The sequence below is a fragment of the Paenibacillus vietnamensis genome, assembly GCF_020169515.1.
GTDB lineage: Bacteria > Bacillota > Bacilli > Paenibacillales > Paenibacillaceae > Pristimantibacillus > Pristimantibacillus vietnamensis.
Genome location: NZ_JAHMHW010000021.1, coordinates 1 through 57,671, shown reverse-complemented (window position 1 = coordinate 57,671; position 57,671 = coordinate 1). Strand labels below are relative to the sequence as shown.

Genomic DNA, 57,671 nt, shown 5'->3' with positions numbered 1-57,671 from the left:
CCCGATCCCCGCGCCTCTGTCGTACTCAAATCCCGCTCCGGTCCAGCACTTTCCGCCTTTTGTGTATTCAATCCTCGTATTGCGCAGGACGATGGCATGCACACGGCTCTCGCCGCCGTTTGTCGAGCAGCCCGAGCCGATGCCGGGCGCCAATTTTCCGCCTTCGACGCTTGCAATCTCTACGTTTTCCATTCGGATATTGCCGATCCATGTAATGCCGCCCGGCCTGCTTGCGGTTGACCCGGCACCGGCTGCGCCCGAACCGATTCCCGTTCCGGCAAGAATATAGCCCACGGCATCCGTATACGGGTAAGCGGCAATCTCGGCAAAAAAGGAGTCGGAGATGAGAATATCCCCAAGCTCCCAATTTTTCCAATCGGCTGCAAGACCGGTGCCGCGATAGGTGCCAATCACCGATGCTGCGCGTCCTCCCGTACTGCTGCCCGAGCCAATGCCGGCGCCGAAGTTCCCGCCGATTACCTCTCCGAAGGCGGTGCCCGTTATCGAGATAGAGCCTACCGAAGCTTGGCTGCAGTCCGAATCCGCCCTGCCTGTGCCGATTGCCGCGCCTCCTGAGCTTCCGTAAATTTTTTCTAATGTGGAATTTTCAATAACGATTTCATGTACCCTGGAATAGGCACCGTGCAAAGCGGAAGCTGCACCGATGCCAACGCCGGAATCGGTAAGCGGATGACTTCCTCCGGCCGCTCTCTTGATCACCGCGCTGCTGATTCGTATGTGTCCGACAATCGACATGCCTCTTGCGCCGCCGGCACTGCCGCAAGCCGCTCCCCCTGCGCCGATGCCGGCACCGCTAAACTCGCTGGAAGCATCGGCAATAACCGCGCCGCCTGAAATTTCGATGCTGCCGACCTGCGAAGTTCCGCCGTTGCCGAAGCCCGTACCGATTCCCGCGCCTCCCATGGAGCCGTTATCGAATGACGAGCCTCCGGCCGTTACCGTTCCGCCGGTAATTCGAATATTTGCCACAGCGCATGTGCTGTTCGAAGATGCCGTTCCCGGGCCGATGCCCGGCGAGTTTCTATACCCGGCTGCCGTTACGCTGCCCCCGGAAATTTCAATTCTCCCGGTTTTGGCCCATACGTTGCGGATAGCCGGACTATGGATTCCGCCCGTACCGATGCCGGCGCCGATCGGGCTGCCCTTTGCGGTTACATTTCCGCCGGAGATGATAATATGCTGCACTTGCGTCGTCGCATTCGATCCTTGAGCCGAGCCGGCTCCAATCCCCGCCCCGCCCTGTAGCGTCTGCGAAGCCGTCGCCGTAACCTCTCCGCCAAAAATCACAATAGATCCCGCAGTCGAAATCCCGCCGCCGGCCGCATAACCCGATCCGATTCCCGCTCCGCCTTGAGAGTCCGGCTCCGTGCAGCTGCCTCCGGCTGCCGTAATCCGCCCTGCGTGAATGACGATGCTTCCCACCTTCGAAACGGCGGCCATGCTGGTGCCCGCCGCGCCGATGCCGCTTCCCGTAAAGCTAGCGACAGCCGCACCAATCGCATTCACACAGCCGTCGCTTATAGCGATATCGCCTACGCTGGATTCGCCGCCGGTCGCCGCCGGCCAGGAAGAGCCGATTCCCGCTCCGCCGAAGCTCCCCGTAGAGCCGACCATTGAGCCGCCGGTTGCCGTCACTTTCGTGTTCGAGCCGTTTATTTCGATGCTCCCTACTCTCGATATCGCATTGGCGCCCGCGCAGGCCGAGCCGATTCCCGCTCCGCTATACCGATCGGAGAAATCGCCGCCTTTAGCCGATATGTCCCCGCCATTAATCGTAATCATCGCCACATAGGACGAACCCGCGTCCGCATGGCCCGAGCCGATGCCTGCCCCGCCGTTGCTTCTGACGCTTCCGCCGCTCGCTTTTATCGTTCCCCCGTTAATCGTAATGCTGCCAAAAAAGGAGCCCGCCGCGCCGGTAGACGCACCCGCCCCTATTCCCGCGCCGCTGACATGGCCCGCGGCGGTTGTCGAATAGCCGATTGCTGTAATATGACCGCTCATAATGGTCAGATTGCCGCCTCTTGCATTCAAGCTGCCGCCAATGCCTGCCGAGCCATAGCCGCCTACCGCCGTTAAAGCACTTCCCGGTACAAGAAAATCTTCGCGAATGGTAAGGCTGCCGTACTCCAATATTTCCAGACCCGCTTTGCCTAAAGCGGCAGAAGCGCCCAGGCTTACCAATCGATTGTTACCCGCGAATCGGATATCCACATTTCCGGTGACTATTGAAATCGGAGCATTGGCCGTTGCTGTCGTAATCACCGCATTGTCCAACACAACCGAAACGGCTCCGGCAATGACCAGCTTGTTCACGGACGTCGACCCGATCACCCGGTAAGTCACAAATGGGCTGCTTAGCGTTACTATACCGTCGATCACCTTAACGCCGTATTTTGAATTAGGCATCGGACTAGTCATATTCACAACAATCTCCATGGCGGCACTCCTTTCCAATGTATTGTCAGCCATATTATATTTGGAAACCGCCGAATGGGTGTACAAGAACCCGGTAAATAGGCCATACAACAGGCCTTTGCTGCGGGTGACTGATTTTTGTTGATGCTTATAAAAAAAAAGCGAAGCAGGATCATATCCTGCTCCGCATTCTTTCACCAAACTACTTTCTCGGATAATACCCGAGGAACTGCTTCGATTCAAAATCAAACGCGACGACCAACGGTCCAAGCAGCGCATCCTGATCGGTATTGTACGTTACCGTTACCAGATTGCCGCCTGCGGCCTTAATCTCTTCAAACAATTTCTTTTGTTCGTCCGTTGAGCCCATGACATACGCGTCCTTTGCAGCAACGATCTGTACAGGCGCTTCATTTTTCTTCGTCGTAATATGGGAAGCTTGCTCTTTCGCTACTTGTGCCCATGCCAAATCACGATATTCTTGCGCCGCTTCCTCCGTCAATTTGCCTTCCGGGGTTTGCAGATCAGACAGCACGACGAGATAGAACAGCGGGCTTTGCGGCGGAAGGCTCTTCGTCATAATCGGCCCGTAATAAGCGCGCACCTTCGTTCCGGCTTTCAAATCCTCCCACTTGACCGATTCTCCTTGAGCGGTCAGAACGCTCGTTTCTTTGCCTGCGTTCAGGACCAGGCTTGTGACGGTTTCTCCGTCTTTCGTTTCGCCAAACCGGACCTGCCAGCCATCGTTCGTGCGTTCAACCGATTGAATGGCTTCTTCCTTGATCAACCGCTGCGCGTCGACCGTAATCGAAGCGGCGTGGGATTGTCCCGGGTAGCTCATGGTCATAACCGGTCCGTATTCGGCCGTAATTTCCATGCCGGCTTTCAAATCTTTGGCTGCAAAGTCTTTGCCGTCTGCGTCTTTAATGACGGTTTCTTTATCTGCATATAAAATAACCCAGGAGTTAGCGCCCTTGCCGAGCAGCTCGATTCGATACCGGTCTGCGCCATCCGCTTTTACGTCGACAATAACGCCGATTCCGTCTATGTAATCGGCTTCCTCGTCGTCGGAAATAGTGTCCAGCTCGATTTCTTTGTTTTTAGCGTCGTAGTTTACGCTGTATCCCAAACCGGCCGCAGCGTCGCGTACCGGAATATAGGCTTTGCCATTGATATAAACCGGTGTCAGCGAAGTATTTTCACCATCGATCAGAACCTTTACGTCCTTCTTCAAAAAGCCGTTCACCTTCTCCACCACGCCCGACGCTCCTACAACAGCCGTAGTCCCGAGCAATCCGGCAGCCGTTAACAATACGATCAGCTTTTTCTTGTGCATGTGATAAAGCTCCTTCCACGTTGTACGTTATTTGGATGTTAAGTCATTCCAGCCCCTTAGACGTGCTTTGTTTGAGAAAGGTTGCACAGGTGAAGCTTATCGATTCCGATCTACTTAAAGATCATAACTTCCTTCAAGTTTAATTATCTATTAACAATTGGAATTTATACTTTTCATATACCGCTACACCATACATTCCGTACAAGAAAGGAACTTGCCATATGGGTATTCATACGTATTTCCAATCGTTAACCGATTTAGAGCGAATTATCCGTTGCCCAGGCAAATTCAAATTTCAGGAGCATAGCGTATCCGCTCATTCCTGGAAGGTCGTTCAATATGCCAAAACATTGGCGGATATTGAAGAGAGCAATGGCGTTAATGTGGATTGGAAGAAGCTGTACGAAATTACCAGCAGTCATGATTACGGGGAAATTTTTATCGGGGATATTAAAACGCCTGTAAAACACTATTCTCTCGAGCTGCGCGCCATGCTGCAAAAAGTAGAAGAAGGAATGGTTGCTCATTTTATCGACGAGCATATTCCGGAGCAATTTCAGCCTATTTTCCGCAGACAGCTGCGGGAAGGCAAAGACGATTCGGTAGAAGGCAGAATATTGGAAGTGGCCGATAAGCTCGACCAAGTCTATGAAGCCATAGCAGAGCTTCAGCGAGGGAATTCGGAAAAAGAATTTATCGTAATGTATCGAAGTGCTCTTATCAAAATTAAGGGAATCGAGCTTCATTGCGTAACCTATTTTCTCGAGCATATTTTACCCGATATCGTTCGTGAAGCATCCAGATCGCCGATCGACATTGAGCAGATTACGAAGGAAGCGTTGGCTTCATAGGAAGCATGCTTATTTATTCCTTTAGATATTTTCCATAATTTATTTATAAAGAGGTAGGAAAGGGAAACATAATAAAGAAAGTTTTAAGCATGTCAAAAATAGGAGGTAATTATGGGAAGATTAGTTCATTTCGAAATCCATGTAGATGATATGGAACGTGCCAAGAAGTTTTATGGAGAGGTATTTGGATGGACATTTGAGGATTGGAGCGAATACGCTGGAATGCCTTATTTTGGAGCTGTAACCGGCGACGCCGATGAACCTGGAATTAATGGAGCTTTGATGCAGCGTCAAGGCCCTTCCCCTGAGTCAGGTCAGCCTATGAATGGCTATGCCTGTACGATGGGGGTGGAAGATTACGATTCTACCGAAGCTAAAATTATTAGTCTTGGAGGCAAGATTGCCATGCCGAAATACGCTCTTCCTGGTATGGCGTGGCAGGGATATTATATCGATACGGAAGGAAATCTTTTTGGCATTCATCAGCCGGATAAGAACGCGAAATAGACTTTGGATCGTCTGAAAGTTTTATAAAAGAGGACAGAGCCCTTCGCCCCGTCAATGCTTAAGCTTTTACGGGGCGAAGGGCTCTTTTTATCGATGCTGATCAAACAGAATTTGATTTCCGTCCGGATCCTCGATAATAAAAATGTGCCGGTCCTTCTTTTGTTACAACCGCTTCTGCTTTTTAACTGCTATATAACCCAATAATGCAAAAAAGACACCTGTCACGGTGCCTTTTTTCATGGTATTGGTGGAAGCAAGGGGGTTAAACCCCTGTCCGAAGATCACGCCACAGGTATAGTTGCAGCTTTGATATCAACTGAGCAGCCGCTTTAAATTAGATTTCTTCAGCATGCTCTTCAAGAATATGAACGATAGTCTCCAAAGTATGTAATCCTTTTGCAATATCGACTATAAATTCTACCGCATATATACGTTCCATTCGCAGATGGTATCCATTCAACATCAAATATGACTTTGTAACCAGATAGGCTGTCCGCTTATTACCATTATGAAAGCAATGATTCTTCACTAGAGATTCGAGAAACGCTGCAGCCTTGTCAAATAAAGTTGGATAAGCATCTTCTCCAAATACACTTTGCCCGGGTCTATGTACCGCAGATTCCAGCAAACCATGATCTTTCACGCCTGCTTGATCTGCGTCATTCATTCTTTTCATCATAAAATAGTGTGCTGCGATTACTTCTTCCTTGGTCAGAAAATTAGTCATATCATCGGTCCTTTAAATCCTCAAGAATTCCCTTATCCTCTTCAAAGATATCAAAGAAAGCTTCCAGAACTTCAGGACGGACATGATCGGGCAGCTTACTTTGTCGAACCTTTTTCAATACCACTTCACCACGATCATTTTCAATGAATTCAATCTCATCCCCTTGCGAAACATCTAGCTTTGCAGCAAGACTTTTAGGCAAGCTTACACCCAAACTGTTTCCCATTCGTCCTATTTTGCGGGAATAACGCGTCACATTCCGTTTATCATTCGTCATTTTCACCACACCATTCATATAACATTCTCCTTTCCATAGTATGATCAGCACTCAATAAGTTATACCTTATAACAGTAATAACTTTTATAACGTATATACATTTTATCAAACTTTTTTAAGTATATAAAGCAAAAATCGACAACCTCATGCGGTTGTGAATTTACATGGTGGAGGCGAAGCGTAGCTGTGCAAGACCACAATTCGTCGGAGTGTGATGCTGAAATTGTTTGGTGTTTGGAGATGCTACATACATCACTATTACGAAAACGGGCTGACAGTCATTTCATTTATCATTCTCTTCAGGAACGATTCCAATATCTCCAACCAAGCCAGCATTGAAAAGCGTACTTCCGAGCCCCGTATCGATCAGCACTCGCCCCTCATAAGGATCGGTCGAACCATATGGATAGGCTTGGAATCTTGAAATTCATATCTTTGAAGAAAGCCGACCTCATACGGTCGGCCTTCATGTTAATGGAGGCGAAGGAGACGGAACCCTTGTTCGAAGATGGCCTCAGCTTCCTTCTTTCAGAAACGCTTTAAATCCTGAAGCAGCTCGGTGATCCACAACTCTTGATGAAGCTTGACTCGCTTGTCATTTATAGCTTCTGCTAAAGCTGAGTCCCAATCGTATTGAGATTCGGCCAAACGCGACCAATCTGTTTCACTCAATGGAATTCCTTTATGGAAATATCGGAGATATTGAGTTGTATCCATGCGCCAAGCACGAAAAGCATCCGGATAGCGCAGCTGCAAGCCTCGCGCAATGCTGAGTCCGGCAGGATCCAAATCTCCTGCATAATACAACATAATTCCCTCACGGCAGCTGAGCAGTACATCAAGCAGCTTAATTACAGCCGTTGCAGGCTGACCGTTTCCGCAAATGATAACAGGCGGGATATCACTATTTGTTTCTTCTCTCTTCTGCGCATCCGCATCCATCAGTTCGGCAAATACAGACGGATTCTCTACCATATGAATGCGCGTAAAACAACGCTGTCCAAACCGCTCCGCGGTTAATTGCTCTACTTGTCTAAGCGTCAATATGCGCTCTTCCCGCACGCCAAACAGCTCCGGCGCGTAAAGCATGACTTGAGAGGAAAGATCGTCGTCGGAAACACCGCCTCGGCGGTACCCTTCCCGGATTAAAATGGCTTGCGAGTTATTGGCAGGCGTCAAATCCGCAGATTCAAGCTGGCTATCTTCCAGCATAGGCGCAAACGACAGCTCTTGGATCGCCGTTAGCCCCCACCAGAACAGACGCCCAAGCGGAGTCTTCCAGTCCAATGCATGTGCGTCGCCCGTAATTTCCACCGCCAAAACAGGCAACCGAATAGGCTTGCTGCCTTGCGCCGCAACGCTGCTTTTTAAAGCAACTATACAAAGCTTGAGACACCTGTGCGCTTCCTCCGGAGACTTGGCAAACACGATTCTGAGAGTGCGGGAACCTGGTGATGAATCATCTATAAGCCCCTGCACCCAGCTAAAGATGCCATTATCGGTTTCACCACCCGTCACACATACTTCCTCAATTACGGATTGGATAATGCTGGTCCATTCCAAATTTATTCGGATGGCCTGCTCTCGACGCGTCAGAACCGGCTCACCGTTTAACAGCTCGAGCAGCTTTGGTATCGTCAGCTCGAATCGGTTATCTTTTAAAAGCTTCTCGAACTTCTTCAACGAATACCGTTTTGTTTCGCCCGGTACCGGAGGACTGTACGTTCTGTAAAAATTATCAAGCGTTTCTCGTTCAATATCACTAATGGTCGTAAGCGTCACATACCCTCTTACCCCCTCTTTGGAGGCCATATACTGCCTCGCGAGCAGCTTCAAAAAACGCTCAAACCCGGGCTGCCTAAAATAGCTCCGAATCGCTTCCGTTTCCCTCACGGCTGGGCGGCACCTCCATGGCCGGCAACCGGCTCCAGACGTCTTCCATCCCAACGGTAACGCAGCACCGTCACATAGTTGGCATCCTTGGGTCTGTAAATTTCGCAGATGCCAAGCTTAGGAACCGTATCGTAACAGCCCCAAAGCACTTGGGAAGTCATCATAAAGTCGAAATCCATCTCCGTCAGCAAGCCGAACAGGTCGCGAATATTCTCATCGTCGACTCCGGCGAAGGCTTCGTCGAGGGAAATGATTTTTGGCGCGTCAGGACTCGCATCTGCATAACGCGAATAGGTAGCGGCAAACAGAGGAATGTACATCGACATTGCTTTCTCGCCGCCGCTCAGCACGTTGAATCTCGCATCCGTCAGCTCGCGATATTGCGCTTCATCGCCTTTCTTGTACCGCAGAGCGAATTGGAACCATGAGCGATAATCAAGCATCTCGTAAATATGTTTGCGCAGCGCCTCCCTTTCATCGGCCGCTCCTTGCTTGGCCCATTGGACGCGGGATCGGAAATGTCCGACGAGCCGCTCAACTTCGTCATCACGCAGCAAATGCGCGTCCCGTCGCAATAGATCCACCAGCTCGTCACTGTTTAATTCAGTTTCCGACTGCGCCGCTTTTGGCAGCCAATGCAACTGGAGCTTCAAACCGCTCGACGTGTCCCGCTCTGCCATCAGCCTGTTCATCGTTTTCAACCACAGCTCGGCACGTTGAATGCGTTGGCGAATCGACTTGCCCACGCTCCGCAGAATAATTTCTTCAAACAACTCACGATCCTTCTCGCTAAGCAAGTTTTCCTGCTCCGTCAGAATATCGACCATCTCTGCAAGCAATACAGCCGGCTTCTGAGGCCGAGTGCGATCCCGCATGGATAGCAGCGTAATTCTCCCCGACTCGCTAATATCAGCCTCCAGCACATATTCGGCCAGCAAATGCTTAGAGGCGTTGAAATAATCCTGAAGCACGCCGCTTAGCCTTTCCTTGTTGGAACGGGATACGGCGGATTCGAGCTTGGTAACGATTGACTTGCATACAGCAAGCCAATCCGCAGCCGCATCGCCATCCGGCTCCATTTCCTCTGCTTCGGGAACGAGCCGCAGCCCCCACTCCGTAAGGAAATAACGTTTCCTCCGTTCCAGATGATCATCCGACGATTGCTCTCGCTCGGCCAGACTCGACTGCCGCTCGCGCAGAACGGCAATGCGGGCAGCCATCTCCATTAACTCCTTCGCAAGCCGGTCCCGTTCCTTCACCAGCTCCTGACGCCGCGTCTTTAAAGAGCTGATACGCTCATATAAATCACTGATTCCAAGCTCGTCCATCAGCTTGCGCAGCTGCTCCGCCTTCACCCGCAGCGAATATTGTTTATCGAACAACTCATCGCGCAGCTCCTCTTCCGTCTCGGCCAATTCGGCTTGCTCTTTCGCGTCTGCTTCGTAACGTTTTGCTTCCTCGCTCCGCTGCTTGTATTCCCGCCAATCCGAGTGCAATTGTGAAATTGCCTCCATATAACCGCCGATAGCTTGTCTTGCCTCCTGAAGATCGCGAAGCGATTTGAGACGCGACCATCCGGCCGTCATCGCAAGGAACGCCTGCTTCAATTCCGCCCATAATAGCTGCTTGGCTCTGAGCTGATCGGCAAGCCTGTTCTCTTGCTCCAGCAGCAGCTTGAAGCGTGTAGAAGCTTCATATTGCTCGGACCATGACCGTCGAAGCGCCGCAAAGGATTCATCCTGATTCGGAAACCGGGACAGCTCCAGCTGAATGGACTGAATGGCCTCTTCCAGCTCGGCAATGCGCTCGCTAAGCTCTGCCATGCTGCCCTCACGAAGCGTGATCTCCTGATTTAATCTGGATATTTCGGACTGCTTATACTGCTTCCGTGCTTCCTTCCCGATGAACTGCACTCGATGCAGGCTCGGATCGATTTTGCCAAAGACCGATCCAAACTGATAATAGTCTGTACCGACGACCATTGCCGTCCGATCTTGCGATAGCAGCTCTGAATCAAATCCTTCCCCCCAAGCAAATGAACGGAGAACCGCTTCTATCTGTTGTTCGGACAACCCGGATTCTGCTGACGGCATCGGCTTCAAAACATCCGCGAGGGTATATCCCCATTCTATCGGCTGCGGCACGATCCAGACGTCTTCATCCTTATCGCCGACAGCTCCGATTTGACCGTCCGGACGAATCCAGGCGTCCAGCAGACCGTTCCCCAGAAGAGCAAGCTCGACGCTTGACCGCTGCTCGGCCCCTATATGCGCGTAAAAATCACATACTTCGTAGAGCGGAGCACCCTGCTTCGGTCCGTATTCGCTTCGCGTCCGCTCTCGGGCTTGACTGCGTGCAGGTTCAGGCTCGCGGTTCTGCTCCCACGTCAGCTTCTCTGCGGCAAGCGCCTCCCGCTCCGCCTTCAGCTGCTTTACCTGCTGATCCAGTTCCAGCTTGGCCGCGATAATTTCCTGACGGTTGCGATCGGCCTCTATTCGCACAGGCTCCAACACCGTCTCCACATTCTGCCGATCATAAGATAAAGCGCTGCTCGCTTCGAACATCGCCTGTACCGCAGCCTCGCCCAGCCTTAGCTGAACCAGCGACTGCTTCCAGGTCAGCAAATGCTCCTTCCACACATACAAAGCGGACTCGGACGCTTCCTCTTTCTTACGCATCGCATGCTCCGCTTGATCGCGTTCGGAACGCATCGCGCCGAGCTGTTTGTCATACTCGGCAACCATTTGTCCGGCTTCCCGTTCCTGTTCCGCGAGCCGAATGGCTTCACCAACCGAGCTGCGATGCGCTTCCACGTCTCTCCGCCAGGCGGCTAGAAACGAGGCGTCATCAGGCGGCTCCGGACTCCAGTACCTTGAATACACGCCATGATGAACAAACTCCATATCCCCGGCCAGCTGTTCCAGCTCCGACAGGCCCTCCTCCTGCTGTCCTAAGAGCTCGGCCTGCAGCTTTCTCGCCTTATCCGCCGCGAGCTCCGCCGTCTCCTGGCTGCGCAGCGCAGCAGTCAGCCGTTTCTGAGCCTGCTCGACATAAAGCGCCGTCTCTTTCAACGATTGCTCCGCCTGATCAAGCTCATGCTGCTTTTCCATGGCCTCGCTGCGCCCGAGCAGCTCCAGCTCTGTCTCTGTTGAAACCGTCTGTTCCTGGTTCCTTGCTTGCGCCTCCTCGACGTCCATCCTGTCTTGTACTGCGCTTTGCAGCTCTTTGGACAATCCGGACAGCTGGCGGCTCACTTCTTGTCGTTCGGCATGAGCTGTCAGCAGCTGCTCCCCGCTTTGATAGAGCAAATAACGATTATACTGCTCATAGCTGCGATTCAGCTTCTCGAGTTCTGACCGGTGCAGCTTAAGCTCTTCCAATCGATCGGCCAGCTGATCCATATCCTCCATCACTTCCGATAGCGGACGCAGCTCCTCCTCGTGCAGCGGCGGCAGCGCTCGAACTAAAATTTCGTAAATGGCCGTTGGTTTTACATCTTTTGAAAGCTTTGGGCTGCGAAGCTGAATCAGCAGGTTCAGCAAGTCGATATATGCCTCTTTATCGTAAAATCCGAATAAGGAACGGTTTACCAGATCGCGGTAGCCTCTCTGTTCCTGAACAACCTGCCCGCCTGCGCCAATTGCCCCTTCCAGCCCTTTGCGATCCAGCGGGTACTTGCCTTGGCCTTCCGATTCCAGCACACGGTCATACAGCCAGAAATCATGATTTATTCGACGGCCGTCCTCCAGCACGAATCCCCAAAAGCCGATTTGAGACGCCCCGCGCCGCGCTCGCAATCCAATGCCTATCGTCTTGTATATGTTTTTGGCCGGATGATAAAATTCGAGCCACAAATAACCGGTCCGGTCCGTATGCTCCTCTTTGTCGCCGAGCAAATAAAATTCAATCTTGCGGTCCTTCGAGCCAAAAGGATCAAGACGATTCGGATGCTTGTCCCCGTCCAGCACAAGCGGAATAAAGCTTTGCATCGTTACCGATTTGCCCGCGCCGTTCGTTCCGCGCAGCACGAGCCGCCCATCCTCAAGCTCGAACTCCTCGTCCTCGTAAAACCAGAAATTAAGAATGCCCGCCCTGTTCATTTGCCAGCGGTCTCGCTTTTGTTCCTCCAGAGGCCAGTCAGTCATGCCGTTCCTCCCTCTCCTTCATCCCATGAATAATCCGCGGTCCACCGGGAGACGACTGCCGACACGACAAATCGCTCGCTGCCCTCGCTTCCTTCAGCCCAATACCCCAAGTTCCAATCCATCATATGCGCCGCCAGCCCGTTCGCCAGCTCGGCCAAACTCATTCCCCGATGTTCTTTGCTCCAGTATTCCCCGTGTTTCTGCTTCAACATATACAATAGCCCCTCGACATCCGTTCTGGTCAGCTCTATGGTCCCTTGCTCCGTCACATGCCAATCGCCGATCCTTCTCCGCAGTTCCCCCGCGAATAGAAGAACAAGATCTGAAATACCTGCCGCCGTAGGAAACAAGCTGCATTCACCGCTAAGCTCCGGATAAAAAAAGAAAAGACCTTCCCGATAGCGGCTTCCCTCCATGCCGAACATAAACTGCATCTGGTCCATCAACGTTCGCCGCTGCGTCTGTACATAATACAGCTCGTCCGCGCTCCATTGCTGATCTGCGACCACCGGCTCCAGCAGCAAACGCCGGTAAATACGATGCCGGCGCTTGCGCAATTCGCCATCGATTGTCTCCGGATATATAATTTGCTCATTAAAATCATCTAAGCTGCCATAAGCTTTCAGCTCTTTCGGAAAATGACGCAGCACATACCTGGCTGACGGTGAACATTCATACAGCACGTTTTTCGTACGACTGTCGTGCGCCCAATCCGCCTCTTCCCCGTCAATATGACGTAGGACGCCGAGCTGTCGAAGCTTTTTGAGCGCCCGTACCATGGATAAACGGTGCTGATAATTTTCCCAGTCCATTACGAGGCCCCATGCGACAAGCTGCTCGCCGACTTGCTCAACAATGTCGGTCAGTACGAATTGATCCAGCTCCGTCTTGGATTCCAGAAACCATAGCGAATACGTAAACAAGGCATAGTCACGCGGCTCCCGGAATTCAGTGAACCCCATCCATGGCGCTGCCATCACAGGCGCTTTATCCAGCTTGGCCATCGTCCGCGTCAGAATAAGCGAAAAACCTGTAAACTCGGTGAACCAATCCCGCAGCTCCGTATATTGATCCCGAATCGCATAGAACAGCTCCGGGTCTCCTTCTTTCGTAATCCAATGTCGATTCAACAGCGTGTGTGCGCAGGTCCGGCGCCGTTCGTTCCAGTGCTCCGCATCCGCTCCCCGGTTAGCGCGCATGCGGCGAAGCGCATAGGATGTCGTTCCCCCTCTAGCCATGAATCGTTTCTCCTCCAGCTACTTCTATCATGTAGTTACGCATCGTTAGATTCCCATCCTCGCTGCGAAGCACAGCGTCAAGCTCTTGGTTCGGGATCGTTAACGAAATGCGATACCCGTCAGCCGTTATGAAAGTCCTCGATGCGGTTGCCGTACACCGTCCGATCCACTGGAGCAGCCGCATCCGCTCTTTCGACTTTAGTACAGGCAGCTCGGCGATCTGAACTTTTCCTAGTTCCTCCATCTTCTCGACGAAAGCCCTTTCCTCTTCGAACTGCAGCAGCAATTGCTCCCTGTATGCTTCCCGTTTGACCGAATAAGTTCGCATCGGCTCCGAGGCCGATTTGCTCGAACGCTTTCGGCTGCGCGTCCGGATGAGTCGCACATTCGGCATCTCGTCCCAGGTTGAGGCATCGGCCCGTTCCGTACTGCGTTCATCCTGACCCTGTAAATGCCGGCTTGGGAACAGGCCGAACACATACGCGGCAAGCTTATGTGCTTCTTCCAGATTGTCCAGCTGAGCAAATTTGCGGCCAAGCGCCTCCAAATCGTTACGCCTGCTCATGCCTCCCCGCCGCCGTTCCTGCAGCCGGACCGCGCTGCGGACAACCTTTGCAATTGCTTCTTTGGTCGCCCTTTCAAGCAGTGTCAGCTCGCTGAACTCCTGCTCGTCTCCGATAAACCATCTTTTCAGGTTATTCCAGCCCTGATGGAGCTCCACCCGCAGCTCTTCCGGCGATTTCCCTTCTTCCAGGCGCGGCTTCGCAATCTCATCCTCCAGCACTTTGTCCAAATAGACCTCTCGCAAGCCGTCTCCAATTCTCTGTAACTGGCCTTCTATTTTATAGGCGCCGCTCTGCAGTCCTTTAACGAAATGCTGCAAGTAGTTCACCAAATTATCCTTTAAAGCGAGGAAGCCTTCTGTGGCCATCATCTCTTCAGCCTGAATGGAATGGATGCTGGCAATGAAATCCGCCGCATTCTCGTGCATCGTTTTGAACGCCTCATAGAGCTTTTCCCAATTCCGAATCGCCTCTCCCGGTGCAAACTCCATCGCTCTTAGCCGCACCTCGTGAATACACGACGTAATCGTATCGAAATACGTTGTCTCCAGCGAGCCTCCATATCCTTTAACCTTCTCCAGCGACTCAAGCATCCTCTCGATCTCGATGGCATAGGGCGTCAGCAAGTACTGGCTCTTCTTCCGCATATACTCTTCTACTGATAACGCTCGTCCTCCATCGTGACGCGAGGCCAGATTGCCCCATCCCTTCAGGCTTTCCAAGTCGGACAAGCACTGTTCCAGTGTATAGCTTTCGAGAACTCCCCATGCATGCACGCCTTCATAAACTTCCTCCGGCCTTAACCAATATTTCAAACGCTGATATTCCGTATAAATGAACTTCATAACCGCACGGTAACGAGCAACATTTATGGCAGTCAAATAACTAAGCTCCGGGACTGCTCGCATACCCGCAGGTGTAATAATTGGGTCCAATCTTTATCACTCCTTTGACAATTTATTTTAGCATATAAATTATTATGTAAGATTGATCCTCAGATTTTACCTCTTACGCACTGCTTGTTCCACCAATAATCTTGCGGTTTGGATCACTCGTTCTTTAGGTGCGAGAAAAGAATCCGGGTAAGATAATTCCATTGTTGTTCCCTTCATCAGATCCCAATAAGTCACCATTTGAATATCCGGCAGCGAGTCGTTTATTACAAACGATTCTACTAACGTTTTAAAGATCGGCAGCCATCTTTCGGCTTCTTCTACTTTTCCGTATTCTATAAAAATAAGCCTTTTTTCTTTCGGTGCGAAACAATAAGAAAAAGGAATATAAACCTCACGATTACCTACCAAATCTTTCGGCATAACAATGCGATTTTTCAGCCACTCCAATTCATCAAAAAACTGCTCTCCATAGTGATATTCGGCAAGTTCAAAAAACTTTTGAAGAAAACCTTTCGTTAAAGCATAAGCATATTCACGATTGGCATAACGCGTATGCCCCTGCGAATCTCGCGTCTGAAAAATAATTTCAAGCTGCTTTCCGGTTTCGGATATAGCTTTGGCAAAGTTCACCTTCCCTTGACTGACACCCCCATAGTAAGCCCGATAAAAATGAAATAACGACGGACACTTCATTACGCATCTTCCCTTCAGGTCGCCAAATGGCTCTTGGTTGCTTTAAGAGTATCCATAAATTGTGTTCTTTTACAATAGCAACCGTATTCCCCCATTCAAGTAGTAACAGTTAATGATTGATTTCATTGTTAGGGAACGACCGTTCTAGTATAATAATTAGAAACAACTGGCTCTTTAAGGGCTGCTTGTGGTGAAGAGATGGAATCACAAAATAAAGCACAGAATCTTGTGAACCCCTCAGATGATGATATACATCAGGATATATTAGTTGAGGTCGGTCAACTTCTCCAGCTAAATAGTGAAACCATTCGACGGGAGCGGTTCATCAAAGGTGTGTTCTGCCCACATTGTTTGCATGAGTCCGGGAAAATGATATGTAGTTATGTACGTATGGATTCGTTAATAGAACTGACTGGCAGCGATATCAATGTCGACAATGTGGACGTATATTTAGCGATCTAACTCGTACTCTCTTCCATAGAAGCCGAAATATTCAAAAGTGGCCGCTATTCATTCAACTAGTTCTAGTAGACAGGCTTCCAATGAAACAAATTTCCGCTCAATTAGAACTTCATATAAACACCATCTATGCATGGAATAAGAAACTTTCATCATTCTTCGAACTTTACTTACCAAATAAGCAATTTCAAACTTTTGAACAAACATCCCATGACTATGCAACCATAGAAGTAAAATGCTCAAATCAGGAAGAAACTTTACGTAATAGTACAAATCAATCCCAACATTTACCATACAAGGATAACATTACCTTGATTCCAGTACTCGTTGCTGTTAATCGTGAGAATCCGAGTCATATTCATTTTGTGTCAGGGGATCATCTAGCAGTTGATAATAAAACTGAGCCAGAGAAATCAGCCGCTTTAATTAAAGTAATTAGTGAGTTTCGAGATTATTTAGCGAACAAACGCAGAATTACTGCTCCAAAACTTAATCAGTACTTGACATATTTTCGAATGCTCAAGCTTATTCAAGCAATAAATCCTGCCATTTTACCTTCTGAATTGTTTAAACTTTGCCTTGATAAGGGAAATTTATCACGTTCGAAAAGACTCTTAAAAAGATTAATCTGAGTTTTTACGATCAATCATTAATTGTGGGTTAAATTATCCTCATTATTGAACCAAAAAACTATGAGTGACTTTCGCCCGGTCAAACTCAAGTGACTATATAAGCACCATTGCAGAACGAGAAGAATAATGTCCGAAAAACAGCCTCGGCCCAATACATTATTCCCCTTCCTCTTACGAAGAGTAGGCTTATTAAGTGGTGTTCGAAAAATGACCGCCGCTAAATTCGACTCGTCAGGTAAAAAGACCCCTTTCAACATACGAACAAAACAACTATGGAGAACCACCCCATGGAACGCTGTCAGCGACGTTGCCGGAATACGGAGAGGAGAGTAACAGAAGGCACCAGCCAATAAGCCTGCTATATCGTTCTGAGATCTTGCCGAGACGCATTAGGTCAACCGCAAAAGGTCAACTACTCCTCATTTTACAATGTCAAAGTGACCGATTGGTACAGCCCTTCATAGAAGCAATGAAGGACTACATGACCAGTTATCGGACTGTCGATGAGCAGTACATCTTCAATCCGACCGCACCTGCATTGCGGGAAGACATTACGGTCGCCCTAGTCAAGCTGAAAGGCTACGATGGTTGCCCGGCTGTCCAACCGCTCGATTATTGAAGCGATGTTCCGCAATTGTGCGGGCATCTCGGAATCAGCCAAGGACTACGTAGCTGTTGCGGTGGAGAATGGGCTCGATGAGGCTATCAGGATGAAACCTTCCATCCGCAGGCATCCGTGACCCGTGCAGAAGCAGCAACGCTGCTGTGGCGTGCCTACTAGTTTTGCAATAACAACAAAGGAGTAGGCGGTGAATGCAATACCACAACCCCTACGCCGCCTGTCACACAACCGGGACAAGCCGCTAAATTTATCGATACCTTGTGGTTGGGGGCGTCGGCTACAGCGATGTAGATGGACCTGTACGCACAGCACGGATCAACAAGGTCGAAAGCATGATTGTCGATAAGCGCAACAACATCTACTTTCTGGACTGCCTAAACAAAAAGATTCGCAGGCATGCCCAGCTGATTATCAACAGACAGATCAATCTTGTGCCTCTTCTTTGCCGGAATTGGCTGATTTGTTTACAACAAGTTGAAATAGCTTTTTGAATAAATATTGCATTCTTTAGCTGAGTGACGTTACAAAATGGAGATTTTCAGGACACATGATTTACAGCAGTTGCTTGACATACAGAAAAGGGATGCCCGCTGTGACGGTCATCCCTGATTTTTGCGGGGTTTATGCGATACTGAGAAAAAATGTGTGTTTTTAACTCAAACAATGCCCAACCGAGTTACAATATTCTCAACAGGCAGATATATGGCTCCTGCACTCAGAATTCTAAAAACCGTCGCCATAAGGTACGATATTCTTACTGCAACAGAAATGCATTCCTTCCTCTTAACTCCAACTCATCCAGATACCCTAACAGCATTCGAAAACGGGAATTAGGATACTCCATCAGCATTCGATAATCCTTGGTCGTCAAATCAGGATTTCTTAATCGGATGGCTTGCAGCCTATTCATTTCCACCAAATCATACTGTGTTTGATAAATCATGAATTTGGACATATAATTGCCAATGGACAGTTCGGACAAATTCTCTCTGCCATTCCAAGTATACAACTTAATTTGGCTCTGGAATCGCTCCACATTGTTTCCTTGAGATAGAAAGCGATAGATAAGGTCGCTCTTGATTCGCACAGCATCCGACTGTCCCATATAGCTTTGCTCCATTAAGAATACTACGATCCCCAGAAAGGTGTCGATGATTTGCAAAGGGATAGATTCATGGGATTTTTCGGACTCAACTGATGTGATTTTGTACCTTTTGTTCCTGTAAACAGAGTGGGCATTCATCTGTTCCTTGATTTTGGAATGCAGCCCAAGTGCATCATATTCATCATTGTGATCAATTCTAATCTCGATGTCCATTTGATTGGTGAGTCCGCGAGTAATACCATAGAATAGCCGCTCCGGTATTTTAATGTAGAACAGACTCCTTAACTCCATAGTCGTTAAATCGAGTTGTTGGGCGATGGATTGGGCTTCCGTGTTGTTGACTACGAGGAGATTAATATTGATTTCTTCGTTAATAATATAATTAAGCACCTAGAAGTACTTCTCTACATGCTTGTCATGATTGTACTCGCGAAAATGCAATTCGCTTCTGGTTCCCAATTTCTCAAAGATGCCTTGAACGGAGCGAACTATTCCCGTCATAACTTGCTCGCTGCCACCATATGCTCCATAATATGAATACATCTTGTCGGGCTGATCGATCTTATTGGCTTCATCAAAATAGATTCTGTATCTCATGCTACACATCCTGTATTCATCATTGATTATGTACTGTTTATATAATGTAAATCCTCGCTTGACTTTCGGCTACCTACATAATATTATGATTATACAGAAATACTACGGTTGAGTATAGCTTTCTCAGCTTCAATAGCAGAGCTGGCTATACTCTTAAAAAAACCCTTCTCAGCCTCGTTGGCAGAGCTGGGTTTTTTGTTTTTTCGGGCACGTTCAGCCACTCAATGCATTCCCTCTCTATCCACTGCCCCACCACAACGTACACCATCCGAGATTCATCGGATTTATGGCCACGAACGCCGCAAACCCAAAAACGACGCCATTTTCTAACCGCCATGTATACCGACAACGCAAAAAAGACACCTGACACGGTGTCTCCTCTGATAGGTTTGGTGGAGGCGAGGGGATTTGAACCCCTGTCCGAAGACCACGCCACACAGGCTTCTACGGGTGTAGTCACAGTTTTGATGTCACCAAGGCCGACGCCCCGTAACCGGCTTCGTCCAAGGTCAGCCTGATTATCTTCTTCCGTCGACCCCAGGCGGAGACCGAACGGCGTATCCCACTACATGTTAGCCCCTAGTCTAGTCACATGGGCGATGCTAGGTAGGAGCACGCTCACAGGTTATTAAGCTGCGAAAGCGTAAGTTGGTTGTTGTTTGCCATTTAATTGGCTTTAGCGTTGATGAAGCAGACGACTCCCTGCTACCCGCAACCCGCGCTCGTCCAATCCCCGTCGAATCCATAAACGCCCCCATTTTCGCATAAACGGTTAGCTGCCGTAAAGACACCGACGTTTAGCACAAAATGAAGCTTTAAGGATTAAGGAGCGGCATCCTGCAAATGCATCCATTCGTCAGGCCGTTCCGATTGACTTGCACGATTGCTTATTACATTGTGTTGCCTTTGCTACTGCTTTAGTATAACACGAATTTGAATCCATGTGCATATTAGTTACTGGCAGCGATGGCAGCTGTCATCCATGGTTACCAATCGGTTAACGGACGACTTTCTGTTTCTCCCTTAATGCACGCTGGATATCGCGCTGAGCGTCACGTTTTGCCGCGGTATCACGCTTATCGTACTGCTTCTTGCCTTTGCCAAGACCAAGCAGCAGCTTTGCGTAGCCGTTGCGGACGTAAATCTTTAGTGGCACAATCGCATAACCCTCCTGCTTCGAAAGACCGAGCAGCTTGTGAATCTGTTCCTTATGGAGGAGCAGCTTGCGCGCTCTGGTCGGATCCGACGGGTTGTGAATATTCCCTTGCTCGAACGGGCTGATATGCATATTGTGAATGAAAATCTCACCGTTGCGGATCGTAGCAAAAGCGTCGCTAATGTTCGCCCTGCCGTTTCTCAACGATTTGATTTCCGTACCCATTAGCACCATGCCTGCTTCGAAAGTATCCTCGATGAAATAGTCATGGGAAGCTTTCTTATTCTGGGCAAGCTGCTTGCCGTCGCTTTTCTTACTGCCCATGCCGGTCACCTCGACTTTACTTCGCTGGAATGTTCATTTAAAGCGTTCAGAAACTTATTGTATCAAATTTTACAGATGGAAATCAAGAAGTGCTGCAGAAGACGGAACGGGATAAGCTAAGTCGGGATATGGGAGACTCACTGTAAGAGCAGTCTAGAATGTACTTTGTACATCAATAAGTTAAGCTGGTTGGTCGATTGAATGCTCTGCTGCATTTCTTGCAGCAGAATATGGTGAGATTATGGGATTAGAGCAGCAAATCCGTATTTAACCCACGTTTTGAATGCAAAAAATACAGTGGATGTGCTCCGAATACACCGGATGTCAGCTTTTAGCTGCATTTTGTACAGCAGATAAGCGAAAGCGTCATTCACCTGGGCAAGTTCCTCGTGAGCAAGAAAAACAAGCTACCACAACGGTCGAGCGACCGCCAACATGCAGCGAAATACCGCGTGCTGGGAGCTGCGGCACGTTTGCCGGTCACAAAAAAACCGCCGCAGCCGAAACGGCTGCAGCGGTTTAATCAACGTTAGTAAGCTATTACAGCTTTACAACGTTTTCTGCTTGTGGTCCACGGTTGCCTTGAACAACGTTGAACTCAACGCGTTGGCCTTCTTCAAGAGTTTTGAAGCCTTCGCCAGTGATTGCGGAGAAGTGTACGAATACATCGTTGCCGCCTTCAACTTCGATAAAGCCAAAACCTTTCTCAGCGTTGAACCATTTAACTGTACCTTGTTGCATGTGTAAAAACCTCCAAAAAATTAAAATTAATATGCGCCTGTTTCGTCTTTAAACAAAAAATTCACACATTGGAAAGGGTTTCATGACTATAATGACACCCTTTTCAATATGTGAATTCAGGTTCATATTATCGATTGCCTTGAGTGTACTATACCGGGAATTAAAAAGCAAGTGACAAGCTTAAATATATTTTCCCATTTTGCCCAAATCACGGCGGCCGCTTCCGGATGAACCGCTGCAGCCGCCGATTCGTCATTTACTTCCGTTTCTTGCGGACAAAAGCCGCTGTTGTGTTGCCTCCGTCTCCACCTCCGCCTTTCTTCTTCCGCTTCTTCTTCCCTGAGCCGCCCTCGCCGTTTCCAGCGCCCGGCGCCTCGGTCTGCCGCTCGCCCGTGAACACGCCGCTCTGCGACGTCTTCTTCCGCTTCGCGCCGCCGCTGCCGCCGTTCCGGCGATTACCGCCGCCGCCAAAGCCGCGGCCTTCACCGCCCGCCCCGCCGCTCCCGCGGATGGGCAGGCCCCACATATCCGTGCGCGGCCCGCTGCCGCCGCCGCGCGGAGCATCCGCGCCAGGAGGCCGCTCAGCGCGCTCCTGCCAAAACTCGAGCTCCGCCGCTCCGCCGTCGGCTGCGCCAGCAGCTCCGCCGGCTTCCACCGCGCCGGCTCCGTCCACCCCGCGACCGCGCTTCTTGCCGCCGCGGTCCCGGATCGGGGCATCGAGGCGCCACGGGTTCCCCTGCTCCACGATGCCGAAGTCCTCGAGCGGCGCGCCGCCCTGCCAGCCTCCGCGGTCCCTGCCGCGCCGGCCCTGGCCGCGCCCGCCGCCGGCAGACGCTCCAGCTCCGCCTCGCTCGCTGCCGCCCTTGCCGCGCCCGCCGCCGTCAGGCGCCCCTGCGCCGCCTCGCTCACTGCCGCGACCGCCGCCCGCGGCCGCTCCGGCGCCGCCCTTGCGTCCGCCCGCCGTACCGCGCTCGCCGCCTGCCGCACCGCGCTCGCCGCCGAAGCGGCCGCGCTTCTTGCCGCCGCGGGAGCCGCCGCCAAAGCCGCCGTCGACTACGCCTTTATAGCCGCTTCGCGGCTTCATGTCGACCATCTCGAAATCGATCGTATGCTCGGTCATGCTGACGCCCGATACGCGCACCTTCACCTCGTCGCCGATCCGGTACACCTTGGACGTCCGCTCGCCGACAAGAATCATATGCTGCTCGTGGAAATGGTAGTAGTCGTCCGTCAAATCGCTCAGGCGGATCAAGCCCTCGACCGAATTGTCGAGCTCAATGAACATGCCGAAGCTCGTTACGCTGCTGATGATGCCTTCGAACTCCTCGCCCACCTTATCGAGCATGAATTCGCATTTCTTCAGCTGTTCTGTGTCGCGCTCGGCATCGACCGCCACCCTCTCGCGTTCGGAGGAATGCTGGGCGATGTCCGACATCCGGGAAGCGAGATACTCATGACGGGCCTCCGTCAGCTGTCCTCCGCCTTCGATCACCTCGCGGATGATGCGGTGAATGACCAGGTCGGGATAACGGCGGATCGGCGATGTGAAGTGTGAATAAAATTCCGCGGCCAGGCCGAAGTGGCCGAGGCTTTCCGCGTCGTACTTCGCCTGCTTCATCGAACGAAGCATTACCGTCGAAATGACCGTTGCTTCCTTCGTGCCCTGAATCTCCTCCAGCAGCGTCTGAAGCGCGCGCGGATGCACCGTATTGCCCTTGCCCTTCACGACATAGCCGAAGTTGGCTGCGAACCGGATAAAGTTCAGCAGCTTCTCCTGATCCGGATCTTCATGAATCCGGTACAGGAACGGCACGCGCAGCCAGTGAAAATGCTCCGCGACCGTCTCGTTCGCCGCCAGCATAAACTCCTCGATGATCTGCTCGGCAATCGAACGCTCGCGCTTAATAATGTCCACCGCTTTGCCGTTCTCGTCGACGATCACCTTCGACTCCTGGAAGTCAAAATCGATGGCGCCGCGCTTCATTCGCTGCGAACGAAGGCGATTCGCGAGCACCTCCATCAAGCCGAACATGTCAAGCAGGCCGGCATAACGCTCCTTCAGCTCCGTCTGCGGCTCTTCTTCCGTTGCCGTCAATATTTTCCGCACGTTCGTATAAGTCATACGCTCCACCGTACGGATCACACTCGTAAAAACATCATGACGCACGCGCTTCAGCGTCTTCGCGTCAAATTCCATCTCGCAGGATAACGTCAGACGGTCCACCCGCGGATTCAGCGAGCAGATGCCGTTCGATAAACGGTGCGGCAGCATCGGAATAACCCGGTCGACCAAATACACGCTGCATCCCCGGCGGAAAGCCTCCTGATCAAGAGCGGAATTTTCCGACACGTAATAGCCGACATCCGCAATATGTACGCCCAGCAAAAAGTTGCCGTTCTCCAGCCGTTTCACATGTACCGCGTCGTCCAGGTCCTTCGCGTCTTCTCCGTCGATCGTCACGATGACCTCGCCGCGCAGATCGCGCCGGCCCTGCTGGACAATCTCTTCGTCCGTAATCGAATCGGGAGCCGCCTCCGCCGCGGCCATCACGTCCTCCGGAAACCCTTCCGGAAGCTGATGCTTCCGGATGATCGACAGAATGTCTACGCCCGGGTCGTTTTTGTGCCCCAATATTTCGATGATCTCGCCTTCGGCGGCCGAACGGCCCTCCGGATACGTGATGATTTTTACGACGACCTTCTGGCCCGACACGGCCCCTTTGTATCCGCCCTGAGGAATAAAAATATCCCGGTTGATCCGTTTGTCGTCCGGCACGACGAAAGCATAAGCCTCGTGGTCCTCGAAGGTTCCGACGATCTGAGTGACCGCGCGCTCTACAATCCGGAACACCTCGCCCTCCATGCGCCCCCCGTGCTCGCTTCTCGACGTTACACGGACAAGGATCGTATCTCCGTTCATGGCGCTTTTGAGGTCATTGGCGTGCAAATAGACATCCGGGTGATCCTTTTCCTCCGGAATCAGGAAGCCGAAGCCTTTGGCATGCGATTGGAGCCGACCGCGCACCAGGTTCATCCGCTCCGGCACTCCGTAGTGCTCGCTTGGGGTGCGGATGATTTTCCCCTCGTCCTCCAGCTTGTTCAGAAGCTTTAAGAATTGCTTGAATTCCGCGGCGTCCTCGATGCCGAAATGTTTCTCAAGCTCCTGATATTTCATCGGCTTATATGCCTTCTCGCGCATAAAATCAAGCAGTTCCTGCTCGTCCATTATCATTGTCGCTATTTCTCCTCATGCGCCCGCCGTCCCTAGCTACCCTGCGGCAGGTTGATAGATTACTCATATACAATGTAGTATACACGAAATGGAAGCCGGCCAACCGTATTATTGCCGAAAATACAAAAAAAGCGGGGATATCCCCGCTTTCCGCGTGATTAATCAATTATTGTTGGACGAAATAGGAAACCACCAACGCCAAAACGAAAAAGCCTACTGCAAGAGCCACCGTCAAACGCTGCAGGAACAGGTCAAGACCGCGTGCTTTCTGCTTGCCGAACAAGTGCTCCGCTCCGCCCGTAATGGCTCCGGACAAGCCTGCGCTCTTCCCTTTCTGCAAAAGTACGACAGCGATTAGGCCCACTGAAAATAATACAAGCAAGATCTTCAAAAAGATTTCCATTCATTCCACCTCCAGCACAGGAGTTCCATAAAAACACGTAAATAGATTGTACCACAGCTGGATATGGATTACAATAGGACAGGCTTCCGGCGGCGGCAAACGCTAATAGCCCCGCTCCTTGAAAAAACGGAGGTTATTTTCCGCGCTCTTGAGCGAGCTCTCTTCAAACGCTTCCTGCTCGGTGAAGACATACTTGACGCCGGCTGGCTCCAGCGCTTCCAGTATCCTCTCGTAACCGACCTCGCCTTTGCCGATTTCGACGTCCATGCGCCCCTTCCTAAAATCGTTAAAATGCACGAGCGGAACACGGCCTTTGTATTTGTCCAAATACTCAAGGGGATCATACCCCGCCAGGAACAGCCAGCCGAGGTCGAACTGCACCGTCATCAGATCGGCCGGCACCCGCTCCAGCAGATGCTCGATGACCGGCTTTTTTGCGACCAGCTTGAACTCAAAATCATGCGTATGATAGCTATACTGCAAGCCCGCGTCATTCACCTGTCTGCCGCATTTCGTCAGCACGCCGGTCAAATATTTCACGTCATCCATCGTCGGCTTAACGGGCAGCGGAGCCCAAGGCGTCACGATATAGGAAATGCCGATTTCCTTCGCGAACGCGATCTGCCCCGCAAAGTCCGATTCCATATGCTTCGTATCGCTGAAATTAAGCGGGACATGCGCGGAGGCGGCTTCGAGCTTCAGCTCCTCCAGCTTGCTTTTCAGCTCGCACGACGGCGTCTTGAAGAAGCCCGTGAACTCTGCCGCTTTGTAGCCCATTTCCGCCGCCTTCTTCAGCGTCCCGAGAAAATCGATCTCCGTCTGGTCCCGAAGCGAATACATTTGAATCCCTATGACCGGCTTTGCCAAAGCGGCCCCTCCTCCAACAAAAATTGTTTGCCTATGAATAATGTCCGCCGCGGCCTGCATGGCTATCCGTCCTCGCACGACTCCGACAAAAAAAGGCATGCCCGCGAAGGGCATGCCTCTCCAGATAAGCCGCAGGGCTAATGCCCCATCGCCTTACTTGAAGCTTTTCAGGTTGTAGAATGCTTTTTTGCCGCCGTATTGAGCTGTCGAACCAAGCTGGTCCTCGATGCGGAGCAATTGGTTGTATTTTGCTACGCGGTCCGTACGGGACGGAGCGCCTGTTTTGATTTGGCCGGCGTTCGTAGCAACTGCGATGTCAGCGATCGTGCTGTCTTCGCTTTCGCCGGAACGGTGGGAGATAACCGCTGTGTAGCCTGCGCGTTTCGCCATTTCGATCGCATCAAATGTTTCAGTAAGCGTACCGATTTGGTTAACTTTAACAAGGATCGAGTTGCCTACGCCTTTCTCGATACCGTCGGACAGACGCTCTGTGTTCGTTACGAACAGATCGTCGCCAACGAGCTGTACTTTGCTTCCAAGCTTATCGGTAAGCAATTTCCAGCCGTCCCAGTCGTCTTCGGAGCAGCCGTCTTCGATCGATACGATCGGGTATTTGTCAACCCACGATGCAAGAAGGTCAACGAACTCAGCGGATGTGAAGGATTTGCCTTCGCCCGCAAGCACGTATTTGCCGTCTTTGAAGAACTCGGTGGAAGCAACGTCCATGCCCAGGAATACGTCAACGCCCGGCTTGTAGCCTGCGCGCTCGATTGCCGAGATGATTGTCGTGATTGCTTCTTCGTTCGAACCAAGGTTAGGAGCGAAGCCGCCTTCGTCGCCAACAGCCGTGTTAAGGCCTTTGTCGTGCAATACAGCTTTCAGGTTGTGGAAAATTTCAGCGCCGATACGAAGCGCTTCTTTGAAGCTTTCTGCACCGACAGGAAGAACCATAAATTCTTGAACGTCGATGTTGTTGTCAGCGTGCTCGCCGCCGTTGATGATGTTCATCATTGGAACCGGCAGAGTTTTAGCGTTGAAGCCGCCAAGGTAAGTGTACAAAGGCACGTCAAGCGCGTCAGCTGCAGCGCGGGCTACTGCCATCGAAACGGCAAGAATCGCGTTAGCGCCAAGCTTTGCTTTGTTAGGAGTGCCGTCAAGCTCGATCATTTTGCGGTCGATCGCTACTTGGTCAAGAGCGTCAAGGCCGATAATTTCAGGAGCGATTTCCGTGTTTACATTTTCAACGGCTTTCAGAACGCCTTTGCCGAGGTAACGGGATCTGTCGCCGTCGCGAAGCTCAACAGCCTCGTAAGCGCCTGTGGAAGCGCCGGACGGAACGATGGCGCGGCCTTTGCCGCCGGACTCCAGGGATACTTCTACTTCTACAGTCGGATTCCCGCGGGAATCGAGCACTTCGCGTGCGTATACGTCAACGATAATAGACATGGGGAAAACACTCCTTTTATTGGTTTATGGATGATGCATTTACTTATTTCTTGTTGATTAAGCTTACGCCCGTCATCTCTTCCGGTTTAGCCAGTTCGATCAAGTCGAGGAACGTCGGCGCAATATCGGCAAGGATGCCTCCCTCGCGCAGCGTCTCGCCCGTTCTCGTCACAATAAGCGGAACGGGATTTGTCGTATGCGCGGTAAACGGACGGCCGTTCTCATCGAACACCATATCCGCGTTTCCGTGGTCAGCTGTAATAATGCACACGCCGCCTTTAGCCAGAACCGCTTCTACAACCTTGCCAAGACACTCGTCCGTCGCTTCGACCGCTTTGATCGTCGGTTCCAGCATGCCGGAGTGACCGACCATATCCGGGTTCGCGAAGTTCAGGATGACCGCGTCATGCTTATCCGACTCGATCTCGCGCACGGTCGATTCCGCAAGCTCATACGCGCTCATCTCCGGCTTCAGGTCATAAGTCGCAACCTTAGGCGAATTGATCAGCACGCGGGTTTCGCCCGGCAGCTCATGATCGCGTCCGCCGCTGAAGAAAAACGTCACGTGCGGATATTTTTCCGTCTCGGCTGTACGAAGCTGAGTCTTGTTGTTTTGCGCTAGAACTTCGCCAAGCGTATTGTCGAGATTTTTCGGTGAATACGCGACGAAACCGCCAACCGTCTCGCTGAACAGTGTCAGGCAAACGAAATACAGGTTGACAGGACGGCCTTCACCACGGTCGAAGCCGCGGAAATCTTCGTTCGTGAACACCTGCGATAATTGAATCGCACGGTCGGGACGGAAGTTGAAGAAAATAACCGCGTCCTCGGACTCCACGAGCCCGGCCGGCTTGTTCTCCCCATCCACGATAACCGTTGGCATAACGAATTCATCATAAACCGATTTTTCATAGGATTCAACTACCGCCTGGATCGGATCGACATATTGCGGTCCTTCGCCGTACACCATCGCGCGGTAGGACTTTTCAGTGCGCTCCCAGCGCTTGTCGCGGTCCATCGCATAATAACGGCCTTGAACCGTCGCGATGCGGCCAATGCCGACTTCTTCGATCTTCGCTTGAAGCTGCTCCAGATAACCTTTAGCGCTGTCCGGGGACACGTCGCGTCCGTCGAGAAAGGCATGGATGTATACTTCTTCAAGTTCTTCCTTCTTCGCCAGATCTAGCAGCGCAAACAAATGCGCGATATGGCTGTGTACACCGCCGTCGGAAAGCAGCCCGTACAAATGCAGCTTTTTGTTGTTCGCTTTCACATGGCGCACGGCGCCCAGCAGCGTCTCGTTTTCGAAAAATTCACGGTCGCGGATCGACTTGCTGATGCGGGTCAGATCCTGATAGACGATTCTGCCGGCGCCGATATTCAAATGGCCAACCTCGGAGTTGCCCATTTGGCCTTCCGGCAGACCGACCGCTTCGCCGGCCGCCGTCAGCGTCGTGTGCGGATAAGTCGACCAGTAGCGGTCGTAATTCGGCTTCTTAGCTTGAGCGACGGCGTTACCCGTCACATCGTCGCGCAAGCCGAAGCCGTCAAGAATAATTAAGGCAACCGGTTTCGGAGCAGCCATCTTACTTGGCCCCCTCGACCAGAGCGATATAGGAAGCAGGCTCAAGGCTTGCACCGCCGACAAGGGCGCCGTCGATGTCAGCTTGGCCCATGTACTCGGCTACGTTGTTGGGCTTTACGCTGCCGCCGTATTGGATGCGGACCGCATCGGCCGTCGCTTGGTCGTAAAGACCCGCAACTACGCCGCGGATGTAACCGATAACGTCCTGCGCATCTTCGGAAGTAGACGATTTGCCTGTTCCAATCGCCCAGATCGGCTCGTATGCGATAACGACTTCAGCCGCTTGCTCAGCGGAAAGTCCTTGGAACGCCGCTTTCGTTTGTACCGTGCAGACGTCCTTCGTTTGCCCCGCTTCGCGCTCTTCCAGCTTCTCGCCTACGCAGACGATCGGCAGAAGACCGTGCTTGAACGCTGCGTGAACCTTTTTGTTCACGATTTCGTCCGATTCCGCGAAGTAAGCGCGGCGCTCGGAGTGGCCGATAATGACGTATTTTACGCCGAGATCCTTCAGCATTACGCCGCTGATTTCGCCCGTGAACGCACCGTTGTCCTCAAAATGCACGTTTTGTGCGCCGATCGCGATCGTTGTTCCTTTAGCCGCTTCGACAAGAGCCGGAAGCGTTGTGTAAGGAGCGCAGATTACGCTCTCCACGCCGGCAACCTCAGCTTTGCCTTTTACTTCGGAGAAAAAGGATACCGCTTCGGAAACGGTTTTGAACATTTTCCAGTTACCTGCAATGATTGGTGTTCTTTTGCTCATACGTATACCCTCCTATATTGCTTAGTCTCGTATTTGCTTTTATTTATCGTTTAGAGCCACTACGCCAGGAAGCTGTTTGCCTTCCATGAATTCCAGGGAAGCGCCGCCGCCTGTCGAGATGAAGTCCATTTTCTCCGCCAGGCCGAATTTTTCAGCAGCCGCCGCCGAATCGCCGCCGCCGATAACCGTATAGCCGCTCGTTTCAGCACAAGCAAGTGCAACGGCTTGCGTGCCGTGGGAGAATGGCTCGATTTCGAATACGCCCATTGGTCCGTTCCAAACGACAAGCTTGGAGTTTTTAATGGCGTCAGCATAAAGCTCACGAGTTTTCGGACCGATGTCGATGCCTTCCCATTCCGCAGGGATGCTGTCAACGTCAACGATTTGCGTGTTCGCGTTCGCGCTGAAGTCGTCCGTAACTACGATATCCACTGGAAGAAGGAAGTTTTTGCCGAGCTTTTTCGCTTTCTCGATGAACTCCAAAGCAAGATCCAGCTTGCTGTTGTCCAGGAGCGATTTGCCGATTTCATGGCCTTGAGCTTTGAAGAACGTATACGACAGGCCGCCGCCGATGATGATGTTGTCGGCAATTTCAAGCATTTTGTCGATAACCGCGATTTTATCTTTTACCTTCGAACCGCCTACGATCGCCGTGAAAGGACGCTCAGGGTTGTTAAGCGCTTTGCCCAAAACATCAAGCTCTCTCTCCATCAGAAGGCCGGATACGGCCGGGAGCAGATGAGCGATGCCTTCTGTCGAAGCGTGAGCGCGGTGAGCGGCGCCGAACGCGTCGTTCACGAACAGGTCGGCAAGCTTGGCGAATTCCTTAGCCAATTCCGGATCGTTTTTCTCTTCGCCTTCGTAGAAGCGCACGTTCTCAAGCAAAAGCACATCGCCGTTGTTCAGAGCCGCTACTTGGGCTTCTACGGCCGCTCCGATCGCTTCGTCAGCTTTAGTCACCGGCTTGCCCAGAAGCTCGGAGAGACGCGCTGCGGAAGCCGTATGGCGAAGCTCTTCCACCACTTGACCGTTAGGACGGCCCAGATGGCTGGCCAAAATAACTTTAGCGCCTTTTTCGATCAGGAAATTGATCGTAGGAAGCGTTTCACGGATCCGCTTGTCATCGGTAATTTGGCCGTTTTCGAGCGGCACGTTAAAGTCAACACGTACAAATACCCGCTTGCCGGCAAGCTCTGCCACATCGCGTACACTTTTTTTGTTCATGGTAAAAAACCTCCCGGATTTATATTCAAAAAAAAGAGGCCGCTCCTTCAAAGAAGGAACGGCCCCTTGGCCGGCGGCCCATCATAAGCCGCGGACCAAGGACCTTGGCTCCGCACGCGAAGCCGCGGTCCGTCCGCCTTCTTTGCTTACAGACCTTTGCTTGCGATGTAAGCAGCAAGATCAACTACGCGGTTCGAGTAGCCCCACTCGTTGTCGTACCAGGAAACGACTTTAACCATGTTGCCTTCAACAACCATAGTCGACAAAGCGTCGATTGTGGAGGAAGCAGGGTCGCCGTTGTAGTCGCTCGATACAAGCGGCAGTTCATTGTAGTTCAGGATGCCTTTCAAAGGACCTTCGGAAGCTTCTTTGAATGCTGCGTTTACTTCTTCAACCGTTACGTTAACTTTCAGCTCGGCAACGAGGTCAGTTACGGAAACGTTTGGAGTAGGTACGCGCATTGCCATACCGTTCAGTTTGCCTTTCAGCTCAGGAAGAACAAGGGAAACGGCTTTCGCTGCACCAGTCGACGAAGGAATGATGTTCTCAGCAGCTGCGCGAGCACGGCGCAGGTCTTTGTGAGGAACGTCAAGCACGGATTGGTCGTTCGTGTACGAGTGAACGGTTGTCATCATGCCTTTTACGATTCCGAATTTGTCGTTCAATACTTTTGCGAAAGGCGCAAGGCAGTTCGTTGTACAGGAAGCGTTGGAAATAATGGTGTGTGCCGCAGGGTCGTATTTGTCTTCGTTAACGCCGATAACAACCGTGATATCTTCGTTAGTAGCAGGTGCGGAGATGATAACTTTTTTCGCGCCGCCTTGAAGGTGAAGCTCAGCTTTTTCTTTCGCTGTGAAAATACCAGTCGATTCAACAACGATTTCAGCGCCTACGGATGCCCAAGGAAGGTCAGCAGGGTTGCGCTCTGCGAATACTTTGATTTCGCGGCCGTTAACGATCAGCGCGCCTTCTTGAGCTTCTACAGTTGCGTCAAGCTTGCCGTGAGTCGTATCGAATTTGAGCAGGTGAGCCAGTGTTTTCGTGTCCGTCAGATCGTTTACCGCTACGATTTCTACGTTCGGGTTGTTCAGTGCTGCGCGGAATACGTTACGGCCGATGCGACCAAAACCATTAATACCAACTTTAACCATTTGTTATTTCCTCCTAAGCATTAATAAGAAATTTGATATATATATTTCAAGATGTTTGCCTAAACCATCGGCATTCATCATGATTCCTCTTGCCCGTTAGCTGCCTGCCGCTTTATCCTGCTCGATCACATTAACAATTTCAAGAGCGGCCGCTTCGTCGGTTACCAGCATATCGTTATGCCCGAAGCGCATGATCGCGGCTATCGCCTCACCTTTGCTTCTGCCTCCGGCAACGCCTATAACAACTTCAGTGTTAACAATATCCTCCAGCCGTAACCCTACCGTTTGCATTTTGTGCACGACTTCGCCGTTTCGGTCAAAATAAAACCCGAACGACTCCGCCAGCGCGCCTTCCGCCTGCATCTCTTCGATGACCTCGCTGTCAAGCTTTCTGCGTCTTGCCATGACCATAGCGTCCCCGATTCCGTGTATGACGATGCGGGCACTGCGGATAACGGCTACGATCTCCTGAATATTAGGCTCTTGCATAATGGAAGCGAACGCTTCCTGACCCAAATGATCCGGCACATGCAGCAGCCGGTACTGCGCTCCCGTCCGTTTGGCCAACGTCGACGCGATTGTGTTCGCCTGATAATCGAGGCTTTCGCCGAGACCGCCTCTCGCCGGAACGAACCAGTTGGTCTTGAGCGGCACATTCGACGACATCTGGCTCGATACCTGGGCGATCGTCGTTCCGCCGGTTACTGCGACTACGTCGCTTGGACGCAAAACTTTATTCAGCAGCTGACAGCCTGCCCGGCCCATCTCCCGCTTCGTCTGCGCCGAGGTTTCCGAATCGCCCGCCACGATGACGACCTTCGACAGGCCGAAGTGGCTTCGGATCTTCTCCTCCAGCTCGGACAAGCCGAACATGGTTTTGTAGAAGGGCTCAAGCTGCTCAAGCAATTGCTTGCCCGCTTCGCTGATGCGCATGCCTCCCGAATGAATCTCGAGCAATCCTTGTGTTTTCAGAAAATCGGTCTCCGCCCGAAGCACACGCTCCGTCATCGATAATGCCGACGCTAGCGTACGGCGTCCTATAGAATCCGAAAGCATCACCTGATGAAGGATCGAATACCGCTTCTTCATGACGTCCAGCAGATCCGGTACAAGCTGCTGCTGCAGTTCTACGATCTGATGCATCTCTTTCCTTCACTCCATCGGTCTTTCGCGTATTCGATTTTTGAGCTGGACATTATTCGTCCCGCTGTATCATTTCAAGTCCCACCATTAGTTTATCGGAAATCTTTCGCCGCCGCAAGAGGCCTTTTCCATTTGAAAACGATTACCGTCACATTTTTCACAAATTTAATTTTTCAACCCCTCTTGCTTTTCGGACGCTAATCACATATAATCATTTTTGCTACTGTTTTTTATGCGCCCGTGGTCCAATGGATATGACGTAGGCCTCCGGAGCCTGAGATCTAGGTTCGATTCCTAGCGGGCGCGCCATTACTTTTTCAACTTTCGCCAATATCTATAATGATTCAGACAAACCGTTCCTATACGTTAGGGCGGTTTTTTTAGTTCATTTGCCAATCGTTTGACTATCTTTGACTTTTGGCAATTCATCCGTTATTATGGGATTACGAATACGATTTAACCATTCATATTTGTTGAGGAGGGGGCACGTTGGATATGAACTTCGTACCTATGGTTATTGAGCAGAACAATCGCGGTGAGCGTGCATATGACATTTACTCTCGCCTTTTGAAGGATCGGATTATTTTTCTCGGTTCCGGCGTAAATGATGTTGTCGCCAACTCCATCATCGCTCAAATGCTGTTTTTGGCAGCGGACGATCCGGAGAAGGACATCTCGCTCTATATCAACAGCCCGGGCGGCTCGATCACAGCAGGTATGGCCATCTACGATACAATGCAGTATATAAAACCGGACGTGTCGACGATTTGCGTAGGCATGGCCGCTTCCATGGGTGCCTTCCTGCTTACTGCAGGCGCCAAAGGCAAACGATATGCGCTCCCGAACAGCGAGGTCATGATTCACCAGCCGCTGGGCGGAGCGGAAGGACAAGCAACCGATATCGAAATTCGCGCGCGCCGCATCCTCAAGATGCGCGACAAGCTGAACGGCATCCTGGCAGACCGCAGCGGCCAGCCGCTTGAGCGAATCGAAAGGGATACCGACCGCGATTACTTCATGAGCGCCGAAGAAGCGCGGGAATACGGACTCGTCGACAAGGTTATCGAGAAAATCGGCTAATTTACGGTGCATGCTTAAAAGGCTGCCTCTCCGTTCATCTAAGTGACGGAGGGCAGCCTTTTTTATTTTATGTACGCCATACGGTAATGTCAGCTGTTGATCTTGGTTCTGCTGCAGTTTCTGCAGTGGATTCAAGACAAAATCAAGCCATCGACCTCTCTGCTGCATTTCATGCAGTGGATTTCCGTCTAAAAGGCCTTTTGGTGCCTCGTGACGGTTATTCTGCTGCAAAACATGCATTGAAATTTTGATTTCCATATAAAAAAAGAGCTGCCGCCGCAAGCTCTGCCGAGCCCGCGTGACATCTCCCCCTTTTTCGCATTCGCGCTGTTATTGGTTCTCCAGCTCTTCTTTGCTGACCAAAGCGACTAAAGCGTTTACAGCCTGCTCTGCGTCCGAACCTTCCGCACTGATGGATACCTCGGTGCCGGAGCTGATCGCTAAGCTCATAATCCCCATAATGGATTTAGCATTCACTTTCTTGTCGTCTTTCTCAACAAATACTTCGGAGGAAAATTTGTTCGCTTCTTGTACGAATAGTGCTGCAGGTCTTGCATGAAGTCCCGTCTTGAGACGAACGACAACCGGAAGCCTTGTCATGGAAACCATACCCCCTATATTTTACTGAATCATTAGCATGCCAAGTGAAAAAAAGCCATTTTGAATTATTATATCATTATACCAGCTGATACACTAGGATGAAAGGTCAGACTCCCCGGATTTTTTCCGCGAGCTCGTCGATCTTCCGCAGCCGGTGATTGACTCCTGACTTGCTGACTTTGCCGCCGAGCATTTCGCCGACCTCCGTCAGGTTCATATCCGGGTGCTGCAGCCTGATGACTGCAACCTCCCTTAATTTCTCCGGCAGGCTGTCAAGGCCTACCTCTCTTTGCAGCAGCTTGATGTTCTCGATCTGGCGGACGGCCGCTCCGATCGTTTTGTTCAGGTTTGCCGTTTCGCAATTCACAATACGGTTAACCGAATTCCGCATGTCGCGCATAATTCTTACGTCCTCAAACTTGAACAAAGCCTGATGGGCGCCGATAATATTAAGAAATTCGATAATTTTCTCGCCTTCTTTAATGTAGAAGACGAAGCCCTTTTTGCGCTCGATACATCTGGCGTTCAGATCGAACTTGTTGGCCAAGACCACGATCGCCTCGCAGTGCTCCTCGTACATCGACGATATTTCCAGATGGTACGAAGAGCCTTCGGGATTATTGACCGATCCCCCCGCCAGGAACGCGCCGCGCAAATACGACCGTTTGCAGCATGGCTTACGGATAATATCCTTGTCGATTCCTTGGTTAAACATAAAGCCCTCGGAAACGATTTTCAGCTCGCTTAATATTTCCTGAACGCCCGCAGGTATACGGACAATGTACACATTATTTTTTTTGAGCCTCATTTTCTTGCGGACAAGCAGTTCGACATGCACCTCGAAATGCTTTTTGAGCAGGGAATAAATCCTTCTGGCAATGGCGGCATTTTCCGTTGAGATGTCCAGAACGACTTTGCGACTGGAGACGCTGACCGAGCCGTTCATCCTTATGAGTGCAGACAGCTCCGCTCTTTCGCAGCAGTCGTCCGCTTCTATAAGAGTCAGCTCTTTCTTCGTTTGGGCCGCAAATGACATCGTTCATCACCTCTTTCGTATCATCCAGTTCTCTACCAGTTTATATATATGATGGCTTAAACGTTCGGCATCATGCCTCAAAAATGTCCGGAACAGGACGAGCCGGTCCGCAATGACCTTATAGCCCTTTTCCGTCACCGCATCCAAATCGAGATGGACCGCTTTTGCGCCCATCGCCGCATATTTGCTTTTGACCTGCGGCGGAATCTCGCCGTCGTTCACAATGACGTAATCAAATAAATGATGTCCGATATGCTTATAAATGGCTTCAAGATGATCGCCTACCGAATAATTATCGGTCTCGCCCGGCTGCGTCATCACATTGCAGACGAACAGCTTAACCGCTTCCGAGTCGACAATCGCATTCGCAAGCTTAGGAACGATCAAATTAGGGATAATGCTCGTATAAAGGCTTCCCGGTCCGATCAGAATCGCATCGGCCTGCTCGATCGCCTCTACGGCCTCCTGCAAAGGCTCTACGTCCACAGGCTCCAGGAACACTCTCCTGATCGCTTGGCCGGCCTTCGGAATCATCGATTCCCCGGTTACGATCGATCCGTCGGCCATTTCGGCCTTCAGTACGATCGCCTGGTCGGCCGCCGGCAGCACCCGTCCCCGTACGGCCAATACGCGGCTTAGCTCGCGCACGCCCGTGACGAAGTCGCCCGAAATATCGGTCATGGCTGCGAGCATCAGATTGCCCAGGCTGTGACCGGCCAGCCCGGGCACCGATTTGAACCGGTACTGCAGCACATCGGTGAGCAGAGGCTCCGCGTCCGCAAGCGCCATCAGCACGTTGCGGATGTCTCCTGGCGGCGGAATCTGCAGCTCATTTCTCAGGATGCCCGAGCTTCCCCCATCGTCGGCGACCGTCACGATCGCCGTTATGTCGAGCGGCTTCTCCTTTAAACCCCGCAGCATGACGGAGAGGCCTGTTCCTCCGCCAATGACGACGATTTTCGGCCGCCTTATTACCTTATGTCGGTTGGACAAAAGCTTCACCCCATCAGTGTTTATCACGGTCGGAATCGCGGTGGCTGACACGGACGCGCTCCGTATCGCTGCTGCCGAGCATGCGGCCCAAATACTCGGCGATTGCCACCGAGCGGTGCTTGCCCCCTGTACAGCCTATTCCGATCACGACCTGGCTTTTGCCTTCCTTGGCGTATAGAGGAATAAGGAACTGCAGCATATCCAGCAGCTTGGTAAGAAACTGCTGGGTCTCCGGCCATTTCATCACATAATCGTATACGTCCGGATTTTGGCCGGTGTTCGGACGCAAATGCTCGACATAATGAGGATTTGGCAGAAAACGCACGTCGTAAATCAGGTCGGCGTCGATCGGAATACCGTATTTGAAGCCGAAGGATGTTACGTTGATCGAAAGGCTGGACCGGTTATGATTCGTAAAATGATTAATAATCCGCTCTTTCAGCTGGACCGGCTTCAGGATGCTCGTATCGATTACCTGGGACGCCGAGCCCTTCAGATCCTCCAGCAGCCTTCTCTCGTTGCGTATGCCTTCCAGAGGCAATCCTTCCGGTGCCATCGGATGGCGCCTGCGGCTTTCCTTATACCGCTGCACTAGCACCTCGTCCGTGGCGTCGAGGAACAGAATTTCGCAGCTGATCGTAAAATGTTCTTTGATGTAGGTCAACGATTCCGACAGCGCCGTGAAAAACTCCCTGCCTCTAAGGTCGATGACGAGCGCCACCTTGCCGATTTTCCCGTTCGATTGCTCGATCAGCTCCGCGAACTTCGGAATAAGGACCGGCGGCAAATTGTCGACGCAGAAGAAGCCTAAATCCTCAAGGCTTTGTACAGCAATGGTTTTGCCTGCTCCCGACATACCGGTAATAATGACAAGCTTAGCTACTGCCGCTGCCGTTTCCATTTGACTACCTCACCCTCTTAAAATAAGTCCTGCAGCGCCTACCACGCCCGCGTTGTTGCCAAGCGTAGCCGCTACGATCTTCACATTCTCCTTCGCCTGATCCTGCGTATATTTCTCGAATACCTCGCGAATTTGGTCGAACAGGAAATCGCCTGCTTTCGACACTCCTCCGCCGATGATGAAATACTGCGGGTTAAGGACAATCGCAAGCATTGCCATCGATTTGCCTAAGTAATAGGCTGCCCGGCTTACGATGCGGGTGGCCACTTCGTCGCCCGCTTTGGCCGCGTCAAGCACGTCCTTCGCCATGATGAACTCGACCTGCGACAGGGAAGTGCGGTCGCCGCGCTCTACGGCGTCCTTGGCCATGCGGATAATTCCGGTTGCCGACGACACGGTTTCCAGGCAGCCCATTTTGCCGCACCCGCACTGAATCGCTTCCAGGTCGGGAACGATGGCCATGTGGCCGAGCTCGCCCGCCATGCCGGCGTATCCTTCTACGATTTTGCCATCTATAATAATTCCGCCGCCAACGCCGGTGCCAAGGGTGTAGCACACGCAATGGGCGATGCCTTTGCCCGCTCCGCCCCAAGCCTCGCCAAGCGCCGCAACGTTCGCATCATTGTTGACTTTAACGATTTTGTTCAGTGCCTGCTCCAGATAGCCCTTCAAGTTCACGTTCTCGATCTTCAGGTTCGGGGCGAATTTCACGATTCCGTTCGGAATGTCGAGGAAGCCTGCGATGCCAACGCCAACGCCGTCTACTTGTTCCCAATCATATTCCGATTCGGCTACGATCTGCTGTGCGTATTTTGCAATATTCTGCAGGATCGTGTCCGTTCCTTTATTCGACTCCGTCGGCCCTTCATACGTACGAAGCAGCTGTCCGTCCGCATTGCAAATGCCTACCTTGATAGCGGTTCCGCCAACATCGACTCCAACGTAAATCTTTTCAGACATCACTAGTCCACCTCATCAATGTGTTAATCTTCTCTGTAACACTATAAGCTTTCCTTTACCCTGCGGTCAAGATAGAGGAACCCGCGCAATCCGCGGTCTCCCGGCGAATGAAAAGGCTATACCCTCAAGCTTGCGGCTCGGCTGGTATAGCCCCTGTCTGTATTGTTATGATGCGCCCGAGAGAGTATTACAGCGTTTTGCTCCAGTCGTGCGTTACAGCGCCTTCCAGAAATCTTTCGCAATCGAGCGCCGCCATGCAGCCGCTGCCTGCGGCCGTAATCGCCTGCCGGTATTTGCTGTCCTGCACGTCGCCGCATGCGAATACGCCCGGTACGTTCGTTTCCGTCGTTCCCGGCTTCACCTGAATATAGCCGTATTCGTCCGTATCGATTTGGCCGTTCAGGAACTTGGTGTTCGGCGTATGGCCAATTGCGATGAAAATGCCGTCCGTCTCGATGACCTCCTCGCTGCCGGTCGCATTATCGCGAACCTTAAGGCCTGTGACGCCCATACCGCCGGCAACGACCTCAACCGGAGTGCGGTCCAGGCTCCAGCTGATCTTCTCGTTCTCGCGCGCGCGATCCTGCATGATCTTGGAAGCACGCAGCTCGGTACGGCGGTTCACGAGCTCAACGTTTGTAGCAAAACGAGTCAGGAAGTTGGCTTCCTCCATTGCAGAGTCTCCGCCTCCGACTACGATAATTTTTTTGCCGCGGAAGAAAAATCCGTCGCATGTCGCACAAGTGCTGACGCCGCGACCGACATTTTCCTTCTCGCCCGGAATGCCCAGGTACTTCGCCGATGCGCCGGTGGAAATAATCAGGCTTTCGCCCACCAGCTCGCCTTGGCCTTCCACTTGTACCTTGAACGGACGCTCAGACAGATCGACGCTGTTCACCCAGCCCGTTATAAACTTCGCGCCGAAGCGCTCCGCCTGCTTGCGCATGTTCTCCATAAGCTCCGGACCCATGATGCCTTCGGGAAAACCCGGGAAGTTCTCGACCTCAGTCGTCGTCGTCAGCTGTCCGCCCGGCTCCGGTCCCTCGATAATAAGCGGGTTCATATTCGCGCGCGCCAGATAAATGGCCGCCGTAAGCCCGGCAGGGCCGGTGCCGATAATAATCGATTTGTACATGTGCAAAGTCACCTCGTGAAATGGTTTATTCGTCCTGGCGATAATGATAAATCAATTTATCGCTATCATAAATTGTCATCATTTGAAAAAACGGAGCTGATCGACTTCATCTTCTCTTTGATGCCGCATGCTTCATCGATCATTTTGACGTTCTTGCTGACCGTAGCGATCGACGTACCGTAACGGACGGACACCTCATGATAGGAAATCGCCCTCCGGTGCATCTTGGCCGTTAAATATTCAAGTGCGGCGGCCCAGCCTTCCGGCTTCGTCAGCTTCGGAACATCCGGATACACCCGCGACAAAAATTCCACCCACAGCGTCATTAGATCATGCTGCTGAACAAGATCGTACTGCTTGCTCATCCGGCTTAAGGCAAGCTCGGCGACCGACTGCCACTTGTCTTCCCAAACCGGCAGCCTCGACGGCACGCGGTTAGGCTCGACGACGACCGTCTTCCCTTCCAGCACAGCCTGCAGCGGCTCTTGAACGCCGATTGTCCGCAGCACGAATATCGCGATCCGCTTCAGATAATCGTCCTCGCCCGCTTCAAGAAGAAACGTGCGAAGCACATCCCTCACCTCGTTGTCGGCAATCATGCCCAGCGCCTGAATGACCTGGAGCTTCGTGTGCTGATCGCCATGGCGCAGCGCCCAGAAGAAAGAAGAGCGAACGAGCGGATCGCGCTTCAAATGATCCGGAATGCCGTCCGACGATTTCTCCCACAGCTTAAACTGCTCTTCGAAGGGCAAATGGTAATGGTAGCTGATGGTGGCGGTTTGCGCTCCGCTCTTTACCAGCTCCAGCTGCTCCATGTAGTAGTGCGGGATGCCCGACACCGGATCGAGCTTGATCGTCTGCTTCCACAATCTTTCCGCTTCCTGCAATCTTCCTATATTGCACGCTGCGACCGCGGCATAATGATACAGGCAAGGATCCTGATGAAGCTCCGAGTCCTTGAGCAGACGGATGAAGTGCTTATAAGCAGCTCCATGCTCTCCTAAGATTCCCATAGTCGTCGCTAATTTAAACACATGCTCCTGATGGAAAGGCACCGTTTTGCGAAGCAGCTCGAGCAGAGGCTTTAACGCTTCGCCGTCATTCGCATGCTGGTAGAAGATCGCCAGGTTGCACAGCGCATGCAGGTTGCCTGCTTCAAGCTCCAGCACTTCCCGGATCGTCAGCATCGCTTTGTCGAACATGCCCATATAATAATAGGCAAGCGCTAAATTGTTGCGGGCTGCGAGAAAATCCGGCTGATTCTCGATAATCTGCTCCAAAATGCGGACAGCTTCGGTAAATTTCCCTTCCTCCAGCAGCATGCGCGCATTGTCATGCTCGACCATGCCCTCGCGGGACTTAATATTCGTTATGCGTGCGGGGCGCTCCAGCTCATAATGAAGCAAATCCATCATTTCTTCCGCTTCGTCAAGGAACTGGCCTTCCGCGTCCTCTTCCAAATATTGAATCAGCGAGCCCTCGGCCGCTTCGTATTGTTCCATGTTGGCGAAATTGTTGGCCATGTAGAAATGACATTCCGTCATGGAAGGATCGAGCTCATCTACGATCCAGCCCAAAATCCGGTTCGATTCCTCGTAGTTGCCCATTTCGGACAGGATGCCCGCCATATTGCAATGGTTGACCGGATTATCCGGCTCGTATTCAACGGCGCGACGAAAATATTTGAGTGCCTTGTCATAGTGGAACCGGTCCAGCGATCGGACCGCACGCTCGAAAAAAAACGTGGCATCCCATTGAACCGGTATGACCTTCGTCTGTTGATTGACGGCAATGCGTTTCTTTCCTTTCATCTGCAAGGCACCTCCCGTATCTTCCGATTTTCTACGATTATACCATAGCCCCGGCTATCCTAACACGAAAGAATATGTGGGAAAATCGCGGACGGCATACAAGCCTCCCGCGATTTCCCGCTGTGTAGTCTATTTGGTTCGTTGACAGGCTGCGGTTCCCGGCGCTTATACGCCGTTGCTCTTGAACAAGGTGCTGATGGAGCCGCCTTCCAGGATGATTCTTGTCGCCTCCGCAAGCAGAGGGGCGACCGACAGCACCGTGAAGCGCTCGGGCTTCGATTCCGGCAGGCTGATCGAGTCGGTAACGATAACTTCTTTAATATGCGGATGATCCAAACGCTCAATGGCGGAGCCGGAGAAAAGCGGGTGCGTCGCGCAGACGTAGACATCCTCTGCGCCATGCTCCTTCAAGCTCTCCACTACGTTCACGATCGTCGTGCCCGTGTCGATCAAATCCTCGATGATGATCGGAGTCTGACCCGCAACATCGCCGATTACGTGCGTAATCACCGATTCATTATGCGCAGGACGCTTCTTGATCATGATCGCGAACGAAGTGTCCAGGTAGTTCGCAAGCTTCTCCGCAGTGGAGGCGCGGCCTGCGTCCGGCGATACGACGACCGGATTCTTAATGTTCTTCGATTTCAGGTAATCGCTGATGAGATCAAGCGCCGTCATGTGATCGACCGGAATGTTGAAGAAGCCTTGAATAGCCGGAGCATGAAGGTCAATCGTAATAACCCGGTTCGCTCCGACGGTCGTCAGCACGTCCGCCAGCATCTTCGCCGAGATCGGCTCGCGCGGCGCCGCTTTGCGTTCCTGACGCGCATAACCGTAATAAGGCATGATAATGTTGACCGTCCGGGCGGAAGCACGCTTCGCCGCATCGATCATAACAAGCAATTCGACAAAATGCTCGTTGATCGGATGGGAGAACGATTGCACCAGAAAGACGTCGCAATTACGGATCGTTTCCTCGTAATGCACGTAAATTTCTCCGCTTTTGAAACGGGACATCTTGATCGCACCTAGCGTCAGACCTAGCTCTTCACTGATTTTCTGAGCCAATACCGGATTAGACGAACCCGAAAAAATACGCACCTTGTCGCTTAACATGATACCCTCCTGAGCGTTTAAACCAATAAATTTAACTGAACCTGTGTTCTCGTCCTTGCCACATTATTCGACAAAGCATGTTTTGGTCATCTATATTATACATTGATTTTGCGAGAATTCAAAAATCAATTAGCATTAATTTTCGACAATTAAATGTCGCCAGCTGGGTATAACCGACTTCCTTCAGCGCCGCACGCGCCTGATCTAAATATTGCCCGAGCCTTTCGGGCTGATGTGCGTCTGAGCCGATGGTCACGGGGATGCCCAGCTTGTGTGCGTATTCCAGCATACGGCGGCTCGGGAACATTTCCTCCACCGGCATCCGGAGTCCCGATGCGTTGAGCTCGATGGCCAATCCGTTTTTCTTGACGGCCTCAAGCGCCGCATTTTCCAGATGAGTCACGTCCCCCTCCGGCTTGAAGCCGAACCGCTTGATGACGTCGATATGCCCGATATAGTCGTAGAAGCCGGTCGCGGCCGCTTTCGCAACGGCATCGTAATACTGCTCGTACACCGCCATCCGGTCACGGCCTTCCCAGCCGTGCGTCTGACGGAAGTCGGTAATGTCCCATTCCCCGAGAAAATGAACCGAACCGATGACGTAATCCCAAGGGTACGCCTTCACGATCGCTTCGATCTGCTCCTCGCAGCCTTCGATATAGTCGCCTTCCAGGCCGATCCGGATATCGATCCGGTCCTTGTATTTCTCCTTCAGCGACAGGCACTCCTCCACGTAACGCGGGAGCTCCTCCATCGGCATCGCCATTTCCGGGTAATACGTTGCCGGATTGACGTGCAGCAAAGGCATATGGTCGGAAAGGCCAAGCTGCGCGAGTCCGATCTCGATTCCCTTCCGTACGTATTCCTCGAGCTCGCCGACAGCGTGACCGCAGCGAGCGTGGTGGGTATGATAATCGATCAACATGTGCGTACCGGCCTTTCCCGTGTAGTTTGGTTTAAAGCTATCTCATCTTATTCGTCGTCGGCTTGCCGTGGCGGCTTTCGATCTCGGCGATCACGTCGTCCAACGGAAGCCCGCGCTCGCGCAGAAGCACCATCAGGTGGAAAATCAGGTCTCCCGTTTCGCTGCGCAGCTCGTTATTGTCTTTGTTTTTGGCGGCAATAATGACCTCGGAGGCTTCTTCGCCCACCTTCTTCAAAATTTTGTCGACGCCTTTATCAAACAGATAAGTCGTGTAGGAACCTTCGGGGCGCTCCGCGTAACGCTCTGCGATAACCGACTCCAGTTTGCCGAGCGTTGCGAACCGGTCTTCCTTCGGCTGCTCGCCGGCCGCCGCTTCGCCCTGTACCTGAATCTGGTTAAAGAAGCAGCTGTATTTGCCCGTATGGCAGGCCGGGCCGTTCTGTTCGACCTTCACCAGCAGCGTGTCGCCGTCGCAGTCGTAGGCCATCGAAACGATACGCTGGGTATGGCCGCTCGTAGCGCCTTTGTTCCACAGCTCGTTCCGCGAACGGCTCCAAAACCAGGTGACGCCGTTCTGTACGGACAGCTGCAGCGATTCCCGGTTCATGTAGGCCATCATCAGCACTTCCTTGCTTTGCGCATCCTGAACGATGGCCGGGACGAGACCGTTATCATCCCATTTGATTTTGGCGGCCAGGTCGTTTATTTTCGTTTCCGTCATCGTACTTCTACACCCTTTCTGCGCAAATCGTCCTTCACTTCGCCGATCGTCATTTCTTTATAGTGGAAAATCGTCGCCGCCAGCGCCGCATCCGCATGCGCCCGCTGGAAGACGTCGTTGAAATGCTCGATCCGTCCCGCTCCCCCCGAGGCGATGACCGGTATGCCGAGCGAGTCGGATACCGCGCGCGTCAGCTCGATGTCGAAGCCGTCCTTCGTTCCGTCCGCGTCCATGCTGGTGAGCAAAATTTCGCCGGCTCCAAGCCGTTCGGCCTCGCGGGCCCATTCCAGCGCCTTAATACCCGTCGTTTGGCGGCCGCCGTGGGTGTATACCTCCCACTCGCCCCACTCCGCATTGTACTTCGCGTCGATCGCAACGACGATGCACTGCGAGCCGAACTTGCGCGAGCCTTCCTGTACGAGGGAAGGATTTTTGACCGCAGCCGTGTTGATGCCGATTTTATCCGCGCCTGCCCGCAGCAGCCGCTTCATGTCGTCAACGTGCGAGATGCCTCCGCCGACCGTGAACGGAATCGTAATTTCGCCGGCCGTCCGCTTGACGACCTCGATCATCGTCGCGCGGCCTTCAACCGATGCGGATATGTCCAAAAACACAAGCTCATCCGCGCCTTCTTGATCATAGGTCGCCGCAAGCTCGACCGGGTCGCCCGCGTCTCGCAGGTTGACGAAATTAACGCCTTTGACCACGCGGCCGTCCTTGACGTCGAGACACGGTATGATACGTTTCGCCAGCATGTTTTCCTCTCCTTTATCAGTTGCTTGTGTAGTGTCGCCGAGCCAAATAACTGGATTTCATGACTTTATTTTTAGAGGTTACGAACGATTAGCTGAAATAACTGGAAAAGATGAATCTAATTCATCCATCCAGCCGCATAACTGCTAATCCCCCGACTATTAGATATACAAAATCCAGTTATTTTTCCGTAAAGCGCGACCCTGCCTGAAATAGATGCAAAAAATCCATTTGTGCCTGAAGTATGGTCCGATTAGTATGGTCTCGACCGGCAACTGGCACGCTTATGTCCATGCCTGCTGGGAACGTCTTTCCTGCCAGCTATTCTTACTTTGTCAACGACAGGAAATTGCCCAGCAGCTGTATGCCGAGATCGCCGCTTTTCTCCGGGTGAAACTGCATGCCGAATACGCTGCCGCGGCCGACAATTGCCGTTACCTGCTGGTGATAATCGGTTGTAGCAAGCAAGTCGCTCTGAAGCTCAGGCCGGGCATGGAAGGAATGCACGAAGTAGACATGCCCTTCCGTCAAGCCGTTGAACAGGGGCGATTGCTCCTGCAGAAAGGAAAGCTTGTTCCAGCCCATATGCGGGATTTTGTAATCGCCCTGAAAGCGGATCACGTTCCCCGGCAATAGTCCGAGCCCTTCGTGAATACCGTATTCCTCGCTTTCGCTGAACAGCAGCTGCATCCCGAGGCAGATACCAAGCAGCGGCTTGCCGGAAGCCGCGTATTGCTTCACCACCGCATCAAGCCCGGTCTCGCGCAAATTGTGCATCGCATCGCCGAAGGCTCCAACGCCCGGAAGAATCGCGCCGTCCGCATCCATAATCACCTGGGGGTCCGCCGTGATCACGGCTTCATAGCCTAATCGTTCCACCGCTTTGCTGACGCTGTGCAGATTGCCCATGCCGTAATCGATGATCGCGATCATATTACAGCACTCCTTTCGTAGAAGGCACTCCTTGTACGCGGGGGTCGATGCTGGTCGCTTCGTCAAGCGCGCGTCCGAGCGCCTTGAATACCGCTTCGATCATATGATGCGTGTTTTTGCCGTAATGCACGATGACGTGGAGCGTAATACGCGATTCGAGCGCCAGCTTCCACAAAAATTCGTGCACAAGCTCCGTCGAGAAGCTGCCGACCTGAGCCGACGGATACTCCGCGCGGTATTCGAAATGCGGCCGGTTGCTGACGTCGATAATAACCTGCGCCAGCGCCTCGTCCATCGGCACGAATACGCTCGCGTAACGCTTGATGCCGCGTTTGTCGCCAAGCGCCTCGCGCAGCGTCTGGCCGATACAGATGCCGATATCCTCTACCGTATGGTGATCGTCGATGTCGATGTCGCCGCGCGCTTCGACATTCAGATTGAACTGCCCGTGCTTCGTGAACAAATCCAGCATGTGATTCAGGAACGGCACATCCGTATCGATTTTTGCCTCGCCGGTTCCGTCAACCGCAAAGCTAAGCTTAATATCCGTTTCATTTGTTTTGCGCTCCACCGACGCCTCGCGCACTCTATTCTCCGCCACGTTCATTCCTTCTTTCCTGATATCTATTTATAAAAGCTCTATCTATAAAAGCCGCTACTTTAATCGTTCCGTTCTTTCTCCAGTCTGATTTCGATCGCGCGAGCATGCCCTTCGAGGCCTTCATGGCGGGCAAGCGTCATAATTTTATTGCCGTTTGCCAGCAGCGCTTCTTTGCTGTAGTAGATCAGGCTGGATTTCTTCAAGAAATCATCCACGTTAACCGGCGACGAGAACCGTGCCGTGCCGTTCGTCGGTATAATGTGGTTCGGCCCTGCAAAATAATCCCCGACCGGCTCCGAGCTGTAAGGCCCGAGAAAAATAGCGCCAGCGTTTTGGATCAGTCCGAGCAGACTCATCGGGTCGGCCGTCAGCACCTCCAGATGCTCCGGAGCGAGCTGGTTGACGACGTCGATGCCCGCTTCGAGCGAATCGACGAGCAGTACGGCGCCGTAGCTGTCGATCGAGCTTCGGGCAATATCCTGCCGCGGCAGCGTGGACAGCTGACGCTCCACCTCCGCCGCAACTGCCTCTGCAAGCCGGCTTGACGGCGTAATCAAAATCGCCGACGCCATCTCGTCATGCTCGGCCTGGGAAAGCAGATCCGCGGCGACATACGCCGGATCGGCCGAATCGTCGGCAAGCACGACGATTTCACTCGGGCCGGCGATGCTGTCGATATCGACGGCGCCGAACACGGCGCGCTTCGCCAGCGCCACATAAATGTTGCCCGGTCCGCAAATTTTGTCGACCGGAGCAATTGTAGCGGTGCCGTACGCCAGCGCGGCAATCGCTTGAGCCCCTCCGACCCGGTACATCTCCTTGACGCCCGCCTCGGCGGCGGCTACGAGAATATACGGGTCGATGCCCTCCTTGCCGCCGGTAGCGGGCGGCGTAACCATCACGATCTCCGGCACGCCTGCCACCTGTGCCGGAATTACGTTCATCAGCACGGACGACGGATAAGCCGCCTTGCCCCCGGGCACATATACGCCGACCCGCTTCAGCGGTCGCATAATTTGCCCGAGCATCGTCCCGTCCGGCTGCAGGTCCATCCACGAGTTCCGCATCTGCTTCTCGTGGAAAACCCTCACGTTCGAGGCCGCCTCGCGGATCGCCTCGAGAAACGCGGCGTCGACCTGTCCGTACGCCGCCTGAATTTCCTGCTCCGTCACGCGCAGCGACGCCGCATCCAGCTTCACCCGGTCATGCTGCTCGGTATACCTCAGCAGTGCCGCATCCCCTTCGGCCTTTACGTCTGCGACGATCCTCAAGGCCGCTTCATTTTGCTCCGGTGTCCCGTATTCCACCTCGCGCTTCAAACCAAACTGCTCCGCCTGCATAATGCGCATGTAACCCTCTCCTTTCGTATCTATAACCTACACCCGTACAGCTAAAGTCTCCTGGAGCCGGTCGCACAGCCCTTGTATCGCCTCGTTCTTCATCCGGTAGCTGACCCGGTTCGCAATTAGGCGGCTCGTAATGCCGAAGATGGACTCCATCTCCACCAATCCGTTTTCCCGCAGCGTTTGACCCGTTTCCACCATATCGACGATCCGGTCGGCCAGGCCGATCATCGGCGCAAGCTCGATCGAGCCGTTCAGCTTAATGACCTCAACCTGCTGGCCTTGCTCGCGGAAATACGCCGACGCCACATTCGGATACTTCGTAGCGACGCGCGGGTTAATGACCGGCTTCCAATCCGGCAGCCCGATAACGGACATCCGGCATTTCGCGATGCCAAGATCGAGAAGCTCGTAGACGTCCTTATTTTCCTCCATCAGCACGTCCTTGCCGACGATTCCGATATCCGCCACCCCGTATTCCACATAAGTAGGAACGTCGACCGGCTTTGCCATGATAAACTCCATCCCGGCCTCGGGAAGCTCGATGATGAGCTTGCGCGTATCGTCAAAATCGCTCGGAATCGGCAGTCCCGCTTCGCGGAACAGCTTCGACGCCTGTTTATAAATGCGGCCCTTCGGCATGGCTACCTTCAAAATATCCCTGTTCGCTCCGCTCATCGAACGCCGCCTCCTTCCGTATACGTTAGCAATGTCGTGTAGCTCACGCCTTTATGCGTGAACGGTGACCTTTCTCCTGCAGCGGCAACCGCCGCACTCCAATCCGCTACCCGCTCCGTCACGACGCTGACGCCCTCAGCCCGCAGCTGCTGCGCCTTCGCAAGCGCCGCCGACCGGCCAGAGGCATCGTACAGCACGAGCGTACGCTCCGCTGCCGTCTCCTCCGCATCGCCGAGCAGCTCCAATACGCGGGTCGTCTTCAGCGCAAAACCCGTCGCAGGCGCCGGCCGGCCGAACTGCGCAAGCAGATTATCGTACCGCCCGCCGCTCACGACAGGGAAGCCGAGATCCGCCGCATATCCTTCAAAAGTCATCCCCGTATAATAGGAAAAATCCCCGATCATCGTCAGATCGATCAGCACATACTCGCTTACTCCGTAAGCCTTCAGTACATCCCAAATTTCGCACAGATGGCGGATAGACGCCTGAGCCGTCGCATCGGCGCTCAGCTGCAGCGCCTGATCGCAAATTTCCTGTCCGCCGCGCAAACGTAAAATCCCCTCCAGCTCGCGCTGTACCGGCTCCTCAAGCGCAAGCTCGCGCAACTGCTGGCGGAAGCCGACATAATCGCGGCCGAGCAGGCAGCTTTTCAGCTGCTCTTGTGCGTCTGTACGTCCCGGAAGCGTCTCTTCCAGCAAGCCGTTCAGGAAGCCTACGTGCCCGATCGCAATTTTGAAGCGTTCCACGCCTGCCGCCTTAAGCGAGGCGATCGCAAGCGCCACAACCTCCGCATCCGCCTCGGCCGACGAATCGCCTACCAGCTCAACGCCCGTCTGGAAAAATTCCGCCTCGCGGCCCGCTTCCTCCTCAATCGCCCGGAACACATTGGAATGATAAGACAAGCGCTGCGGAAAATCCGACTGCTTCAACAAAGAGGATACTACGCGTGCAATCGGGGCGGTCATATCGGAACGAAGCACGAGCGTCGTGCCACGGTTGTTAAGCAGCTTAAACAGCTTCTGGTCGGACGTTGCGCTCGCTACGCCTACCGTATCGTAAAATTCCATCGTCGGCGTCATGATCTGCTCGTAGCCCCAGCCTTGCATGCAAGCGAGCACCTGACGTTCGATATGGCGCAGCTTCGCTACTGCACCCGGCAAATAATCTTTAACGCCTATCGGCTTCTCAAATACTTTCGGTTTAGACATCCGTTATCACCTTCGGTTACTTTAGTATATTAAAGTGCTACCATGTTACCATACTAACAAATTAAAGAATTAGTCGTAATAATATCACGAAATTCGAGTTTTAGTCAAGAGAACGGCCGTGCCCAGGGCAAAAAAGAAAGCCCCATTCCAATAGCCTTAATCGGCCATCGAATGAGACTTTTCCCATTATTTAATTAATGATATTGCGTGTCTGCTCGTCCAGATCGGGCGATACAACGGCATCGCCGCGCCGGATTTCCCGCATCGGATTGCCTCCCACAAACGCGTAGGCCGGCACGTCCTTATGGACGAGCGAGCCTGCAGCCACGACCGCATGATCGCCGATCGTCACGCCGGGCAAAATCGTCGTATTCGCCCCGATCATGACATGCGACCCGATTTTGACATCCCCGAGCCTGTACTCCTCAATTAAATACTCATGCGTCAAAATCGTCGTGTTATATCCGATGATCGAATTATGGCCAACCGATATCCGCTCGGGGAAAAACACATCGACCATCACCATCAGCGCGAAAGCCGTATGCTTCCCTACCTTCATGCCGAGAATCCGGCGGTATATCCAATTTTTGAGCGGTAGTACCGGGCAATACCGCGCCAGCTGGATGAAAATAAAATTCCGTACCGATTTCACCCGGCTTACGGTCGAATAAACCTGCCAAAGGGCGTTCGGTCCCGTCACCGGATACCGTTCAACCTTACGCAAACGACTCCCGCTCCAATCCGATAAAAGCATACAAATCGCGCATATCGTAAATGATATGATGCGCTCCCGCAGACTTCAGCAGCTGTTCGCCTTTCAGCGACCAGGCTACGCCCACCGAAATGGCTCCCGCGTTTACGGCGGACTGGATATCGACGACGCTGTCGCCCACCATAATGGTCGATCCCGGATCCGCGCCCAGCATAGCGATAGCTTTGCTGACAGGCTCGGCATGCGGCTTCGGATTAACAACATCATCAATCGTAACAATCGCATCGATGTAATCGTACAAACCGACAAACTTCAGCCCGCGCTCCGTCGTCAGGCGCATCTTGGTCGTAACGACGCCGATTTGAATGCCATGCGCATGCAGCTTTGCGATCACTTCGTTGACGTAATCAAAAGATTTGACATACTCGTCGTGCAGCCTGAGATTTACTTCCCGGTAAGCCGCAACGAGAGAAGTGACATCCTCCAGCCCGGAGAACAGCTTCATCTGATCTACGAGCGTGTTGCCCATGCTTGGTATGATGTGCTCTCTTCCGAAGTCCTCGGGCACAAATCCCTTCAGCGATTCGATGAACGAGCGAATAATTAGCTCATTAGTGTCGAGTATGGTGCCGTCCAGGTCGAACAGCATCGTTTTAACATTGCTCGTCATTGTATTCCCTCCTGCATTACTCTTTCGCGCGGCTGCTTACATCCTCGTCCAAATCCTCAGCCGCTTCCTCGATTTCCTTCATGGCTCCGCCCGCTCCGTCGTTTTTCTCCGGCTTGCTGGAGACGACCGGATCGCGGTAATACGCCGAAGCAAGCCCCGTCGTGCGCCGGATGACGATGAAAACAATAGCCGCCAGAATCAATACGAGTGCCAATACCTGCGAGATCCGAACGTTGCCGTATGACGGATCCAAATACCCTTGCTCGAATACGGTTCCCATCGGCGTCCATAATGCATTGACTAGCGATGCCAGCCAGCCCGGGCCGATAAAGGCCAAACTGTCGATGCGCAAAGCTTCAATAAAGAAGCGGCCGATTGAATACCAGATGAAATAAGAGGCTACCAGCTCGCCCGCGCGCAAAAACCGTTGGCGGCGAAGCGCGAACAATACTCCGATGCCCACCAGACTCCACAGCGATTCGTACAGAAACGCCGGATGACGGAATGCGCCCTCAGGGAACGCGGCATCCGCAATAAACATGTTGTCAACGATAAAAGCGGGGATATGCAGCGTGTTCCGCAAAAAATCTTCGCTTACCGGACCGCCGTAAGCTTCCTGGTTCATAAAGTTGCCCCAGCGTCCGATCATTTGACCGGCAAGTAACGACGGCGCGCAAATATCGGCGATCCGCCAGAAATTATAACCCTTGTAGCGGAAATAGAAAAAGCCGCATATGAAGGCACCGATTAGCGCACCGTAGATGGCGATGCCGCCTTCCCAAATTTTGAATACATCCAGCAGGTTGCCTTTATAATCTTCCCATTTGAACGCCACATAATAAATTCGCGCTCCGATAACGGCGGAAGGAACGCCTAGCAGAAGCAGGTCCATGAAAAAATCCGGCTTGATCCCGAACCGCTTCCCTTCCTGCACCGCCAGCAGCAAGCCGACCAAAGCAGCGGTTCCCAGAATAATCCCATACCAATGTACCTCAATGGATCCGAGCTTGAAGGCAATGGGATTTAACGCTAATGTCGTCATGTTCTATATCCCCTTTTCGATCAATCGTAATCATCCATATCGTCAGCAATTGTTTCTGTCAGCTTGTTCGTAAATTGAAGCGCCGCGTTGTAGCCCATCCGTTTCAGGCGGAAGTTCATCGCTCCCACTTCTATAATAACTGCAAGGTTTCGTCCGGGACGAACAGGCACCGTAACAAGCGGAATATCCGTATCGATAATGCGCGTCGTCTCCTCGTCAAGCCCTAGACGGTCATACTGCTTGTCCTGCTGCCAATTTTCCAGCTTAATGACAAGCCCGATCCGCTTCTGAGTCCGCACAGCGCCCGCGCCGAACAAGGTCATGACGTTGATGATGCCAAGTCCGCGAATCTCAAGCAGGTGCCGGATCAGCTCGGGTGCGCTGCCGTGCAGCTGTCCGTCCGACGTCTGGCGGATTTCAACCGCATCGTCGGCAACCAGCCGGTGGCCGCGCTTAACCAGCTCGAGAGCGGTTTCGCTTTTACCGATGCCGCTGCCTCCGGTAATTAGCATTCCGACGCCATATACGTCGACCAAAACGCCGTGGATTGTTGCCGTCGGCGCCAGCTTTTGCTCCAGGAAATCGGTAATTCTGCTCGATAAAATCGTCGTAGCCGTCTGGCTCCGCAGCACCGGTATATTCGTCGCATTGGACTGGTCGATCAGCTCCTGCGGCGCCTCCAGCCCTCTCGTCAAAATAATGCACGGCGTATCTTCGTTGCAAAGCCGCGACATGCGATCCTTCCGTTCCTCGCTGTCCAGCATGTCCAGGAACGAAATCTCGGTCCGGCCGAGCAGCTGAATCCGCTCGCTCGGATGATAGTGGAAATAACCAGCCATCTCAAGCCCGGGCCGGTATAAATCGTCTACGGTAATCGCACGCTTCAGTCCGTCTTCACCCGCAATAATCTCTAGCTGAAATTGCCGGATGAGCTCGGACACTTTCACTTTCTTCGGCATCGTAGGCCTCCCTCATATAGCAGCTGCTCTTTTATGTATGTAAGTCTGCTTCCATTGTCTTCATCATAACAGACTCGCGTTTGCACGGCAAAGCCGAAGTCATAAAAGTATGTATGCTTAGTCATTCATTCCTCATTGAGAAGCCCTAGCGCATCATTCAGTTTTCTGCCAATGCATAAAAAAGAACCTCCGGCTAAGCCGGAGGCCCTTTATCGACATCTTAGTTTTCGAAGATGTTCAATTCGGATTCTTTGTCAAACAAATGAATTTTGTTCATGTCGATCGCAAGCTTAACAGTTACGCCGTCGCGTACGCCGGAACGTCCGTCTACACGTGCGATTACCGTATCGTTGCCGATACCGTTCAGGTACAGGTACATTTCGTGACCAAGGTTCTCAGCAACCTCAACGTTGGCGTTAACGATCGTTTGCGGGGAAGCTTCCAGGAATACCGGCTCTTCGTGAAGATCCTCAGGACGAACGCCCATGATCACTTCTTTGCCAATGTAGCCTTTCGAACGAAGCGTTGCCGCTTTGCCTTCAGGAACTACAACGTCTACGCCGCTTGATTTGAAGCGAAGCGCTCCGCCTTGCTCTACAAGGGAACCGTTGATGAAGTTCATCGAAGGAGCGCCGATGAAGCCTGCTACGAAAATGTTCACCGGGTGGTTGTAAAGCTCTTCCGGAGAAGCCGTTTGTTGAATAAAACCGTCTTTCATAACTACGATACGGTCGCCCATCGTCATTGCTTCGATTTGGTCATGCGTTACGTAGATAGTAGTCGTTTCAAGACGTTTAGTCAGCTTGCTGATTTCCGCACGCATTTGACCACGAAGTTTAGCGTCCAAGTTGGAGAGCGGCTCATCCATCAAGAAAACTTGCGGCTCACGTACGATTGCGCGTCCCAATGCGACACGTTGACGTTGACCGCCGGAAAGAGCTTTTGGTTTACGGTCGAGCAAATGCTCGATATCAAGAATTTTAGCAGCTTCACGAACGCGTTTGTCGATGTCTGCTTTTTTGAATTTACGAAGTTTAAGGCCGAAAGCCATATTTTGGTATACGTTCATGTGCGGGTACAACGCGTAGGATTGGAATACCATCGCGATGTCGCGGTCTTTAGGGGCTACGTCGTTTACAAGACGGTCGCCGATAAACAGCTTGCCTTCGGAAATTTCTTCAAGACCTGCAATCATACGAAGAGTTGTCGATTTACCGCAACCGGATGGTCCGACCAGTACGAGAAACTCTTTGTCCTTAATATCTAGGTTAACGTCAGTAACCGATGCTTTGTCAGAACCTGGGTATCTTTTGTAAATGCCTTCTAAACGTACGCCTGCCATGATAATTTTCCCCCTAAGAAAGAAATTTCGATATGCCTATATCTTATCCCAGAGAGAGAATTGTGACTATGCACATACTATACAAAAAAACTAATTTCTTTTCGTAACTTTATACAATAGCAATATAATTTTCGCCAAAACCGCGTCGCGGAATTGTCGAACATCCAGTCCGGTCTCCTGTTTCAGCTTATCTAGACGATATAACAAGGTGTTCCGATGAATATATAATTTCTTGGCCGTTTCGCTTACGTTACAATCCAAGGCAAAAAAAGTTTCAATCGTGCTCAGCATTTCCGACTCGACGAACAAGTCGGCCCGTTTCATTGATTGCTCCAAATATTTGGCTCGCTGCGCTTCCGGAATGGCGTTAAGCAGCCGCTCCAGCTGCAGCATCCATGGTAAATGGATGTTCGTCCCGATATGAAACTTCCGTCCCAAATTCACCGTTTCGCGCAGCAAGATGGTCGTCTCCACAAGCGCTTTGGCCGGTACGGCCGGGTGCGCAACCGCCAAATGGCATTCGCCGATCCATTCGCTTGCAAGCATTTCATGAAGTCCCAGGCATATGGAGGCAAGGCTGTCCTCGATCGATTCTTCCTCCTGCTCTTCCAGCGCTTCGGAGTCTTCGTCCTTCAGCAGTGCTGCCGAACCCCATATGAGCCATTCCTGGCTTTTGAGCGGAATGAGTACGACATCCTCCGACATGAAAGACCTGAGCAGCTTCTCCAGCTCCGTGAAAGCAGTCTGCTTCGTATTTACCTGCTCGGTTACGAGCAGAAACGGAATCATCTCGTTATATAAGCGGCTTCCCGAGGTCAAGTGATCCGGAAGCGAATAAGCGGGCTCGTCCGATTCCAGCTGCTTCTGGATCCATTCGCTCAGCTTCAGAGCGTTTTTCTCCGTCTCCGACAGGGAAGACGTGCTCTCCGGCACGAGCCTGCCTTTTCCGATTTGAAGAGTCCAGCTGATCAGATCCTTTTCGGAGGCCTGCAAGGCGGCATTTTCAATTTCAATCAGTTCAACCGATGAATCGTTGCAGCTTGCCGCAAACCAGATCTTTCCCTCTTTTTCGACGCGCTGGCCCTCCGGCATTCCATCCCTCGCGTCACCAAGCCAAACTGAATCGGCTTCTTTAAGGAGCTCATTCCATTCCATTCTCGATTTCGAAACGACATGCACCGGACATTTCAAAATGTGCTGCAGCGGCTTTAACCAGTCTGTCTTGCTCATTTTTTTATCTCCTATCTCCACAAGCGCCCGAGGAAGGCTATCACTCGCCATGATGAAAAAACGCTTTTTTTCGCCATTGTACCACAAGCGCTTGTCTAATTCAGCCTATCGCCAGCAAAAGGATGATGGAGAGAAGAGCAAACAGCGCCGCGATGAGGTACATAAACGATACCGTTTGAACCTGACTAAGCCCCCATTTCATCAAAATATGATGCGTATGCAGTTTGTCCGCCCGATGCAGCCCTTTGCCGCTTAACAGCCGTCTCAGCATAACGATCGCCGTGTCCAGAATCGGCAGCCCAAGCGCCAATAGCGGTACGAGCAATGTAATCGACGTTGCTTTTTTGAACGTGCCGTCAACGGCAATGACAGCCAGCGTATATCCCAAAAAGGTAGCGCCTGCGTCCCCCATAAATATTTTTGCCGGATAGAAATTGTACAGCAAAAATCCTAAGGATACTCCTGCGACAATTACCGCAAGCAGTGCCGTATCCGGCTGATCCTTCAAAAACGAGATGACCAGCATCGTAACAGCCGATAACGCGCTGACTCCGGAAGCGAGACCGTCAACGCCATCGATGAAATTGATCATGTTAATTAAGGCGAATACCCAAAGCATAGTCGTAAGCCACGAGAACCAGACGGGAAACGTAACAAATGCGCCGTCTAACGGATTCGCGATTCCGGCAATTTTAATTTGCAAAAAAGCAGGTATCGCCGAAACGCCCAAGTAAATGACTACTCTTGGCCAGATGGGGAACTCCTTCCCCTTCGACTTTGCTGCGTCATCAAGCAGACCAATTCCGACAAGAAGCAAACCTCCCGTCATGATCGACATGGTCAGCGGCGTGATACCGATGAATATCATCATTGTCACTATGCAACCGGCAAAAATAGCGGCCCCTCCCATAAGAGGAATCGGCTTGTTATGTATTTTCCTGGACGTCGGCCGGTCAACAAAGCCCAGCCGAAGGGCTGTTCTCCGAAGCGGCGGCACGGCTGCAAATACGATCACAAAGCTGGTAAGCGCCGCTAGCATGTATGTCATGGCTGATTCTCCTTTTTTGGCAGCTGTATGTATACATTGTTCCCATATCTCGATAAAATACAAGAAACAAATCATAACCGTCGACCGGATCATGGGCAGTATATAAATGTAAAATTAGAGGAGTGCACAACATGCCAAAAATCGTTATTATTTCCGGAAGCCCAAACCTGTCGTCCCGTCTTAACGGAATGATCGGGTACGTCCGGCAGAAGCTTGCCGAGCAGCAATACGAAACGAGCGTGGTTACCGTTGTTTCGCTTCCAGCCGAGGATCTCGTCCATGCCAAGTTCGGCAGCCCTGCCATTTTGGAGGCCAACGCATTAGTCGAGCAAGCGGATGCCGTCATCATTGCAAGCCCTGTCTACAAAGCTTCATTCACCGGTGTATTAAAAGCTTATATCGATCTGCTTCCTCAGAAAGGATTAAACGGTAAAATCATTGCGCCGCTGTTCATCGGAGGCACGATCGCACACCTCCTTTCGATCGATTACTCCCTCAAGCCTGTGCTGGCTTCCATGGGCGCCAAGCATTACGTAAGCAGCGTGTATGCCGTCGATTCGCAAATAAACCGAACCCAAGAGCCTAACCAGGATCCCATCTTCGAACTAAATGAAGAGCTTCAAGAACGCCTTAGCGATACCGTGGGCGAGCTTATTTACGAATTGTCTATCCGCAGCCCCAAATAGACCCGTTACAAATAAACAAGCCGTTCCTTGCAGCAAACGTGCAGGAAACGGCTTGTTTTTATAGACAACAAAAAACCGGAGACCCGAAGGCCGCCGGTTGAATTGACTGTTTGAAAAAATGGTGAGCCATGTAGGACTCGAACCTACGACACCCTGATTAAAAGTCAGGTGCTCTA

51 protein-coding genes, 1 tRNA gene, 1 other RNA gene and 1 pseudogene (1 of these 54 running past the window's edge) are annotated in these 57,671 nt (G+C 52.1%); 8 read left to right on the top strand and 46 right to left on the bottom strand.

Translation table 11 applies throughout. The annotated features are described in order from the left end of the window. Positions 1-2,460, bottom strand: partial view of a hypothetical protein gene (locus KP806_RS24310; protein WP_224726348.1) — the 5' portion only. Its footprint begins 1,287 nt before the window's first position; 2,460 of the gene's 3,747 nt are visible here — the first part of the coding sequence; its start codon is at positions 2,458-2,460; its stop codon lies off the left edge, out of view. A 181-nt stretch (positions 2,461-2,641) separates the two neighbouring features. Continuing rightward, positions 2,642-3,775, bottom strand: a complete 1,134-nt coding sequence (locus KP806_RS24305) for a copper amine oxidase N-terminal domain-containing protein (RefSeq protein WP_224726347.1) — start codon at positions 3,773-3,775, stop codon at positions 2,642-2,644. Between the two features lie 221 nt (positions 3,776-3,996). Between KP806_RS24305 and KP806_RS24300 the strand changes: the two genes are divergently transcribed. Continuing rightward, positions 3,997-4,626, top strand: a complete 630-nt coding sequence (locus KP806_RS24300) for an HD domain-containing protein (protein WP_224726346.1) — start codon at positions 3,997-3,999, stop codon at positions 4,624-4,626. Between the two features lie 111 nt (positions 4,627-4,737). After that, entirely contained in the window at positions 4,738-5,133 is a 396-nt protein-coding gene (locus KP806_RS24295) for a VOC family protein (RefSeq protein ID WP_224726345.1), read from the top strand. A 334-nt stretch (positions 5,134-5,467) separates the two neighbouring features. On the opposite strand, the gene KP806_RS24290 is transcribed toward KP806_RS24295, so the two are convergent. From KP806_RS24290 to KP806_RS24260, 7 genes are all read right to left on the bottom strand, one after another. Then, entirely contained in the window at positions 5,468-5,860 is a 393-nt protein-coding gene (locus KP806_RS24290) for a type II toxin-antitoxin system death-on-curing family toxin (RefSeq protein ID WP_224726344.1), read from the bottom strand. A gap of 1 nt (position 5,861) precedes the next feature. Then, complete coding sequence (locus KP806_RS24285; protein ID WP_224726343.1) at positions 5,862-6,155, bottom strand: AbrB/MazE/SpoVT family DNA-binding domain-containing protein; 294 nt, start codon at positions 6,153-6,155, stop codon at positions 5,862-5,864. Positions 6,156-6,665: 510 nt separating this feature from the next. Then, a complete protein-coding gene (locus KP806_RS24280; protein ID WP_318153790.1) occupies positions 6,666-7,919 on the bottom strand; it encodes a TIGR02679 domain-containing protein in 1,254 nt (417 codons plus the stop codon). A 107-nt stretch (positions 7,920-8,026) separates the two neighbouring features. Beyond that, entirely contained in the window at positions 8,027-12,175 is a 4,149-nt protein-coding gene (locus KP806_RS24275; RefSeq protein ID WP_224726341.1) for a TIGR02680 family protein, read from the bottom strand. After that, positions 12,172-13,413: a TIGR02678 family protein gene (locus tag KP806_RS24270; RefSeq protein ID WP_224726340.1), complete on the bottom strand. Its 1,242-nt coding sequence runs from the start codon at positions 13,411-13,413 to the stop codon at positions 12,172-12,174. The genes KP806_RS24275 and KP806_RS24270 overlap by 4 nt, the downstream gene beginning before the upstream one ends. Beyond that, positions 13,406-14,857 (bottom strand): TIGR02677 family protein, encoded by a 1,452-nt coding sequence (locus tag KP806_RS24265; RefSeq protein WP_263575866.1) that lies wholly within the window; start codon positions 14,855-14,857, stop codon positions 13,406-13,408. Before KP806_RS24265 ends, KP806_RS24270 begins: the two co-directional genes overlap by 8 nt. 120 nt (positions 14,858-14,977) lie before the next feature. Continuing rightward, positions 14,978-15,565: a hypothetical protein gene (locus KP806_RS24260; protein ID WP_224726339.1), complete on the bottom strand. Its 588-nt coding sequence runs from the start codon at positions 15,563-15,565 to the stop codon at positions 14,978-14,980. A gap of 542 nt (positions 15,566-16,107) precedes the next feature. On the opposite strand from KP806_RS24260, the gene KP806_RS24255 reads away from it, so the two are divergent. The 3 genes and pseudogenes from KP806_RS24255 to KP806_RS28035 all read left to right on the top strand — a co-directional run. Continuing rightward, positions 16,108-16,656, top strand: coding sequence for a hypothetical protein (locus KP806_RS24255; protein WP_224726338.1), 549 nt, complete (start codon positions 16,108-16,110; stop codon positions 16,654-16,656). A gap of 481 nt (positions 16,657-17,137) precedes the next feature. Next, positions 17,138-17,275 carry a hypothetical protein gene (locus tag KP806_RS24250; protein ID WP_224726337.1) on the top strand — a complete coding sequence of 46 codons (138 nt, stop codon included), beginning with the start codon at positions 17,138-17,140 and terminating at the stop codon, positions 17,273-17,275. Between the two features lie 81 nt (positions 17,276-17,356). After that, positions 17,357-17,437, top strand: a pseudogene (locus tag KP806_RS28035) (S-layer homology domain-containing protein); the annotation flags it as partial. Positions 17,438-18,032: 595 nt separating this feature from the next. Here KP806_RS28035 and KP806_RS24240 read toward each other — a convergent pair. The 14 genes from KP806_RS24240 to KP806_RS24175 all read right to left on the bottom strand — a co-directional run bounded on the left by KP806_RS24240 (position 18,033) and on the right by KP806_RS24175 (position 33,012). Beyond that, positions 18,033-18,773: a hypothetical protein gene (locus tag KP806_RS24240; RefSeq protein ID WP_224726336.1), complete on the bottom strand. Its 741-nt coding sequence runs from the start codon at positions 18,771-18,773 to the stop codon at positions 18,033-18,035. Next, the gene (locus tag KP806_RS24235; protein WP_224726335.1) at positions 18,774-18,980 is read right to left on the bottom strand and encodes a hypothetical protein; all 207 of its coding nucleotides are present in this window, start codon (positions 18,978-18,980) and stop codon (positions 18,774-18,776) included. It lies immediately after the preceding gene. Positions 18,981-19,370: 390 nt separating this feature from the next. Beyond that, positions 19,371-19,736: a transfer-messenger RNA gene (gene ssrA, locus KP806_RS24230) on the bottom strand. 241 nt (positions 19,737-19,977) lie between these two features. Continuing rightward, positions 19,978-20,460 carry an SsrA-binding protein SmpB gene (gene smpB, locus KP806_RS24225; protein WP_224726334.1) on the bottom strand — a complete coding sequence of 161 codons (483 nt, stop codon included), beginning with the start codon at positions 20,458-20,460 and terminating at the stop codon, positions 19,978-19,980. A 540-nt stretch (positions 20,461-21,000) separates the two neighbouring features. Then, the gene (locus tag KP806_RS24220) at positions 21,001-21,201 is read right to left on the bottom strand and encodes a cold-shock protein (protein WP_028609190.1); all 201 of its coding nucleotides are present in this window, start codon (positions 21,199-21,201) and stop codon (positions 21,001-21,003) included. Positions 21,202-21,457: 256 nt separating this feature from the next. Next, complete coding sequence (gene rnr, locus KP806_RS24215) at positions 21,458-24,430, bottom strand: ribonuclease R (RefSeq protein WP_224726361.1); 2,973 nt, start codon at positions 24,428-24,430, stop codon at positions 21,458-21,460. A gap of 169 nt (positions 24,431-24,599) precedes the next feature. Then, positions 24,600-24,836, bottom strand: coding sequence for a preprotein translocase subunit SecG (secG, locus tag KP806_RS24210; RefSeq protein ID WP_224726333.1), 237 nt, complete (start codon positions 24,834-24,836; stop codon positions 24,600-24,602). 102 nt (positions 24,837-24,938) lie between these two features. Further along, entirely contained in the window at positions 24,939-25,703 is a 765-nt protein-coding gene (locus tag KP806_RS24205) for a sugar phosphate isomerase/epimerase family protein (protein ID WP_224726332.1), read from the bottom strand. Between the two features lie 153 nt (positions 25,704-25,856). Beyond that, positions 25,857-27,149 (bottom strand): phosphopyruvate hydratase, encoded by a 1,293-nt coding sequence (eno, locus tag KP806_RS24200; RefSeq protein WP_224726331.1) that lies wholly within the window; start codon positions 27,147-27,149, stop codon positions 25,857-25,859. 43 nt (positions 27,150-27,192) lie between these two features. Further along, on the bottom strand, positions 27,193-28,734 hold the full coding sequence (gene gpmI, locus KP806_RS24195) for a 2,3-bisphosphoglycerate-independent phosphoglycerate mutase (protein WP_224726330.1): 1,542 nt from the start codon (positions 28,732-28,734) through the stop codon (positions 27,193-27,195). A gap of 1 nt (position 28,735) precedes the next feature. Beyond that, positions 28,736-29,494 (bottom strand): triose-phosphate isomerase, encoded by a 759-nt coding sequence (gene tpiA / locus KP806_RS24190; protein ID WP_224726329.1) that lies wholly within the window; start codon positions 29,492-29,494, stop codon positions 28,736-28,738. A 39-nt stretch (positions 29,495-29,533) separates the two neighbouring features. After that, positions 29,534-30,718 (bottom strand): phosphoglycerate kinase, encoded by a 1,185-nt coding sequence (locus tag KP806_RS24185; RefSeq protein ID WP_224726328.1) that lies wholly within the window; start codon positions 30,716-30,718, stop codon positions 29,534-29,536. A 146-nt stretch (positions 30,719-30,864) separates the two neighbouring features. Beyond that, the gene (gene gap / locus KP806_RS24180; protein WP_224726327.1) at positions 30,865-31,869 is read right to left on the bottom strand and encodes a type I glyceraldehyde-3-phosphate dehydrogenase; all 1,005 of its coding nucleotides are present in this window, start codon (positions 31,867-31,869) and stop codon (positions 30,865-30,867) included. A 96-nt stretch (positions 31,870-31,965) separates the two neighbouring features. Next, the gene (locus tag KP806_RS24175) at positions 31,966-33,012 is read right to left on the bottom strand and encodes a sugar-binding transcriptional regulator (RefSeq protein WP_224726326.1); all 1,047 of its coding nucleotides are present in this window, start codon (positions 33,010-33,012) and stop codon (positions 31,966-31,968) included. A gap of 234 nt (positions 33,013-33,246) precedes the next feature. Here KP806_RS24175 and KP806_RS24170 point away from each other — a divergent pair. Together KP806_RS24170 and clpP are read left to right on the top strand one after the other, a co-directional pair. Beyond that, positions 33,247-33,321 (top strand) — tRNA-Arg (locus KP806_RS24170). Positions 33,322-33,507: 186 nt separating this feature from the next. Continuing rightward, complete coding sequence (gene clpP / locus KP806_RS24165) at positions 33,508-34,092, top strand: ATP-dependent Clp endopeptidase proteolytic subunit ClpP (protein WP_224726325.1); 585 nt, start codon at positions 33,508-33,510, stop codon at positions 34,090-34,092. A 330-nt stretch (positions 34,093-34,422) separates the two neighbouring features. Here the strand turns inward: clpP and KP806_RS24160 are convergent, their stop codons facing one another. The 23 genes from KP806_RS24160 to KP806_RS24050 form a co-directional block, all read right to left on the bottom strand. Continuing rightward, positions 34,423-34,692, bottom strand: a complete 270-nt coding sequence (locus KP806_RS24160) for an HPr family phosphocarrier protein (protein ID WP_028609180.1) — start codon at positions 34,690-34,692, stop codon at positions 34,423-34,425. Positions 34,693-34,798: 106 nt separating this feature from the next. Continuing rightward, positions 34,799-35,728, bottom strand: a complete 930-nt coding sequence (whiA, locus tag KP806_RS24155) for a DNA-binding protein WhiA (protein WP_224726324.1) — start codon at positions 35,726-35,728, stop codon at positions 34,799-34,801. Between the two features lie 6 nt (positions 35,729-35,734). Further along, positions 35,735-36,721 carry a gluconeogenesis factor YvcK family protein gene (locus tag KP806_RS24150; protein ID WP_224726323.1) on the bottom strand — a complete coding sequence of 329 codons (987 nt, stop codon included), beginning with the start codon at positions 36,719-36,721 and terminating at the stop codon, positions 35,735-35,737. 13 nt (positions 36,722-36,734) lie between these two features. Beyond that, complete coding sequence (gene rapZ, locus KP806_RS24145; protein WP_224726322.1) at positions 36,735-37,622, bottom strand: RNase adapter RapZ; 888 nt, start codon at positions 37,620-37,622, stop codon at positions 36,735-36,737. 9 nt (positions 37,623-37,631) lie between these two features. Next, on the bottom strand, positions 37,632-38,582 hold the full coding sequence (locus KP806_RS24140) for an ROK family glucokinase (RefSeq protein ID WP_224726321.1): 951 nt from the start codon (positions 38,580-38,582) through the stop codon (positions 37,632-37,634). 187 nt (positions 38,583-38,769) lie between these two features. After that, positions 38,770-39,717, bottom strand: coding sequence for a thioredoxin-disulfide reductase (trxB, locus tag KP806_RS24135; protein ID WP_224726320.1), 948 nt, complete (start codon positions 39,715-39,717; stop codon positions 38,770-38,772). 65 nt (positions 39,718-39,782) lie between these two features. Then, a complete protein-coding gene (locus tag KP806_RS24130) occupies positions 39,783-41,528 on the bottom strand; it encodes a HEAT repeat domain-containing protein (RefSeq protein WP_224726319.1) in 1,746 nt (581 codons plus the stop codon). Between the two features lie 165 nt (positions 41,529-41,693). Next, positions 41,694-42,644, bottom strand: a complete 951-nt coding sequence (locus KP806_RS24125; protein ID WP_224726318.1) for a ribose-phosphate diphosphokinase — start codon at positions 42,642-42,644, stop codon at positions 41,694-41,696. Positions 42,645-42,762: 118 nt separating this feature from the next. Then, complete coding sequence (gene hisJ, locus KP806_RS24120) at positions 42,763-43,569, bottom strand: histidinol-phosphatase HisJ (protein WP_224726317.1); 807 nt, start codon at positions 43,567-43,569, stop codon at positions 42,763-42,765. A 37-nt stretch (positions 43,570-43,606) separates the two neighbouring features. Next, positions 43,607-44,290 (bottom strand): bifunctional phosphoribosyl-AMP cyclohydrolase/phosphoribosyl-ATP diphosphatase HisIE, encoded by a 684-nt coding sequence (hisIE, locus tag KP806_RS24115; protein ID WP_224726316.1) that lies wholly within the window; start codon positions 44,288-44,290, stop codon positions 43,607-43,609. Further along, on the bottom strand, positions 44,287-45,045 hold the full coding sequence (gene hisF, locus KP806_RS24110; RefSeq protein ID WP_224726315.1) for an imidazole glycerol phosphate synthase subunit HisF: 759 nt from the start codon (positions 45,043-45,045) through the stop codon (positions 44,287-44,289). The genes hisIE and hisF overlap by 4 nt, the downstream gene beginning before the upstream one ends. A gap of 325 nt (positions 45,046-45,370) precedes the next feature. After that, positions 45,371-45,976 carry an imidazole glycerol phosphate synthase subunit HisH gene (hisH, locus tag KP806_RS24105; protein WP_224726314.1) on the bottom strand — a complete coding sequence of 202 codons (606 nt, stop codon included), beginning with the start codon at positions 45,974-45,976 and terminating at the stop codon, positions 45,371-45,373. Between the two features lies 1 nt (position 45,977). Beyond that, the gene (hisB, locus tag KP806_RS24100) at positions 45,978-46,583 is read right to left on the bottom strand and encodes an imidazoleglycerol-phosphate dehydratase HisB (protein ID WP_263575864.1); all 606 of its coding nucleotides are present in this window, start codon (positions 46,581-46,583) and stop codon (positions 45,978-45,980) included. A 53-nt stretch (positions 46,584-46,636) separates the two neighbouring features. Next, complete coding sequence (gene hisD, locus KP806_RS24095; RefSeq protein WP_224726313.1) at positions 46,637-47,926, bottom strand: histidinol dehydrogenase; 1,290 nt, start codon at positions 47,924-47,926, stop codon at positions 46,637-46,639. A gap of 27 nt (positions 47,927-47,953) precedes the next feature. Further along, on the bottom strand, positions 47,954-48,598 hold the full coding sequence (hisG, locus tag KP806_RS24090; protein ID WP_224726312.1) for an ATP phosphoribosyltransferase: 645 nt from the start codon (positions 48,596-48,598) through the stop codon (positions 47,954-47,956). Then, positions 48,595-49,806 carry an ATP phosphoribosyltransferase regulatory subunit gene (locus KP806_RS24085; protein WP_224726311.1) on the bottom strand — a complete coding sequence of 404 codons (1,212 nt, stop codon included), beginning with the start codon at positions 49,804-49,806 and terminating at the stop codon, positions 48,595-48,597. Before KP806_RS24085 ends, hisG begins: the two co-directional genes overlap by 4 nt. A 190-nt stretch (positions 49,807-49,996) precedes the next feature. Beyond that, the gene (locus tag KP806_RS24080) at positions 49,997-50,530 is read right to left on the bottom strand and encodes an acyltransferase (RefSeq protein ID WP_224726310.1); all 534 of its coding nucleotides are present in this window, start codon (positions 50,528-50,530) and stop codon (positions 49,997-49,999) included. Continuing rightward, positions 50,523-51,188 (bottom strand): pyrophosphatase PpaX, encoded by a 666-nt coding sequence (ppaX, locus tag KP806_RS24075; RefSeq protein WP_224726309.1) that lies wholly within the window; start codon positions 51,186-51,188, stop codon positions 50,523-50,525. Before ppaX ends, KP806_RS24080 begins: the two co-directional genes overlap by 8 nt. Positions 51,189-51,204: 16 nt before the next feature. Further along, the gene (gene lgt / locus KP806_RS24070) at positions 51,205-52,230 is read right to left on the bottom strand and encodes a prolipoprotein diacylglyceryl transferase (protein WP_224726308.1); all 1,026 of its coding nucleotides are present in this window, start codon (positions 52,228-52,230) and stop codon (positions 51,205-51,207) included. Positions 52,231-52,250: 20 nt separating this feature from the next. Continuing rightward, entirely contained in the window at positions 52,251-53,189 is a 939-nt protein-coding gene (gene hprK, locus KP806_RS24065; protein WP_224726307.1) for an HPr(Ser) kinase/phosphatase, read from the bottom strand. A gap of 220 nt (positions 53,190-53,409) precedes the next feature. Continuing rightward, entirely contained in the window at positions 53,410-54,531 is a 1,122-nt protein-coding gene (locus KP806_RS24060) for an ABC transporter ATP-binding protein (RefSeq protein WP_224726306.1), read from the bottom strand. 90 nt (positions 54,532-54,621) lie between these two features. Next, positions 54,622-55,761 carry a PucR family transcriptional regulator gene (locus tag KP806_RS24055; RefSeq protein WP_224726305.1) on the bottom strand — a complete coding sequence of 380 codons (1,140 nt, stop codon included), beginning with the start codon at positions 55,759-55,761 and terminating at the stop codon, positions 54,622-54,624. A gap of 100 nt (positions 55,762-55,861) precedes the next feature. Then, entirely contained in the window at positions 55,862-56,809 is a 948-nt protein-coding gene (locus KP806_RS24050) for a glycosyltransferase family 4 protein (protein ID WP_224726304.1), read from the bottom strand. A 131-nt stretch (positions 56,810-56,940) separates the two neighbouring features. Between KP806_RS24050 and ssuE the strand changes: the two genes are divergently transcribed. Continuing rightward, on the top strand, positions 56,941-57,495 hold the full coding sequence (ssuE, locus tag KP806_RS24045; RefSeq protein ID WP_224726303.1) for an NADPH-dependent FMN reductase: 555 nt from the start codon (positions 56,941-56,943) through the stop codon (positions 57,493-57,495). Positions 57,496-57,671 lie beyond the last annotated feature (176 nt).

Excerpts from the sequence above, each read along its gene's own strand:
- KP806_RS24305 (WP_224726347.1), bottom strand. The coding sequence starts at position 3,775 with ATGCACAAGAAAAAGCTGATCGTATTGTTAACGGCTGCCGGATTGCTC.
- KP806_RS24300 (WP_224726346.1), top strand. The coding sequence starts at position 3,997 with ATGGGTATTCATACGTATTTCCAATCGTTAACCGATTTAGAGCGAATT.
- KP806_RS24295 (WP_224726345.1), top strand. The coding sequence starts at position 4,738 with ATGGGAAGATTAGTTCATTTCGAAATCCATGTAGATGATATGGAACGT.
- KP806_RS24290 (WP_224726344.1), bottom strand. The coding sequence starts at position 5,860 with ATGACTAATTTTCTGACCAAGGAAGAAGTAATCGCAGCACACTATTTT.
- KP806_RS24285 (WP_224726343.1), bottom strand. The coding sequence starts at position 6,155 with ATGAATGGTGTGGTGAAAATGACGAATGATAAACGGAATGTGACGCGT.
- KP806_RS24275 (WP_224726341.1), bottom strand. The coding sequence starts at position 12,175 with ATGACTGACTGGCCTCTGGAGGAACAAAAGCGAGACCGCTGGCAAATG.
- KP806_RS24270 (WP_224726340.1), bottom strand. The coding sequence starts at position 13,413 with ATGGCTAGAGGGGGAACGACATCCTATGCGCTTCGCCGCATGCGCGCT.
- KP806_RS24260 (WP_224726339.1), bottom strand. The coding sequence starts at position 15,565 with ATGAAGTGTCCGTCGTTATTTCATTTTTATCGGGCTTACTATGGGGGT.
- KP806_RS24255 (WP_224726338.1), top strand. The coding sequence starts at position 16,108 with ATGAAACAAATTTCCGCTCAATTAGAACTTCATATAAACACCATCTAT.
- KP806_RS24250 (WP_224726337.1), top strand. The coding sequence starts at position 17,138 with ATGACCAGTTATCGGACTGTCGATGAGCAGTACATCTTCAATCCGACC.
- KP806_RS24235 (WP_224726335.1), bottom strand. The coding sequence starts at position 18,980 with ATGAGATACAGAATCTATTTTGATGAAGCCAATAAGATCGATCAGCCC.
- smpB (WP_224726334.1), bottom strand. The coding sequence starts at position 20,460 with ATGGGCAGTAAGAAAAGCGACGGCAAGCAGCTTGCCCAGAATAAGAAA.
- KP806_RS24220 (WP_028609190.1), bottom strand. The coding sequence starts at position 21,201 with ATGCAACAAGGTACAGTTAAATGGTTCAACGCTGAGAAAGGTTTTGGC.
- secG (WP_224726333.1), bottom strand. The coding sequence starts at position 24,836 with ATGGAAATCTTTTTGAAGATCTTGCTTGTATTATTTTCAGTGGGCCTA.
- eno (WP_224726331.1), bottom strand. The coding sequence starts at position 27,149 with ATGTCTATTATCGTTGACGTATACGCACGCGAAGTGCTCGATTCCCGC.
- gpmI (WP_224726330.1), bottom strand. The coding sequence starts at position 28,734 with ATGGCTGCTCCGAAACCGGTTGCCTTAATTATTCTTGACGGCTTCGGC.
- tpiA (WP_224726329.1), bottom strand. The coding sequence starts at position 29,494 with ATGAGCAAAAGAACACCAATCATTGCAGGTAACTGGAAAATGTTCAAA.
- KP806_RS24185 (WP_224726328.1), bottom strand. The coding sequence starts at position 30,718 with ATGAACAAAAAAAGTGTACGCGATGTGGCAGAGCTTGCCGGCAAGCGG.
- gap (WP_224726327.1), bottom strand. The coding sequence starts at position 31,869 with ATGGTTAAAGTTGGTATTAATGGTTTTGGTCGCATCGGCCGTAACGTA.
- KP806_RS24175 (WP_224726326.1), bottom strand. The coding sequence starts at position 33,012 with ATGCATCAGATCGTAGAACTGCAGCAGCAGCTTGTACCGGATCTGCTG.
- clpP (WP_224726325.1), top strand. The coding sequence starts at position 33,508 with ATGAACTTCGTACCTATGGTTATTGAGCAGAACAATCGCGGTGAGCGT.
- KP806_RS24160 (WP_028609180.1), bottom strand. The coding sequence starts at position 34,692 with ATGACAAGGCTTCCGGTTGTCGTTCGTCTCAAGACGGGACTTCATGCA.
- whiA (WP_224726324.1), bottom strand. The coding sequence starts at position 35,728 with ATGTCATTTGCGGCCCAAACGAAGAAAGAGCTGACTCTTATAGAAGCG.
- rapZ (WP_224726322.1), bottom strand. The coding sequence starts at position 37,622 with ATGGAAACGGCAGCGGCAGTAGCTAAGCTTGTCATTATTACCGGTATG.
- KP806_RS24140 (WP_224726321.1), bottom strand. The coding sequence starts at position 38,582 with ATGTCTGAAAAGATTTACGTTGGAGTCGATGTTGGCGGAACCGCTATC.
- trxB (WP_224726320.1), bottom strand. The coding sequence starts at position 39,717 with ATGTACAAATCGATTATTATCGGCACCGGCCCTGCCGGGCTTACGGCG.
- KP806_RS24130 (WP_224726319.1), bottom strand. The coding sequence starts at position 41,528 with ATGAAAGGAAAGAAACGCATTGCCGTCAATCAACAGACGAAGGTCATA.
- KP806_RS24125 (WP_224726318.1), bottom strand. The coding sequence starts at position 42,644 with ATGTTAAGCGACAAGGTGCGTATTTTTTCGGGTTCGTCTAATCCGGTA.
- hisJ (WP_224726317.1), bottom strand. The coding sequence starts at position 43,569 with ATGTTGATCGATTATCATACCCACCACGCTCGCTGCGGTCACGCTGTC.
- hisIE (WP_224726316.1), bottom strand. The coding sequence starts at position 44,290 with ATGACGGAAACGAAAATAAACGACCTGGCCGCCAAAATCAAATGGGAT.
- hisF (WP_224726315.1), bottom strand. The coding sequence starts at position 45,045 with ATGCTGGCGAAACGTATCATACCGTGTCTCGACGTCAAGGACGGCCGC.
- hisH (WP_224726314.1), bottom strand. The coding sequence starts at position 45,976 with ATGATCGCGATCATCGATTACGGCATGGGCAATCTGCACAGCGTCAGC.
- hisB (WP_263575864.1), bottom strand. The coding sequence starts at position 46,583 with ATGAACGTGGCGGAGAATAGAGTGCGCGAGGCGTCGGTGGAGCGCAAA.
- hisD (WP_224726313.1), bottom strand. The coding sequence starts at position 47,926 with ATGCGCATTATGCAGGCGGAGCAGTTTGGTTTGAAGCGCGAGGTGGAA.
- hisG (WP_224726312.1), bottom strand. The coding sequence starts at position 48,598 with ATGAGCGGAGCGAACAGGGATATTTTGAAGGTAGCCATGCCGAAGGGC.
- KP806_RS24085 (WP_224726311.1), bottom strand. The coding sequence starts at position 49,806 with ATGTCTAAACCGAAAGTATTTGAGAAGCCGATAGGCGTTAAAGATTAT.
- ppaX (WP_224726309.1), bottom strand. The coding sequence starts at position 51,188 with ATGACGAGCAATGTTAAAACGATGCTGTTCGACCTGGACGGCACCATA.
- lgt (WP_224726308.1), bottom strand. The coding sequence starts at position 52,230 with ATGACGACATTAGCGTTAAATCCCATTGCCTTCAAGCTCGGATCCATT.
- hprK (WP_224726307.1), bottom strand. The coding sequence starts at position 53,189 with ATGCCGAAGAAAGTGAAAGTGTCCGAGCTCATCCGGCAATTTCAGCTA.
- KP806_RS24060 (WP_224726306.1), bottom strand. The coding sequence starts at position 54,531 with ATGGCAGGCGTACGTTTAGAAGGCATTTACAAAAGATACCCAGGTTCT.
- KP806_RS24055 (WP_224726305.1), bottom strand. The coding sequence starts at position 55,761 with ATGAGCAAGACAGACTGGTTAAAGCCGCTGCAGCACATTTTGAAATGT.
- KP806_RS24050 (WP_224726304.1), bottom strand. The coding sequence starts at position 56,809 with ATGACATACATGCTAGCGGCGCTTACCAGCTTTGTGATCGTATTTGCA.
- ssuE (WP_224726303.1), top strand. The coding sequence starts at position 56,941 with ATGCCAAAAATCGTTATTATTTCCGGAAGCCCAAACCTGTCGTCCCGT.